Origin of the sequence: Aciduricibacillus chroicocephali (genome assembly GCF_030762805.1) — a bacterium.
Classification (GTDB): Bacteria; Bacillota; Bacilli; order Bacillales; family Amphibacillaceae; genus Aciduricibacillus; species Aciduricibacillus chroicocephali.
Window position 1 is genome coordinate 625,343 of record NZ_CP129113.1, and the last position, 57,671, is coordinate 683,013.

Genomic DNA, 57,671 nt, shown 5'->3' on the forward strand with positions numbered 1-57,671 from the left:
CAAAATTGACATCTTCTTTTGAACTGAAAAATATGAAACTGAAAAACCGAATTGTCATGTCACCGATGTGCCAGTATTCTGTTGAGGCTGAAGACGGGGTACCGACAGATTGGCATTACGTTCATTATGTCTCACGAGCTGTCGGTGGTGCAGGTCTAATACTTGTAGAGGCAGCGGCTGTTGATCCTGAGGGTCGTATTTCAAGCAGAGATCTCGGTATCTGGTCGGACGAGCAGATACCTGCATATAAAAAATTGGTCGATGAAGTTCATAAACATGGTGCGAAAATCGGCATCCAGCTGGCTCATGCCGGACGAAAAGCAGAGGATGCGATTCAGCCGGTAAGTGCCTCTGATACCCCACTGAATGTACGTGAAGGTGAAGAAGCTCCCAAAACACCACGTGCTCTTTCAACAGGTGAAGCTTCCGGCTTGGTGGATAAATTCAAGGAAGCAGCGCGTCGGGCAGTGGAGGCTGGTTTTGATACTGTAGAAATACACGGAGCTCATGGATACTTGATTCATCAGTTCATGTCTCCTTCAGTTAACAACCGTTCAGATGAGTACGGAAAAGATTTAGCAAAGTTTGGTGTAGATGTGACGAAGGCCGTAAAAGAAGTTGTACCGAAGGACTACCCGGTAATTATGCGCATGTCAGCAATTGAATATGAGGACGGCGGTTATGGATTGGACCACGCTATCGAAATAGCCAAACAGTTCAAGACGGCAGGCGTTGATGTTTTTGATGTGTCTACAGGTGGGGAAGGACCTCCGGGGAAATTGAAGCCGGGCAACTATCCTGGTTATCAAGTTCCGTTCGCTAGGGAATTCAAGAAAACGCTTGAAGTTCCAGTCATAGCTGTCGGTATGCTTGAGGACTTTTCTTTAGCTGAAGCAGTCATTGCGAACGGAGATGCTGACCTGGCTGCAATCGGTCGCGGTATGCTGAATGACCCGTACTGGGCAATTCATGCTGAAAAAGCATTGGATGGGAAAGTGGACGCCCCTGTGCCATACAAACGCGGGATTCGCTAAGCTTTTTCAAAAAAAGAGATGACGAAGCTGCATGTATCATGATACACTGTATATATGCGATGAGCTGATTTGCGTAAGACGGGGACAAGGCAATCTTGTGATGTGAACACATGGTCACCCGCCGCAAATTTTCGTAAAAAGGGCACCTGCTTCTAGTAGGTGCCCTTTTGTATTATACATATATAAAGGGGGAATATGATTGACTGGAATGTTCCTGGCTTCAATTTTGTCACTTATCCTTTACGTTGTCTTATCCGTTTTTGCCATAGTCCCAGCACGTGGAAAAGCGAAAACAAAATTATTGAAATGGACCGGGGTTATGTTTTTACTCCTCTTCATTTTTGGAGTAATGCTCGATTATCTTGTTCTGCTTCCGCTTACGGCAATCAATATATTGTTTGCCAATATTGTTATGGCAGCGCTCGGCCTCATTCTGATTTATCTCATCATGATAGCTAATACTTCCGTAGGCACAAAACGAAAAAATAAAAATACAACTGACACCAGTGAAGAAGGTTTTGGGGTCAACAAGCGGTTCGGTATTTTGGCAATTGTGTTTCTTGTGATTTTAATTCTTGCAGTCCCAACTACATTGATTGTTAACATCTCAGCGCTCGGATCAACTTATAAATCCATACCAAAAAAGGCTGAGGAAGAAGCAAAGCCAATGGATAAAGAAGAGACGCCGATTACGGTTTCACCGGAATTCGCCCGAAATAAGATTCAGAAGTCAATGAGCAGTGTACCGAATACCCAGTTTTATGATCTCGGCAAGCTGCAAGTTCAGAAGGTTGGCGAAGATATTGTTTATATTGCACCTGTTGAGTTCACTGGATTTTGGAAGTGGATTAGAGGAAAAGAGACAGAAGGTTATTTCCGTATTTCTGCAACAAATGTCAATGCTCAGCCTCAATTCGTAGAGAAAAAGATGAGCTATACGAACTCCAGTTATTTGAATAAATATGTTGATCGCCGGATTTATGCTTCCTATCCTTTCCACATCCAGATCGGTGAACCACAATTAGAAGTCGATGAACATGGAAAGCCGTGGTACGTACAAACCATTTATCGGCCTATTGGATTGTCAAATAAGCCTGATATGAAAAACATGTATGCCGCTGTAGTGAACCCTGTTACCGGTATGGTGAAGAAATACAGAGTGGAAGATGCTCCAGCATTTATTAACGGTACAATAAGCTCGGAGCTTGCGAGTGATGAGAATATGTATTTCGGAAAGTATGTCCATGGCTGGCTCAACTCCGTCTTCGGCAAGCGTGATGTGAAGATTCCGAATGAGTCGGGAACGGAAACGCATGTAACACCAATCTTCAATGAAGATGGGGATATGTTGTATTTTACAGACATGGCTTCCCCAAAGAAAAATATAGATTCAGCACTAGGTTATACTTTAATTAATGCGCGTACAGGTGAACTAACCTATTATAACGGGAAGAAAAATAATGGCATCATGGATTCGAAAGGCGCCAAGGAAATTGTTAATAAGGAATTTCCAGAAAAGAAGTGGCGCGGATCTATGCCGATTCTTTATAATATTGATGGCAATTCAACATGGGTCGTCAACGTGCTTGATCCGAATGGGCTTTTCAAAAAATACGCTTATATCAAAGCGGATGATGCCGATTTTGTCGTGTTTGGTGATAATGCAAAAGAGACGCTTGAAGCTTATCGGCTGCAGCTTGCGCAAGACCCGGGTAACGTTGAAGCGACAGGCGGTTCCAATCTGAAGAGCCGCGAAGGTACGGTTAGCCGCCTCCTTGTGACGAATCAGAAAAATGGGCAGGCTGTCCAATTTATTCTGAAAGGCGATAAAACGATTTATACGGTTAGTGCCGGAGCAGAACCACTCGCCATCTTCATGGAAAAAGGCGATAAGGTGAAGTTTAAGGCGAATATTCGTGATAACAGCATTGGACTAGTTGAAGAAATTAAAATTTCCGGCCTAACAGACTAGCTGGAAAGCATAGACACGCAAGAATTGGCAAAACTAAAAACGAGCACGCTCTGGAACTTGGAGCATGCTCGTTTTACTTATGGTTTCAATACGACTTTGATGTTGCCATCTTTTTTCTTATCAAAAATTTCATAAGCCTCAGCTGCATCGTCAATTTTCATTCTGTGCGTAATAATGTCGGTTGGATCAAGCTTTCCTTCTTTAACAAGATCATAAAGCTTTGGCATCAAATGAATGACAGGAGCCTGTCCCATTTTTAATGAAACATTACGAGTGAAGAATGATCCAATCGGGAAGTTGTTCGCTTCTGTCCCATATACACCAGTAAGCTGGACAGTACCAAACTTGCGAACAGCTTGTGAAGCAGTGATAATCGGACTGATGGTACCGAATTGGTTGTCTCCTTTAGACCCGAACTCTTTATTTGGCGGTACAGTTCCATCCATACCTACACAGTCAATGACCACATCAGCCCCGCCATTTGTCTCATCGTGGAGTAATGAACCAATATCAGGATTTTCATCGAAATTGTATGTTTCAACCTGATTTGTTTTCTTTGCATGTTCAAGACGATGTGGCACATGATCGACTGAGATAACTCGTTTGGCTCCTTTAAGCCAAGCGAATTTCTGTGCCATGAGCCCAATTGGTCCGCTCCCGAGAATGATGACTGTATCGCCTTCCTTTACACCAGCGTGCTCTACACTCCAATATGCAGTAGGCATGACATCGGATAGGAAAACGACACTTTCATCATCTAGTTCGCTATTTTCGGGAACTTTGAATGAAGTGAAATCGGCGTATGGGACACGTAGATATTCAGCTTGACCTCCAGGGAAGTTACCGAAATCCTCTGCAAAACCAAACAGGCCACCCGGCTCTCCATGAGGATTGGAGTTGTCACACTGGCTTTCCATTTGATGCTTGCAGAAGAAACATTCGCCACAGCCGATGTTGAATGGAACAACGATGCGATCGCCTTTCTTAAGATTTTTAACGGCCTTTCCGACTTCTTCAACAATACCCATCGGTTCATGGCCAACAATGTAATCCTGCTCAGGTGTGATACCGCCATGGTAAAGGTGTAAGTCCGAACCGCAAATACCGGATGCGGTGATTCTTACAATAACATCACGGTCGTCCTGGATATCTGGTGCTTTCATATCTTTTACGACCATTTTTTCTTTGCCTTGAAACGTTACAGCTTTCATGTTGTCACTCCTTCTGGGAAGATGATTGACTGTACCCGTCATCAGACTCTGATGAAACAACAAAGAGCAATATTTGAAAACCGTTTGAGGACTGGTCAGCGGTGGTATATATCCATTTAGGGAGGTGGGTTTTATGGTATTACTATCAATTGGAACGTTTCTCTGTGCTCTTTCATTTGCGTTTCTAGCTGTCTGCTTAGCAGTTTTGCTCCAGCAAACTTCACGCATACTGAAGCATACTGGTGAAACCGTTGACCAAGTTGAAAAAATGACAGACGATTTAGTACATGGTATTGAAAGAACAATTCTAGAAGGGGATCAACTGCTCGATGACCTCGAAGAAAAATTGGTAGCAGTCGACCCACTTGTAGCTTCAGCAGGACATATTGGGGATGCTGTAGAGGCTTCGGCTTCAGCACTTAATATTCAAGCAAGAAAACTTGCGGCACCAGAAAATCTCAATAAAATTGATCAATATGTCAAGGCGATTACTTGGAGTGAAGTGGCGAGTAGAATATACAAAAAATGGAAGGTAGCCGACACACAATCTTAAAGAAATGGGGGAGGCACAATGAGTCTAACGGGACTTGGTGTACTCATCATCGGTATTGCTTTTGCCATCTTCGCTGTATCACTTGGCAGAACGATGCTAAAAACGGCAGCTTTACTTAAAAGTTCAGATGTAATTGTTGAAAAAACACCTAAACAGATATATGGAATTATGGATGAATCAAGTTATTCAATGCGTTATGGGAACGATGCGCTGGCCGACTTGAATACGAAGATGCATGCGCTAACTCCTTTATTCTACGCAATTGGAGATCTTGGGAAAAGTTCCGAATCCGGAGCTTTATGGGTCCAACGCCAAGCGGAGAAGCTTAACCGCGAATCGGATAAGCTCGATGGAGAGACAGAAAGCAAGATCGGCAATAATGCATATGGATCCATTGCGCTCGCCATGTTTCTCATGAAAAAACGCAAAGAACTGCAACGCGTGAAGAAAGGATTGCGGTAATCATGGCAAATAATACGAACAAATCAAATCGTGGTGAAAAAAAGGAAATGGCTATTGCCGGTGCAATTTCATTCGGAGCTGCGATTCTTGGTACACTAGCCCAGTCAGGTGTAACCCGAACAGCAGCGAAAATGAAAGAAAAACCTACTTTGCTTGATAAACTGCGAGAGCGTAAACGCCTGATGTACCTTAAAGGAGAAGCAATCCATCGGGAATATGTAACACGAAAAGAAAACATTCGTGAATCAGCAGTAATTAACGCAAAAGTGGCTGTTAACAATAAACAAACTGTTTCTGTAGAGGAAAAAGAGCTCGTATGATTACGAGCTCTTTTTTTGATTTTATTAGGAGTGAATTTTACTTGTGTCTATTGTTATTTGAAGCTTAAAACTGTCTATGTAAAAGACGAATAAAATCAGATGACAATATGGTAAGGCACCGGTTGCAAAGCATCGGATTTCCGTTGCAGGCGAACGCTTTCCACGGGCATGGCTTCAGCTAAATTCCAGGCAAAAAACGCCTAGAATATTATCTTCAGCTCATGCTATTCCCGCGACGGACACGACGTCCTAGTGCCGACAATGCCACAGGACGTGGCGTTATGTCGGCTTGGAGTCGTCGCCTTCCACTGCAATCCTGGATGGAACACCGGACATAGCGGAGAAAAGATGCGAGACTCCCGTGGGAAGCACAAGCGTACTGAGACAGTGAGGCGCTTGCGCCACAGTGGCTCAGTGTTTGCCCGCAGGTAAAGAAAGACACTGAAAAAGCGACTGAAAGGTAGCTTGAACAGATGTCGCACTTATGCCCTTGGGTGAAAGCGAGCATTCTTTTCGTAGCGGCGGCTTATCCCCAAATACTTTTAAGAGCCTAACTATAGGCGGAAAATACTTCTATCTCACCTCCTATTATTATCTGCCGCATAGGAGTGTCAAATTTGCATAAATAAGGGGGCGATGTTTATGGCACAAATAGGCAAGCTACTTGCTTTGGACAATCTGACGTCTAAGAGTAGCATAATGATTAGGTGAACTAGTTCTTTCTATATAAAAACACCGGATGCTCACTTGGATAAGCATCCGGTGTTTTTTATTATTGTGTACTGCTTGTTTGTTTCATTGTGTCTTTGATCGTTTTCCGTTTCTCATACAAGTAGTAACCAAGTGAGAGGAGTCCGTAGAATCCATTTAAGCTCTCTTTGTCATTGACATGTTTTCCTTCGAGTACATTCGTTTTTAATGCGTCAGTTGCTTCTACTGCTGTAACGGAAAGTTTCTGTGAAGCACGGCCAGCGTCTCCAAGGATGTCGAACACTGGTGTCAGTTCTGCAACTTTTCCATTTACGTCATTAAGTGTTGAATTCGCCGTGTGCATGACGTCTGTCGCTTGACTTGTTACGTTATCAATCGTATTTGGCAGTTTGTCTGTTGTTTCCTTCAGGCTATCAAGCAAGTCCGACACTTTGCCGAGGGGCTTGATCAGCACGATGGAGATAATGAGAAGGGCGACCCCGATAACGAGTACGCCAATTCCAAGCCATAGCATGAATGATTCCTCCTTATTGTCCGTTGGATTCTGTTGGCTGTCTCTTTTTATAGTTCTTATATTTGCCAAATAGTGAGATGGCAGTATCTCCCCATTTGAGCGTGTCAGTCATTGCCTTCGTTGGCTTACCTTGTTTATTCAGACGGTTGGACACTTCATCAATTGATTCTTCCATATAATGCATAGAAGATTTCAACTGTCCGGCTGCATCAGCAACACCATCAAATGTCTGAAGTTTATTTTGAGCGTCTTCAGCGATTGTATCTGCCTTTTCCATAAGTGTCTGTGCTTTATCTGTCACAGAATTTACTTTCGTTTCGGCGCGCTCGATTGTGTGTTTAATCTGTTTCACACTGCTCATTACATTTTTTAGTGTGATGATGAGGTAGACTGCGATTAGTACGAGGGATAGCGCTGCGATGACTGCGCTTGCGTATAGCAGGATTACCACAAGAGCACCTCCTTGCTTGTTTTTGAATTTCCTCTATATTTACCACTTAGAGGATGGAGTTAAACGCGTCAGGTTCAATTCGGGAAAACTCCACTTTCCTAGTGTTTAATGCTGAAAAATGGGGGAATATATCGTGTACAAGCAAATCTCACAACGACAAAGGAGCTGGAATTAATGGGAACTTCAAATAACAATAATACAGGTAATACAGGTATGTGGATTGCTGCAGGTGTTGCAGTTACAGGACTCTCGCTCGTTTTACTGAACCGAAACGCAAGAAATAAAGTGATGGATACATCAATGTCAATGAAAGATACAGCGATGGATTATGCATCCAACGTAAAAAATGATCCTTCAGGCGTAAAGAGCTCACTAATTGATCGCATCAAGACAACAAGCTCTATTACAATGGAAGCAGTCAGCAAGATTCAGGACATTTTGAATAACGAAGGTAAAGATCTTAAAGAAACAGCGAATACCCTTGTAAAAGATTCAAAGCAGATGATTAATCATGCAATGGAAGCAAAAGAAACATTGTTGGACGCAAAAGATAAATCTATGGAAGCTAAAGACAAGGCAATGGAAGCAAAGGATAACGTTATGGAAGCCAAAGATGACATTGCTCCAGATTCTAAAGGCAAAAATGACAGCAATTTGCGTCGAGTTGGAGGCGAACAAGTAACACCAGCTGTGCCTATGGATTCAGTTCAGCGCACAGGTGCCAATAAAGGCAATGACGCACAAGATCCAATCAAACGCTAATCAATAATTAGAAGATACACTGACCTCATAAAGGGTCAGTGTATTTTTTTATTTAACAAATACTTTAAAAACAGTCCTGTAATGAGTCCCGGCAGAAGGAATAACATTGGTAGCAAGACGGGTCCTGGGAACAATCCGAACAAGGTGAAGTGTTCTGAGAAGATGACACCAAGGGTGACAAAAAAGGCTGAGCTGACGAATGGGAAAAAATCATAAGCAGCTTGCTCGCCCTTTCCTTCCTTGTAAGCATCCCAAATCGCAAAAAAGTAAATACAAGGATAGAACATGAGCCAATCATAATTCGCAAGTTCTGCAGCAAGTTCAGTTTTTCCATTGAAACTGTGCATGATAATACGATTGAAATTACCGTTTACATTGATAATGATTTCCAAGAAAATAAACAAGAATGCTTTGATGTAGTGTCCGTTCAGTATTTGGCCAAACCCAGGAAAAGCAATGCCCCAGAGCAGCAGTTCCAGTTTGCTATGCTGCTTGGATGTAAAAGTTGAACTCATTATCTTTGGGAGACCCACTTCTCAATATTATCCTCAATGACATATAGGGGTGGCCATCCTGGGTGCTTATTATAGTATGGTTCAAGTTTATTCCCCTTTTCTGGGTTCTTGGGCGAGAGCTTGGCGGTCGGCTGTTTCGGGAGGCTGCTCCATCCAACCTTTTTTTATTGTTAGTTCAAGGCCTTCTTTGGAATAGGAGGCGATTTCGGCTGCAAACTTTGTATACTTTGCCTGTATGTCCATCCTCATTGACTGAGTGAGGCTTTGGCCAAGTGCGGTAAGACCGACGCTCGCCATACCATTAGCTTCATAAAGCATCAGCTTATCGGAATAAGGGGGAATAAGATTGGAATCGGTGACGAGTGAATTCGGGAATGAAGGGACGGGCACCTGGAATTCCTGTAGTAGCTTTCCGTATGCTTCTATTTGCTTTTCTGCAAGCCTGATCCCTTTAACTAAAAATTGCCGAACTTCATCATCCTTTGCAACTTGGCTGAATGCTGTATTCATCATGCTGCCGATGGTGTTATGAATAATGTTCATATGCAGATAGCTTATTTCAGTTGCCAATAGTGGTCTTTTCTGACGTCCAAAGGTACCTGAAGATATGAACTTATCATCTTCCACATAATCACGCTTATATGGATACGGGACAATGGGTGCAGGGACATACATGCCTTTATTAAGTGCCAGTTCAACAGACTGCTTGTGCAATTTGTTCGTTGCAGTGAGTGATTCGCTGAACAGTTCATATAGATCAGACCTTGCTGCTCCACCAATCGCTGTTGCGAAATCTGCCATCGCTAGTCGGGAGAAATTCATAATGTTATGGACATAATATTCATCTACAAAAAGACGAGGCGCCTTCAGATTCACATCGTTTGCGGTAAATCCAATTGGAATAGAGAGAGAAGCTTCGGACATGATTTTTACGGAATCGGATAAGAAGCTTCTCACGAAACTGAGTGCATTTTTAACGAGATCAACGACTTCAGGGATTTCGACATGTACAGAGAATTGTTCAAAAACTCGTTCACTCAATGACATGTTCATATAGTTCGCAAAAATTGAAGCAACCTCTGCAGAATTAAGCTGCTGCTCAACATTTTTATACGGTAAATCCGCCATGGCATAGTCCTCCTTCATAAAACAATCGTGCTTCTAGTTTTGCCTCAACTTGCCAAAATATGCGGTCATGCTACACTTGAAGGAAAAAGGAGCGGTAGAAATATGAAACAGTCAGAATACATACAACTGTCAGCATGCGAGCTTTCAGAACTGATAAGCAGTAGGGAAGTAAAAGCAGGAGAAATAGCAGATTTGGCCATAGGCCGTGCAAAAGAAGTAAATGCTGAATTGAATGCAATTGTCCATGAGCGTTTTTCAAAAGCTCTTAAAGAGACAGAGGAAATTGGTGAAGGCAGGTTCGCAGGTGTACCAATTCTTCTTAAAAATATTTCACAGGCTTTGGCTGGCGAGCCGCTCACTTCCGGATCTATCCTTATGAAGGATGCCAGATCCGAAGCTGATTCCAACTATACTAAGAAGCTGAAGGAAGCTGGCTTTGTTGTAATGGGTCATACGAATACACCGGAATTCGGACTGAAAAATATTACCGAACCAAAGCTGTATGGTCCATCTCGTAATCCATGGAACCAAGATTTCTCTCCAGGTGGTTCAAGTGGCGGAGCGGCAGCAGCTGTAGCTTCTGGCATTGTACCTGTTGCTGGAGCAAGTGACGGTGGTGGATCCATTCGTATTCCGGCTTCATTTACGGGGCTTGTCGGCCTGAAACCGACTCGCGGCAGAACTCCGGTTGGACCAGGAGTCGGCAGACAGTGGCAGGGAGCGAGTATCGACTTTGTGTTGAGCAGAACGGTGCCAGACAGCGCAGCATTACTTGATGAGTTGCAAGTTATAGAGGATGCAGCTGCTTTCCAGGTTCCGCTTTATAATGGCAGTTATGAAGAGGAACTTTATACAGGCTTGCAAAAACCACTTAGAATCGGTTTCACAGTACAGTCACCAGTTGGTACACCGGTCGCTTCAGATGCTGTGGAGGCTGTTCATAAAATGGCAAAATGGCTTGAGTCGGAAGGTCATATCGTTGAAGAAGCTGATAATCATGTCGATGGATATGAGCTCATGCGTAATTATTTCCTAATGAACAGTGGTGAAATGGCAGGAGTAGTCAAGGAAATGGAGGCGGCGTTTGGTCGGAAGCTACAGGCGCAAGATATGGAAATCGAGTCTTGGATTCTTAATATAGCGGGCCAGTCGGTTTCCGCTGCAGAGTTCACTGCGAGTCTAGCTTCCTGGGATAAGGCGGCAGCGCATATGGCTAAGTTCCATGAGAAATACGATTTGTATCTTACTCCATCGACTGCTTATCCTGCACCAAAAGTTGGTGAGCTGACTCATTCAAGAGAAAGTGAAGATCGTTTGCTTGAACAGATGGAAGGCGCATCAGCTGCCAAACAGCAGGAGATTATTTATGACATGTTCCTGCCAAGCTTGACTGTGACTCCGTTTACTCAATTGGCAAACCTGACAGGTCAGCCTGCAATTTCTCTGCCGGTACACTTGACTGAAGCGGGATTGCCTCTAGGTGTCCAATTAGTCGCACCGAAAGGGAGAGAGGATCTTCTTCTTAAGATCAGTGCATTAGCTGAGCAGTCTGATATTTGGCAAGGCATGAAAGGAAACCCTTACTTTAATTAATAAAAAACGCCTTTGATCCTATTGTCTAGGATCGAAGGCGTTTTCAGGTCTGATCGGGTTTTTTCTTTTATGATAGATTGCATTCACCTCAGCACCAATCATGAGAATGAGTCCTGTTAAGAAGAACCAAATCATGAGGATGATGATTCCACCGAGGCTTCCGTAAGTGGCAGAATAGTTTCCGAAGTGGCTAATATAAAATGAAAAAACGAGTGAGATGAGTAACCACAATGTGCTCGCTGTAATGGCACCTGGAAGTGTATGTTTAAAAGGCAGCTTCTTGTTCGGTGCGAAGCGATAAAGAATTAGAAGAATGCCCGTAATGACTACAATGGCGATAATCCAGCGGCCAAATTGCAAATAACTGAGCAATTTTTCGTTGATTCCAAAGAAAGATTCCAGGAAATTGATGATTGCACTTCCCATGACAGGCAGCAGGATAGCGACGATTAATGACAAAACCATCCCAATTGTAAGTACAAGAGCAATTCCACGAACGACGAGGAAGTTTCTCGTTTCATCGACTTCATATGCTTCATTCGATGCTTTGATAAAAGCATTGATACCGTTGGATGCTGACCAAAGGGCACCAATGATACCGATTGTCAGCAAGCCGCCCTTACGATCTTCCACGATGCTGACGATATTCTCTCTTAGAAGACTTCCCATTTCAGAAGGAAGTGTCGAATAGATGAAGTTCATCGCCTCCTGTGGAGAGATGTTTAAATAAGGAATGATCGCGAATGCAACGACAAGCAACGGAACAATGGAAAGCATATAATAATAGGCCTGTGATGCGGCCAAAAGGGTAACATTATCTTTTTTAAATTGGCCTAAAACTTCTTTGGCGAAGCTGAAAAAAGCGGACATGGCTAAACCTCCATCTTGGTGCGATTTGAATCTGTGTAGCTCTATATGTGATTCTGTTATTCCCGAAATGATTTTTTCTAACCCTTGATACATGTATATTCTGTACAGCGCAACGGCAATAATCTATGAAAAATGGATAGAACATTGCATAGCAGTTTCACAATTTAGTATGATTGTACCAGTATTCGATACAGGTCTACAGAAAGAAGGCGAAGGAATGACGATTGCAAATGATCGCAATGGCAGTGCGAAATTGCGCTGTGTGCTTGATAATATGAAAAAAGTAATAATTGGCAAGGAAGAGGCTGCAGTTCTCTGTCTTACAGCATTGCTTGCGAAAGGACATGTACTCCTTGAGGACGTTCCAGGAGTAGGAAAGACGATGCTCATACGGACATTGGCAAGGTCCATTGGCGGTAAGTTTAATAGAATCCAGTTCACACCTGACCTTCTGCCGTCTGATATAACAGGTGTTTCTGTCTACAATCCAAAGTCACTGGAATTTGAATTCCATAAGGGACCAATCTTTGGAAACGTTATCCTCGCCGATGAAATCAACCGGACATCTCCGAAGACGCAGTCATCGCTTCTTGAAGCGATGGAGGAAGGAAGCGTAACTGTGGACGGGCAGACTTGGCGTCTGCAAAGCCCGTTTTTTGTAATGGCGACTCAGAATCCAATTGAACATGAAGGGACATATCCGCTGCCGGAAGCTCAGCTTGATCGGTTTATTCTTAAGCTGAGAATGGGGTATCCTGACCACGATGCTGAAATCGTTATGCTGGAGAACCAATCACAAGGAAATCCTCTAGCAGAGATAGAAACTGTCCTAGATGCTGCTGATCTAGTACTTATGCAGCATGAAGCGAAGGAAGTACATGTTGAACGAAGTATTCTTGATCTAATTGTGTCCTGGGCCCAGGCAACGAGAAACGATCCTTCCATTGAGTTGGGGATCAGCCCGCGTGGGACGCTTGCCCTTATGAATGCAGCAAAGGCATATGCGTACATTGCAGGGCGTGATTATGTGCTGCCGGATGATGTGAAATACTTGGCTCCGCATGTGCTTAGCCATCGCTTGATCCTTGCACCTGAAGCAAGATATGCACGCAAGAGCGCAGATGAAGTTCTTAAAGGCATTATTCATTCTATTGATATTCCAATTGTAAGGAATTCTTATCATGAAGCATAAAATCCGTCTAGTGGCAGGGGTACTATTCCTCATTGCCGCGGGGATTGCTCTTTTTTCTTTTGCGATGTTCCAGGGAGACAGGGTTAGCTGGTTCCTATTCTTCGGCTATATGCCAATTTTCTTGTACGAACTTTGCATGCTTATGTTCTCATTTCGTAATTGGAAAGTGGAGCGTATGCTGTCGCAATCGGTTGTTCAAGCAGGAGAAAAAGTTCATGTACGTCTGATTATGACGAGAAAATGGCCTTGGCCACTTTTTCTTTCTGTAGTGGAAGATTTGCTGCCGGAAAGCTTGCATCACAATTCAATATCGGGTGAATATATCCCGCAACGGATGAAGAGGCTGTTGTTTCCCGGATTTTCACGCAAGCTTGTCATATCTTATGAAATTGAATCTATTCCTCGTGGTACCCATGAATTGAATGGGGTGCGTCTCATGGCTTCTGATCTATTCGGTCTTATTAAAAAAGAATACACACTGTACGTAAAGGACGTAATTGTCTGTTATCCGAAGGCAAGACATCTTGCAGGGTACGAAAATGGATTGCTCTCGAGTGAAGGTGTCCAGGTCGGCGTCTTACCGGTACAGACCGGAAACATTGCTGCAGGTGCAAGGAATTATGTTGCAGGTGACAGGCTGTCCACTATTGATTGGAAGAAAACTGCCCGACTTCAAGAGATGATGACTAAGGAATTTGAGCAGGAGACGGGCAGAGAAATAATGCTTGTTCTTGATGCATGTCCCTATGACAATATGGAACCATCCGCGTTCGAAATATCGATTGAAATTGTACTCGGGCTGATCCGAAAGAATGCGGGTAAAATGGACGGGTCGTTTCTTACAATTGGCAAAAGTACGGAAATGTTTAATTTGGCACGCGGAGATTCAGAAACAGAGATTTTGCAGCATTTGGCGCAAATGAAACAGGATGCCCGCCGACCTTTTTATTCACAGTTGGAAGAAGCGGTGCTATTCAGCAAAGGTCGCAGAGATGTTACAATTGTTACGCCTAATTTGAACAGTTCACTGGAAAAGACAATTTCACAAATCCAGTTCCAGCATGGGAATGTCATTCTTGTTCTCGTTCAGCCTCGTAAAGAAATGTTATCTGTACAAAATAAGCTTGCCGAATCCAGGGTGCGTATTTTCATATATGATAACGAGCATATGCATGGAGGTGACAGAGGATGATACGTCAAAGAACGATGCAGCCTGTCATACTCGAAGCCATTATGTATTTGTTTGCCTGGCTGCTCTTCCTGGAATGGATTTATCCAGTTGGCAGAGTTGCTGAGCTTACAGGTATTCCAATTCTCATTATGTTCTCCGGCTGGTGTTTCTTGATTTCATTGCTATCAATTCGTTGGTGGCTTGGACTTATATTAAAAGGAGCGGCACTTATCTTCGCCCTTCAAAAAATATGCTACAAAGGCTCATTCCTGGAAGGTTCCTGGGTTGGGCGCTTTTCTGAAGAACTGAGTAATAATTTGAGTGTGCTTTTTTCGGGAACGTGGCAAAACTTGAATGAGATGTTCCGTGTGCTGCTTATTTTAGTCCTCATTTGGCTCATGAGCTATTTGCTGCATTATTGGTTCGTACTTATGAAGCGTGTGCTCCTTTTCGTATTGGCGACGATTGTATACGTATCTTTGCTTTCCACGTTCCTTGATTATGATGCGAAGATGGCTATCGTTCGGATTTTTATTTATTCAATTCTCGCATTTGGACTCGCCAACATATTGAAGACGGTTGATAAGGAAGTCGTTGCTTTGCCAGCGGGCAAACAGCTGTCCAAGGCATTGATTGCTTTACTAGCTTTTATGCTTGTAACACTTGGTGTAGCAGTCGCTTCTCCACAATTTGAACCGCAATGGACTGATCCGGTACCAGACGTGAAGCAATTTGCTCAAGAAAAATTAGGTGTTCGATTAGGCAGTCCAATGCGCCGTGTAGGTTATGGAGAAGATGACAGACAGTTGGGTGGTTCCTTCGTTCAAGATTATTCACCAGTCTTCAAGGCGATTGTACAGACAGACAATTACTGGCGTATCGAGACAAAGGATTTCTATACAGGAAAGGGTTGGAAACGTTCTGTTGCCCGTCCGCTGGAAAAGCAAATGGATGGTTTCATTGAACTTACTGATTATGAGGCAGGAAGTGAACATGCTAAGCAGCAGATCGGCAAATTGGAGTTCGAAGATGACAAGGCTCTGGACAAGCTGCTCTATCCATATGGTGTGGAAAGAGTTGGAGGGGATGCGGATTTCTATCTGGAGCCAATTTCAGAAGCCATCCATATTGAGAAAGATGGTAAGGATGCGCATCCAAAGAGCTACAATATTGAATATAGCTACCCTCAGTACGATGTGGGAAAATTGCAAAAAGCCCATGGCTCTGAGCCTGAAGCGATAGTTGATTTGTATACTCAGCTTCCCGCACAGTTGCCAGAGCGAATTGGAAAGCTGGCCAATCAGATCATATCTGGAGAGAAGAACCGGTATGATCAGGCTAAAGCGATTGAACAGTATTTTCATCAAAATAGTTATTCCTATGAGACGGCCAATGTGCCAATCCCTAAGGATCGACAGGATTATGTTGATCAATTTTTGTTTAATTCCAAGGCAGGCTATTGTGATAATTTTTCGACGGCAATGGTTGTTATGCTGAGAAGCCAAGGGATTCCTGCTCGTTGGGCGAAAGGATTCACTAGCGGAGATAGGGTCGGCTCTGAGGAAGTCTCGGGAGAACGCTTTTATGTGTACGAGGTGACGAACGCGAATGCCCATTCCTGGGTAGAAGTGTATTTCCCAGGAAGCGGCTGGGTGCCGTTTGAACCGACTCAAGGCTTTTCCAACGAAGCACAATTCAATCAGTCAAGTCCGGAGCACCAGCAAACCCCGAATTTGAATGCTGAAAACAAAAGCGACGAACGGAGCGACACTAAGGAAAATAAAAAACGACCGGATACTTCTACCGCTGAACGGCAGCCTAAAGAGGAACTGGGCAATGATCAGGTGCATAAAAAAGCATCCCCTGCAATGAAAAAACCTGGCAAAGCATCCGGGAAATCTTATTTGTTAGCTATCGTTATTGCGATTGTCGTTATTATAGCGGCAATTCTATACTATAAACGGTGGAGAATCCGAACAGCACTTGTCCGGAAAAAACTTCAGAAGCCTGACAGCATCGACTCAGAAGAGAAAGCATACAAGCACGTACTTGCACTTCTTTCCGCAAAAGGTTTGCCGAAAGAAAAGGGTCAGACGCTTCGCGAATATGCAGAACGAGTGGAACAGGCTGGCATCGGGAGTGAGTTCAAAGAGCTGACTGAGATGTATGAAGGACTGATCTACAGTGGTAAAAGTCGAGAAATGTCGAAACAAGCATTTATTTCATGCTGGGAACGGTTAACAAGTCGAATATTAGCTTGACCTGAGCATCTCTCGTTGGGTAAAATAAACTAAAGCAATTGATAGATGCGCACGGACGTCATACACACATTTGACTTTTTACGGGAATTGGCAGGCTCCTGCCGATTCCTTTCGTGTTGAGAGCGCAAAAGGTTCATCCTTTTCCTTTATATATAACAATTTGACCAGATGGGAGACTGACTCATGATCAATAACGAAATGATTCTCGTCCTGGACTTCGGGAGCCAGTACAATCAGCTGATTACTCGCCGTATCCGTGAATTTGGCGTGTACAGCGAATTGCATTCACACAAGATCACAATTGAAAAAATCAAGGAAATGAACCCGAAAGGTATCATCCTTTCCGGTGGCCCGCACAGTGTTCTTGATGAGAACAGCTTCCGTTGCGACGAACGTATCTTTGAACTTGGCATTCCTGTATTCGGTATTTGCTACGGCATGCAGTTGATGTCTGTACATTTCGGTGGACGTGTTGAGACTTCCAACCAGCGTGAGTACGGTAAGGCCGAAATCACACTAGGAAATAATGCTGAATTGTTCGCAGGTACACCTGATGGACAGACAGTATGGATGAGTCATGGTGACAAAGTTGCCGAAATTCCTGAAGGTTTCCAAGTGGATGCAACAAGCCCATCAACACCATTCGCAGCGATGAGCGATCCGTCTCGCAACCTTTACGGTGTTCAGTTCCACCCGGAAGTTCGTCACTCCGAGTATGGTAACGATGTGTTGAAGAACTTTGTCTTCAACATTTGTAAAGCAACAGGCGACTGGACAATTGGCAACTTCATCGAAATGGAACTTGAAAAGATCCGTAAAGAAGTTGGCGATAAGAAAGTATTGTGTGCCTTGAGCGGCGGCGTTGACTCTTCTGTAGTAGCAGCATTGATCCACAAAGCAATCGGCGATCAATTAACATGTATCTTCGTAGATCATGGCTTGCTTCGCAAAAACGAAGGCGACGAAGTGATGAAAGTATTCGCAGAAGATTTCCATATGAACATCATTCGCGTGAATGCACAAGAACGTTTCCTTTCTAAGCTTGCTGGTGTAGCAGATCCAGAGAAAAAACGTAAAATCATCGGTAACGAATTCATCTATGTATTCGATGATGAAGCGTCTAAATTGAAAGACATCGATTATTTGGCACAAGGTACGTTGTACACAGATATCATCGAAAGTGGTACTGAAACAGCACAAACAATCAAATCTCACCACAATGTTGGCGGCTTGCCAGAAGACATGCAGTTCAAATTGATTGAACCGCTTGACACATTGTTCAAAGATGAAGTACGTGCACTTGGTACAGAACTTGGCTTGCCAGATCATATCGTTTGGCGCCAGCCATTCCCAGGTCCGGGTCTTGCAATCCGTGTTCTTGGTGAAGTAACAGAAGAAAAGCTTGAAATCGTCCGCGAATCCGACTGGATCCTACGTGATGAAATCGCAAAAGCTGGTCTTGAACGCGATATCTGGCAGTACTTCACAGTACTTCCGAACATCAAGAGTGTCGGCGTAATGGGCGATGGCCGTACGTACGATCACACAATCGGTATCCGTGCTGTAACATCTATCGACGGTATGACTTCTGACTGGGCTCGTATCCCGTTTGAAGTATTGGAGCAAGTCTCCCGCCGCATCGTTAATGACGTTCAGAACGTTAACCGCGTTGTGTATGATATTACTTCTAAGCCACCTGCGACTATTGAGTGGGAATAAGAAAAATTAATTATAAAAGCTTGGGGAACCTATGTTTAATAGGTAATTCTCCAAGCTTTTTTGTTTGATAGTAAATTTGAAACCAAAAGAAATTTAATAGAGTTATAATTACATAAAAAAGGTAGTGATTTTTTATAATGTTAGATTCTGAAATAAATTATTGAGCGATACATTGCAGTTTTTTATTACAAACCCTAAGCGGAGCTCCTTTTTAGTGACGGAGGTGCAAGATGAAAAAGATTTTACGCGTCATCGGCCGGCTTATCGCGCTTATTCTGTTTTTCTTAGCATGCTGGGGGTCAGCATGGTCTCTGGGCTATATGCACAGCGTTTGGGAAGATGGGCGGCAGCAGCCTGAGGAACACAAAGTAGAAGAAAAAACGGTTCTGCGCACAAGATCCGGGGTTATGACATATTTAGCCCTATTTGATAAGGAAGCAGCCAGAGAGGTTTTTGAAACCTTGGAGCCAAGCCGGTATGCGTACGTGTCCGCGTCGCAATTTAAACAGCTGCGTCCCGGAGACAGCATAGATGTGCGAAAAATAAAGGGCGAATACAGCGCCACGAGCAGAACGTTTATTTCTGATCTCGCCACTGCCTTCTTTCTGGTAGTCCTGATTTTGTTGTATCCCGTTTTTTACCTGGCTTATTTGCTTGATAAATGGGTAGTAACCAGAGAGGTGATCGCACGGGTCAAGCCACTGCTTTTGTGGACTGGAATCATATTGCCGTTTAGCCTGTTTGCGCTCTTTTGCTTTTTCTCCTTACTCGGCGGCATCCAAACAATATTCTCTGTGTCAGCGTCCTACACGGGGACACAGATGGAGAAAGAAGCTGTTATCCTTGACAGTTATTCTTATATAGACAATTCGGGAAGACTGACCGTTCATTATTATTACAAGGCGATCGTATTCCAGGACGAGTCAGCTGGAGATGTCTACATGACAAAAGGAATGTCCCGCGAAGAATTTGAAACGCATAAAATCACGCTGCCGGTTGCTTATCAGGAGGGAAAGCCTCTTGATCTCCACGTACGGGACTCTGAAACACACAATCTTTGGTATTATTTGTATGACCAAAGTGATTTGGTTGGCAGCCTGCTCGGGTTGTTGTTTCTTTCCTTTTATGGATTCTTGTTCTGGGAAATCTGGCGCTTGAAAAAAGGAGAGCACAGGAATCGCAAAAGCAAACGGCGGAACTGAAACACCCCTTCTGCCAATGGCAGAAGGGGGTGTTTGCGTTAATATCGGCAAATCTGCGGCCCACCGGAAAAATCCTAATCCTTGCCCACAGCGGGAAACGAGCCGTCCGCACTTGAGATCAGAGTCCAGGAAAATCTGTTTGAAAGGGTTTGGGCTTGAATTCTTTTGGAGATACATCAACAGTTGTTGTACATATAAAACGCATATGAGAAAAGATAGAGTTTGATCCTAAAAATCAGTATTGTTAGAAACAATCTGGGGGTCTGGATATCGATTTAATCATAACAAGTAAATACAGTTTCTAAAGGAGGTCACTGCTTTGTATTTCAAACATATTAACAGGCTGATGATGATTCTTGTGTTTAGTTTAATTATGGCAGCTTGTCAAAAACAGGGCATTATAGATCAGACAAATGATGATACAAACGAAGAAAGTAGGGAAAAGCAAACAGTGAAGGATTCTAATGAAAATGAAAGGAGGTCTAAAGAAATGAAAAACAAAGCGAGCAATTATCTAGATGGAAGTCTACTAAAGGCAGTGAAAGATGGCAATCCAGAACTAGTGCGCTCAATACTGGAATCTGCTGATTACCAAGTTGATGAAAAGAACGGAAAAGGTGAGACTCCCTTGTTAATTGCCGTTCATAACAATTCTGTTAAGATCAGTAAGATGCTTATAGATCACGGGGCAGATATTAATGAACAGGATGATATCTTGGACAGTCCTTATCTATATGCTGGCGCCCTAGGCAGAACCGAAATATTAAAATATATGCTTGAAAAGGCTACCCCAGATGAGACCAAATTTAACCGTTATGGAGGAAATGCTATAATCCCTGCTGCAGAAAAGGGACACTTGGAAAATGTTAAATTGCTTCTTGAGAAAAGTAAGAGTGATGTGAATCACCAAAATGACTTTGGATATACCGCGCTCATTGAAGCAGTAGCTCTAACAGACGGTTCTACAGTATATCAAGACATCGTTCAAGTTTTATTAGATGGTGGAGCAAATCCTAATCTGAAAGATAACAATGGAAAAACTGCACTAGATTATGCACAAGAATTAAACTATACAGAAATGGAGCAGATCTTACTGAAATACAGATAAGCTGTGATTACTTAAGAAAGCTGTCTTTCTCAATTTTGACATCACCGAGATCCTCGATTGTGAACTTGCTGTCATAAGCATCAAACCAGTCGGGGAGGACTCTCTCGTACAAGACTTTTTGAGAAATCTGTTTCAGTTCGGCTTCGCTAATTTTATATTCTTTTAAGTAGGTTTTTATAGCAGAAGGGCTAGAGACTGTAAATTCATCGAGATTTTCATCGTTAATCAGCACGTATTCTCTCAAGCTTTTGTTGGTAAAAGTATACTCATAACAAATGTTAAAGAAGATATTATACGCAAGCTTTTGAGAATAGGTTATGTTTAGTTGCCGATCGTCGAATAAGAACAAGAACCCTAGATGATCTCCTTTTTTAAACACAGGCGTTTTATATACCTCGCTGAACATATTTTCTACATAATTCACGTTATCTCTTGAATTCCGAACAAGATTATCCATGCGGGCAAAGCCAATATGTTTTTGCTTTTTTATTGTCTCAGCTTCAATTTGATACATTTCTTCAAATACGTTTTTGGGTAATAAATTAATATTATTAATAAAAATCCATCCAAGCAAAACGAACAGTAAGCTGAACCTAACCATAAAATCGCGTTTATTTTTCATGAGGACCTCCAAATACAAACAAGCCTTGATTATTTAAGGAAGCTGTCTTTCTCAATTTTGACATTACCCAGATCCTCGACTGAGAACTTGCTGTCATAAGCATCAAACCAGTCAAGAAGGACTCTATTGTATAGCACTTCATGGGCGATTTGTTTCAGTTTAGACTCTTTTATATTGTAACGATTTAAATATCTTCTTATTTCGTTTCGATTTTTAGTATTAAACTCCTCTAGATTTTCATCATAAATTGAAACATATTCATTTAATTTGCGTGATTTTTGGTCATATACGTAACGGATATTTAGAGAAACGTCCATTTTTAAATCTTTGGAATAGGTAATATGAATCCTGTTTTTATCAAATAGAAAAAGAAAACGTATAGCTTCATCTTTTTCTAAAACTGTCTCTTCGTAATCCTCTGCCGCCATATTTCCTAGCATCATTCCGGATTTCCGATTCCAATGCTGAATGTTTTCCATATTAGGAAACCCGTCATCTGTATACTTGTTCATTGTCTTTTGTTCAGCAGTGTACATTTCATCGAATACGTTTTTAGGCACAAAAGCATCGCTAAGAATGATCCGGAACAGCAAGAAGAGTAGGATGAATAAAGTGGCTAATAACATAATGTGTTTTTTGAATCGTGTCCTGGCTGTTCGCGTATTTGTTTCTGCAGAAAAGAAATCAACGTTCATTTGTCTCTACCTCCTTAAGCTGAAATTACTCCTTTTATACTGTATGTCCTTGATCAGCATTTTGTCTTTTTCTAATTACTTCTCTTTATAACAGATTTATATGTTAATAGTTAATACGCTAATAGGTACATATGTTTCTATTTTGTTATATAGTATTTTAAAGTATTAAATAGGGGGGAAATGATGAACGATATAAAAAGGTGTGACTGGGCAAACAAAAATGAGATAGAACAGGAATACCATGATCGAGAATGGGGCATTCCGGTTCATGATGATAGAAAGCTATTTAAGTTGTTAATGTTAGAAGGGAAGCAAGCTGGTCTTAGTTGGGTAACAATCCTGAAGAAAATGGATACACTTTGTGAGGCTTTCGATGATTTTGATCCAGAAATCCTAATTACATATGACGATAAAAAGATAGCATCTCTTTTAGAAAATGAAGGCATCATTCGAAATAAGCTAAAGGTGAATGCTGTTATTAACAACGCCGCTGCGTATTTTAAGCTATGCGAAGAATTTAATTCATTGGATAATTACCTATGGGCTTACGTAGATTATAAAACAATTGTGAATGCATGGCAGCATTCTGAAGAGGTACCTGCTAGTACGCCGTTATCCGATGAAATCAGCAAAGACTTAAAAAAGCGAGGTTTCAAGTTTGTTGGTTCTACAACGATTTATGCATTTATGCAGTCGATTGGAATGGTAAACGATCATTTAACGTCCTGTGCTTTTTATCAGCGGTAGGAGCATAGAAATAACAAGAAGGACCTAACCGAAAGCAACAGTTAGGTCCTTCCTGTTTTCTGGGATTCTTCTTCAAGAGCAGCTACTTAAGAAAGCTGTCTTTCTTAAATTTCACACTACCCAGATCCTCGATTGTGAACTTGCTGTCGTTTGCTTCAAACCAGTCGGGGAGGACTCTTTTGTATAGAACATTATGTGCAGTGGATTTTAGTTCTTTTTCAGTAATCTTGTATGTTTTTAAATAACCTTTTATTTGTTCTATTTCTTTTACTGTGAAAGTCTCTGGCAATTGTTCATCATTAATTGTAATAAACTGGTTTAATTGATTTTCCTCATTCTTATATTGGTAGCGAATCATCAGGAATATATCCTTTTTAAGCTCTTTTGAGTAAGTTATATGAAGTTCCTGGTCATCGTAAAGAAATAAAAAGCTTATCGATTCACCCTCATTTAAAACAGATTTTTTATAATGTTCGTTAATCATATTCCCATCATAGGTTACTAGCTCTCGGGATTTGTTACGTATATTTTCCATGTTGGCAAAGCCAATTTTCTTCTGTTCTTTTATTGTTTTTCTCTCGATGTGATACATTTCATCGAATACATTATTTGGGGAAAGAGCTTTGTAATAGTAGCTTCCAATAATCAAGGACAGTAATAGGGTACACCCAATCATAAATCTTCGTTTATTTCTCATGTGAACCTCCGAATACAAATAAACTGTCATTATTTAAGGAAGCTGTCTTTCTCAATTTTGACATTACCAAGCTTATCGATTGAGAATTTGCTGTCATATGCTTCTAACCAATCGGATAGGACTCTTTTGTACAAAACATCATGAGCAGATTGCATTAGTTCATTTTTATTTATTCTTTATCTATTCAAATAAGTTCTGATTGCTTGCTTATTTTTGACGGTAAAATTAGATAGATTCTCATCATGTATAACAATATAGTTTTTTAAAGTTTTATTTGATACGCAATAATCATAACGTATATGCAGAGAAATATGATCTACTAATCGGATAGCGTAGGTTATATCTGCGGACTTTTTATTAAATAAAAATAAAAAACCTAAACTCTCCCCATCATTGAGGACGTTACTTTTGTACTCTTCAGAAAGGTAGAGTTCTTTATAGTTAGTACGATTCCGATCCCTAGATACAATTTCCTCCATATTGGAAAAACCAATACGTTCCTGTTTTTTACTTGCCTTGATTTCCGAATAATACATTTCATCAAAAATATTCTTGGGAGTATAGGATTTCTTTAGAATTAAAATAGTTGCTACTGTAATGAATAATATGGCTAATAACATAATGTATTGCTGGAGTCTTGTTTTGCTATTTTGCTTTTTTGTCTTTCCAGTTGAGGAATTGATATCTATTGTTTTCACCTCTTTAAGCAACTACTCAATAAACAATACTTTAACAGAAACTGTCAGTGTATACACTGACGAAAAATGAAAAAAGTTGTCGAGTTGAACACAATTCTGTGTTACAATTGGGTCGAACTAATAAGTAAATTGAATAGAGCTGAGCGTATAATTTCAGTAATAGGGTCTGAGAGTCTCTACCGAATCGCCGTAAATGGTTCGACTACGCACAGGAACAGCAGGATAGGTCTATACTTTATCTTGTTTGTTGTTATTGTTGTGCGGCATGCTCTTTGATGAATTCATCAAGGGTGTGTTTTTGTGTTTTTAAGGGGCTTTTTTGGAATTCCTTATAGATACATGGACAACATGAGATACTGAGAATAGGAAGGGAAGATCAATCAGTGAAAAAGTATTTTCAGTTTGAAGAGCTTGGCACAAATTATAAAAGAGAGTTCCTTGCCGGGCTAACAACATTCCTTGCGATGGCGTACATCCTGTTCGTTAATCCGCAGACACTCGGATTAGTAGGAATCGACCTGCCTAAAGGTGTAACGGGCATGGATCCGGGTGCGGTATTTACAGCGACAGCTTTGGCTGCGGCAGTAGGATCTTTATTCATGGGGATTGTAGCGAAATATCCTGTTGTATTGGCACCTGGTGTCGGTCTAAGTGCATTCTTCGCATTTACAGTAGTCCTTGGTTATGGAATTCCTTGGCAGACAGCTTTGTCAGGCGTTCTTGTATCTGGTATTTTCTTTATTTTACTTACGATGACAGGTCTGCGTGAGAAAATCATCAACTCCATTCCTGCGAACTTGAAGCAGGCAGTTGGTGTTGGTATTGGTTTCTTCATCGCCTTTATCGGTTTGAAGAGTGCGGGCATTATTGTTTCCAATCCATCGACATTCGTTGCAGTTGGTGACTTTACGAAACCATCCGTATTGCTTGCAGTTTTCGGTATTGTCATTTCCATCGTCTTCTTGACATTGAAAATTCAAGGCGGTATTTTCTATGGCATGATCCTAACAGCTATTGCCGGTATGGTAACAGGTCTGATTGATCATCCGAAGGGGATCGGTGATATCGTTGGCAGTGTCCCAAGTCTAGCTCCGACTTTTGGACAAGCATTTTTCCATTTTGATGATTTGTTCACTATTCAAATGCTTCTCGTTATCCTGACATTCTTGTTCGTTGATTTCTTTGATACGGCAGGTACGCTTGTTGCAGTTGCTTCACAGGCTGGTCTCATGCGTGACAACAAATTGCCACGCGCAGGCAGAGCTCTCGTAGCAGATTCCAGTGCTACAGTGGCCGGCGCAATCCTTGGAACTTCAACAACAACTTCATATATTGAGTCGACTGCAGGTGTTGCAGCAGGCGGACGTTCCGGTTTTACAGCTGTTGTGGCAGCTGGATTGTTCCTAATTTCTTTGTTCTTCTCCCCATTGCTTAGTGTAATCACACCAGAGGTGACAGCACCAGCACTCGTTATTGTAGGGATTTTAATGTCGACATCACTCGGCAATATCGAGTGGGATCGCTTTGAAGTGGCAGTACCATCATTCTTCACGATTGTAGCTATGCCGCTCACATACAGCATTGCGACAGGGATCGCGATGGGATTTGTCTTCTACCCAATTACAATGATTTTGAAGGGTAAAGCAAAAGAAATCCATCCGATTATGTATATGCTGTTCGTGATCTTTATTCTTTATTTCATATTCTTAAGCTAGTGTGGTCTGAAAAGGGACCTGTACAATTCATGTACGGGTCTCTTTTTGTTTTGCCCATCCTTTGCAGTGGAATACGGATTGCAGAAGGATAAAGGAGGCAGTTCAATGAAAACACATCAGCTTTATATTAATGGAGAGTATACAGATTCGACTGGCAATGAGTGGTTGGAAATTGCGAATCCTGCAACGGAAGAAATCATTGCGAAGGCACCTAGAGGAACGAAGGAGGATGTCGATAAAGCAGTAAAAGCTGCTTTTGATGCTCAACGAGAGTGGGAATTGACGCCTAATATTGATAGAGGCAAAATTGTCCGGAGGCTTGGTGATGTCATTCAGGAGAAGCGGGATACGTTTGTAAAACTGTTACAAGAAGAGCAGGGGAAAAACCATGAACTTGCTCAAGGGGAGGTTCATCTTGCGATAGATTACTTCCATTATATGTCCGAGTGGGCAAGGCGTATTGAAGGGGAAATTGTCCCGAGTGACAGACCGAATGAGAATATCTATATTTACAAGAAGCCGATTGGGGTCGTAGGTGGAATCGTTCCCTGGAACTTCCCGGTATTCATTCTTGCTCGCAAAGTCGCGACTGCACTTGTAGCCGGTTGTACTATCGTGTTGAAACCGAGTCAGAAGACACCGAATACTACAATGGAATTCACCAAAATTATTGATAGTATGGATGACATCCCTAAAGGTGTCTACAATGTCGTGACAGGTACGGGTTCTGAAGTTGGCAATGCACTTGCCGAGCATGAACATATCGGAATCATTTCCATGACCGGTAGCATAGCGGCGGGAACGAAGGTAATGGAAGCTGCTGCGAAAACAATTACGAAAGTAAATCTTGAGCTTGGTGGTAAAGCACCAGCTATTATTACAAAAAATGCTGACCTTGATCTTGCAGCAGAGAATGTGGCTATTTCCCGGCTTGCTAATAATGGACAGGCATGTACAAATGCGGAACGTGTGTATGTGCATGAAGAAGTAGCTGAGCCATTTACAAATAAACTAAAAGAAATTTTTGAAGCGAAGAAAATTGGTGATCCTTCCAAAGATGAAAATGCAGATGTCGGTCCGCTGATCAGTTGCGATCGTTTGGAAAAGGTGGAAGAGGCGGTCAAAAAGGCAGTGGAAGAAGGTGCGGAAATTGTGACAGGTGGTGAAAGAGCCGATTTGCCAAGAGGCTATTTTTACAAGCCGACAATTTTAAAAAATGCACAGCATGGTTCCAGTATTATGAAGGACGAGATATTCGGACCGGTCATTCCAATTTCGACTTTCAAAACACTTGATGAAGCAATTGAGAAAGGGAATGATACAGAGTATGGCCTGTCCTCATCTGTTTACACAGAAGATATAAATGAGGCAATGCGTGTAATCAATGAGTTGAAGTTCGGTGAGACATATGTGAACAGGGAGAATTTCGAAGCAGTTCAAGGTTATCATGCGGGAATGCGCAAGTCAGGTCTTGGAGGCGCAGACGGAAAACATGGACTTGAAGATTTTCTCGTAACACAAGTCGTCTATATGCAATATAAGAATGAAAAGAAATAGTTAATAGAAAAGGCCCCCTCAAGGAACAATTTCCTCAAGGGGGCCTAAAAACTGTTATTCGACAGCTTCTATCTTTTCATCTTCTTCATAGAAAAGGACGGTTTTTTTATCTTTTGTTTTTCTCTTAAATACCCGATTTATATAATCCTGGGTTATATCGCGTACTTCTTTGTTTAAGAGCAATAAAGGTACAATGTTGATAATCGTAATTGCGGCAAGCAAAAGGTCTAAGAATTTCCAGATGAGTTGCAGACCACCGATTGCACCGATAAATATAGCTGCAAGATAGACGAAACGGCTAAATTTGGCAGGGCGTAATCCAAACAGATATTCAACTTGTTTCTCTCCGTAAAAAACAAGTACGAGCACTGTAGTGATCACGAAGAGGAATAGGAAAATGGCGACAAAGACACTTCCATAAAAATCCCCAAACACTGTTGATAACGCATGGTCTACCATACTGGATGATTCTTTGGCATTTACTTTCGTCCAAGCGCCAGTCGTAAGTACGGCAAGCCCAGATAATGAGCAAATGACGATTGTATCAATAAATACGCTTAGGACGCCCCACATCGCTTGTTTTGTTGGATGATCGGTCTGCGCAGCCGCATGTGCAAAAGGTGCGGTTCCCATGCCGGCTTCATTGGAATAAAGCCCGCGTGCAAGACCCCACCTCAATCCTTGTGCGACTGCTGCCCCGGCAAAACCGCCCGTTGCAGAAATTGGTGTAAAGGCATGCGTGAAGATAAGAGCAAATGTCTCTGGAAGTTTATCAAAATGTATAATGATGACAGCAACCGTTGCTGCGATATAAGTAAGAATCATGAAAGGGACAAGCTTATCACTTACTTTACCAATACGTTTAATACCGCCGAGTGCGATGATGCCGACAATGATCACAAGGACGATGCCGAGGATAATTGAGTTCCAGTTAAATGCACTTTTTAGCTGAGTTGTGATGGAGTTGGACTGGACCATGATACTTGCGAAAATCTCTAACATTAGGAAGAAAGAAAATGCCCAAGCAAGCGGTTTCCAGCCAAGACCTTTTTTAATATAATACATCGGGCCGCCAACCCATTCTCCTTCTTTGTTCTTTTCACGATATTTCATACCTAGAATGATTTCTGAGTATTTTGTTGCCATACCAAGAAGTGCAACAATCCACATCCAGAAGAGAGCTCCTGGGCCGCCAAGTGCGATTGCGAGTGCAACACCAACAATATTCGTAGCACCAGCTGTCGTTCCAAGTGTTGAAGCGAATGCTTGAAACGGTGTAATGGTTCCTTTTTTATTATTTTTCTTGAACATCTGTCCGATTGTCATTTTCAAAATGTGAGGGAAGTAATGGAATTGGAAAAACTTTAAACGAAATGTGTAAAGTAGACCGGTGAAGATCAGCAATACGGAAACAATGTAAGTCATGGTAAAATCAGATAAAGACCCAACTGCATTTGTAAATGCATTCATTAAATTTCAGCTCCTGTCGTGGCTTCTCTGTTTCAGTTCCCCGGTAGGCAGGTTGCTTAAACTGAAGTAAGAATATTCAGTACCTAGGGAGTGACTTAATGCGGAATATTATATTTAAAGGAACTATAGCTGGAATAGCTGGTGGACTTATACTTGGTTTCTTCCTAAAGTGGATGGAAGCATTGACCGGCGTGCGCGTTTATACATTGCTGCTAAATGTCGATTATATTCCAATCATCAATTTTAAAGAGACGGGTGACTTTTTACTCCATCTACTTGTATCTGTTCCACTTGCTATTGTGCTGCTATGGATTGTTAGAAAGAAAGGTTGGGAAAAAGGCGTCGTATGTAAAATGGTCGTGGCAAGCATTATAGTCGGTGTTCTTCTTTATCCACTAACATTGCTGTCTGAACGGACACCTTCAATTAGTTCAATACAAGCTATTGTGCTTTGGCTAATTGGCCATGGAATATATGGAATGGTACTCGGACTTTTCTATAAGAACGAAATAGAATAGGAAGTGTTTATATGTATTTGATAGATTGGCATTGTGATGCTTTATCCAAACTCGCTGCTGGAAAGGGTAAACTTGACTTCCGGAACGCTCCAGCTATTGATGCGAATTTGGAAAGATTGAAGAGAGGCGGCGTAAAAGTTCAGTGTTTCGCTGTTTTTATAGATCCGGAAGTACCGGTTGAATTGAAGTATGAAGCAGCTCTTGAGCAGATCAGTTATTTTCATAGAGAGGTTATTGGTAACAACCCAGATGTGAAGCAAATACTGAATTGGAACGACTTTTTTAGCTTACAAGATGGGGAGATTGGTGCCATGCTTACGCTTGAAGGTGCTGATCCAATCGGGAATGATCTTGGCAGGCTGGAAATCTTTTATCAGCTTGGTGTTCGCTCGATTGGTCTGACATGGAATCATGCGAATCTTTGTGCCGATGGAGCGGGTGAGCCGCGAGGGGCTGGTCTCACAGCGTATGGCAGAGATATGATTGAACAAATGAACAGAAGAAAAATGCTGGCAGATGTATCTCATTTGTCAGAACAAGCTTTTTGGGATGTAATGAGTGCAGCTGAATATCCATTTGCAAGCCATTCGAACGCTCGTGCACTTTGCGATCATCCACGTAATTTGAGTGATGATCAGGTTATAGCACTCTTTGAAAAGGGCGGGATGGTTCACGTTGTCTTTTATCCGGAATTCATACAAGGCAGAGAAGAAGCAGAGATAGGAGATTTGATTCGTCATATCGATCATCTCGTCTCGTTAGGTGGTCTTGATAAAATTGGTTTCGGTTCAGATTTTGACGGGATTGATTATCATGTTAACAATCTTGAACATGCTGGAAAATATGAGAATCTGATTAATGAATTGCTAAAGAAGTATTCATATAACGAGGTATTAGGATTTGCCGGTAGGAATTTCTACGATTTTTGTGTGCGTAAAGGGTTGCTTTAGTTAGAACAATTCAGCAAAGTCGCGCTTATTTCGTTATAATAATGGAAGCATTTAGTAACAGGAGGGCATTATGAAAAAGGATATATACGTTGTCGGAGCGGTCATTAAACGGGATGGGAAAATTCTTTGTGCTCAGCGTGGAAGTACAAAAACACTGGCACACAAATGGGAATTCCCTGGTGGGAAAATTGAAACAGGTGAGACTCCAAAAGAAGCCCTTGTACGGGAACTGAGAGAAGAGATGCTCTGTGACATAGAGGTCGGTGAGCAAGTTGATCATACGGTTTATGAATATGATTTTGGAATTGTCCACCTAACTACTTTCTTATGTGAAATTACGAATGGTGAGCCAGAACTTACTGAACATGCAGCAATTAAGTGGCTTCCACCTGAAGAGATCTCCTCACTCGATTGGGCGCCTGCTGATATCCCTGCAATTGAAGTTTTATCACAAATGGCAGGAAGAATTTAATAAAAAAGCTAGAAAACCATCCGATTCGGGTGGTTTTTCTGCTTTTTGTTGATCATGGTAATAATTGTTAGTAGAATTGCCTTAACTTCCTGGAAGAGAGACGGTGATTGAATGGACCAATTCATAGAGAAGCTAAAGGAAAATCTGAATCATGGCTTTATTGATAGGAATCGTTATACTCACGGAAAATATGAGCCGCGTTTGTTAGTTAATAATGAGAAGAAGGGCGAATCTGTTCTTCTCCCTATATTGGAAGAATTGCAGACTTGCCGTAGTTTCTTATTTTCTGTTGCATTTATTACGGAGAGTGGCCTCGCTACGTTAAAAACGCAATTGTTAGAGCTCGCAGAGAAAGGAATTCATGGGCGTATATTAACATCAACTTATTTATCTTTTAACAAGCCCAAAGTATTTAAGGAACTCTTAAAATTAGAAAATGCAGAAGTTAGATTAACAGACTTGGAAGGTTTTCATTCTAAAGGCTATATTTTTGAACAAGATCGTTTCTATACTTTAATTGTAGGTAGTTCAAATTTAAGTGCCCATGCTTTAAAAGTTCATCATGAATGGAATGTGAAACTGACTACTCATGAAAATGGAGATATTGTGCATCATTTTCGCGATCAGTTTGAGGAAGTGTGGTCAGATGCAAAGCCGCTTACCGAAAGTTGGATTCACGCTTATGAAGAGATTTACGAGGAACAGCAGCCTATGCAAGTGCGTGAATTTCCAACAGACTACAATACGGCAAAACGAGCAATTGAAATTGAGCCAAATAAAATGCAAGAAGTTGCTTTGAAAGAAATTGCCGCTGTACGTGAAGCGGGCCACAAGAAAGGGTTAATTATTTCAGCCACTGGAACGGGGAAAACATATCTTTCAGCATTTGACGTAAGGAGCTATAGACCGAAACGTATGCTGTTCATTGTTCATCGCGAACAGATTTTAAATAAAGCAAAGGATGATTATCAAAAAGTACTAGGAGGACCGGACCGTGATTATGGAATTTTATCTGGGTCCAGTAGAGAAACCGATGCCAAGTATGTATTTGCTACGATCCAAACACTTACTAAAGAATCGACGTTAGCACTTTTTAGTAAGGAAGCGTTTGATTATATATTAATCGATGAGGTGCATAAAGCGGGTGCAGCATCTTATCAGCGAGTAATAGATTATTTTACACCGGCATTTTTAATGGGGATGACAGCAACACCTGAGCGAACAGATGATTTTAATATTTATGAGCTTTTTGACTACAACATCGCGTACGAAATTCGTCTGCAAGAAGCATTAGAAGAAGATATGCTGGCACCATTTCATTATTTTGGTGTAACGGATCTTGATTTTGCTGGTGAAACGACTGAGGATGCAACGGTTCTAGCAAGGCTTGTAACAGAGGAAAGAGTAAATCATCTTATTGAAAAGCTTAACTATTACGGTTATGCAGGAGAGACATTACATGGTTTAATGTTCTGCAGCCGCAAAGAGGAAGCAATCCGTCTATCAAAAGCTTTGAATGAAAAGGGACTGCGGACTGCTCCTTTAACTGGAGATCATTCGCAACTAGAACGGGAACAATGTGTAAATCAGCTTGAAAGCGGACTTCTTGATTATATTCTGACTGTAGATATTTTTAATGAAGGTATCGACATTCCATGTGTGAATCAAGTCGTTATGCTGCGACAGACTCAATCCAGTATTATCTTTATCCAACAGTTAGGCCGGGGTTTACGAAAGAATCCAGGAAAAGACTATGTGACGGTTATCGATTTCATTGGCAATTATAAAACAAACTATTTAATTCCAGTTGCTTTGGCTGGAGATAACTCTCAGAATAAGGACAATATTCGCCGGCATACGCAGGACACGAGCTTTATAAAAGGCGTCTCTACCATTAACTTTGAGCCGATTGCGAAGAAACGTATCTTTGAATCAATCAGTTCAAGTAATTTGACAGACCTGCGTATTCTTAGAGAAGCCTATCAAAATTTAAAAAATCGTCTCGGTCTTACCCCACAGCTGATCGACTTCATTGATCAACATTCAATCGATCCACTCGTTATTACGGATAAGTATGGGAACTACTATCAATTCCTATTAAAAGTAGAGAGTGAATTGCCGGCTCTAACTGAGTATGAAGAGCAAGTTTTGACGATGTTATCAACTGAGGTGCTGAATGGAAAGAGGAAACATGAAATTGTTTTATTACAAGTATTATTAAATCAAGGACCGGTGAGTAAGAGAGATTTAGTCGATAAACTTGAGGAAGTGAATTGCCGTACCGATGAAGGTACGATTAAATCAATGGAGCGTGTACTAGATTTGACATTCTTTAAACAGTCAGATCAGAAGAAGTACGGAAACTTGCCGATTGTTACTTTTAACCAGGATACCTATACATGGAACGAGCGATTGCAAGAAAGGCTTTATGAAAACCCATATTTCTATAAACACGTTCAAGATTTGATTGATACTGCTGAGAGAAAAAGTGGTAAATACAACTGTAGTCAAGAGTTGTCTTTGCATGAAAAGTATTCTCGTAAAGATGTCTGCAAGCTATTGAATTGGGAGCAGGATGAGAGTTCTACAATGTATGGTTATAAGCCGAAACATGGAACATGTCCAATTTTCATTACGTATCATAAACATGAAGATACTGAGTCTAGCATTAACTATGAAGATGAGCTTCTGTCACCATCTACTCTTAAGTGGTTTACGAGGAGTAATCGGACTATTAATTCAGGAGAAGTACAAAAGATCATTCATGCTGAACAAGAAGGATATGATATTCATATTTTCGTGAAAAAAGACGATGATGAAGGCCGAGATTTCTATTACTTGGGAAGGGCTCTTCCGGATAGTCAAAGTGTTAAGCAAGAAGAGATGAACGATAAAAAGGGGAAACAGCTTCCTGTTGTTACGATGAATATGATGATGGAAAAACCTGTAGAGCACAAATTGTATCATTATTTAATTGAAGCGTAAAAGGAGGGGGCGAGCAATGCCCTCTTCTTTTGATGTGGATTTTTATATTCACTTTTAAACTTATATATAAAATTGACTTCTCTTCCTTATGTTAGACTATATAAAAAAGAGGGGGAGTGTAGCGAATGGATGAACCATATGTACATGAACTTTTTTCCGGGAAGGTAAGGAAACTGGGTGATGATCAGGCGGAAAATCCAATGGAACGTTCCTGGGAAACGGGAATGTTTAAAGAGACAGTTGAAGGAAAACATTATCTGACGTTCACTGGATTAAGCGGGGATGAAGTAGCGGATACGAAAAATCATGGTGGTCCAGATAAAGCCATCTTCGCATATCCAATCGGTCATTATACATATTTTTCCAATAACGAAAATCTTAAAATGCCAGTCGGCGGAATGGGAGAGAATCTCGCCGTATTGGAAATGGATGAACTTACCGTATGTATTGGAGACAAATATAAATTTGGAGAAGCGATTATCGAGGTTTCTCAGCCGCGGCAGCCTTGCTGGAAGCCAGCGAGAAGGTTTAAGAGAAAGGAACTCGCTTTAAAAATCCAGGAAAGCGGGAAAACGGGATGGTACTTTCGTGTGCTGAAGGAAGGAAATGTTCATTCTAAAGTAGACCTTCATCTTATTGAAAGGCCATATCCCCAATGGTCAATTGCGGCATGTAATGATATGATGCATCGGCAGAAAGACAATCTTGTATTAATCGATGAACTTGCCTCTTGCCCGCCGCTTGCTGATAGCTGGAAAAAAACACTGAACAAGCTGCTTCTCGGGAAGAGCTCATCAATCGCTCCGAGAGTTTATGGTCCAAATGCATAGAAGAAACCCGCCGGAAGTACTCCGAACGGGTTTTATTACATGATTATTTTGTCCAGTGTTCATCAATGAATTCATCACGGCCTGATTTGGCACGGTCGGCTGAATAATGTTCTGGTTTCTTTCTATAGTAATCTTGATGTTCCGTTTCAGCTGGATAAAATTCGCTAGCCGGCAAAATTTCCGTAACGATCGGCTTTTTGAATTTACCCGAATTGGCGAGCTGCTCACGAGACTCCAAGGCTGCTGCTTGTTGGGCATTGGAATGGTAGAAGACTGCAGTTCGATACTGAGGTCCTCGGTCGTGGAACTGGCCATCCGGATCGGTTGGATCGACCTGTTGCCAATATAATTTCAAGATGAGGTTGTAGTCAATTTTTCGATTATCATATGTAATCTGAACAGCTTCATAATGTCCGGTTGTTCCTGTTTTAACCTGTTCATATGTTGGATTGTCTATATGGCCGCCTGTATAGCCGGAGATGACACTTTGGACACCATCCCATTGATCGAAAGGCTTAACCATGCACCAGAAGCAGCCACCTGCAAAAGTTGCCTTTTCAATATATTGGTTATTCATTGTTTGTCCTCCCAAGATATATAATATTGTATGATGAAGCCATATCCTTTTCTATTTCGTGCAGAATGAATGGGATTATATTCTATCTGAATAGGGAATGGAAAACCTATGGCATTATTCAATCTGCAGCTATCTTACCATGTTTTTGCCTAAAATCATTAATGAATAAGCTGCTGCAAGGAGGAAAAGCAATGCTGCAAAATGTCTACACAGTCGTGCTGATCATCTTTTTTGTTAATATCATATACGTAACGCTTTCTACAGTACGGATGATATTGACATTAAAAGGAAGAAGGTACATAGCGGCTGGAGTAAGTCTTGTTGAAATTAGTGTATACGTTGTCGGGCTTAGCCTCGTTCTGGACAACTTAAATGCAATCCAGAATGTTGTCGCTTATGCACTTGGATTCGGAATTGGTGTAATTGTCGGTACCAAAATTGAAGAAAAAATGGCACTTGGTTATATTACGGTAAATGTCATATCTTCAGATCCAGATCTTGATTTCTCAGGTCGTCTGCGTGCGAAAGGCTACGGAGTAACAAGTTGGCTAGCAGATGGAAGGGACGGTCACCGTCTTGCTCTGCAGATTCTCACGCCGCGCAAATATGAGTTGAAATTGTATGAGGATATCAAAGAAATAGATCCGAAAGCTTTTATTATTGCTTATGAACCGAAACAGATTTTTGGAGGTTTCTGGGTGAAACAGGTGAGGAGAGGACGTCTTTTCAACCATCATCGTAAAGCTGCTGCACAGGAAAAAGGTACAGATACTTTCGTCCCTGCAAAAGCTGAAACGATGGCAGAACCAGCACCTCATCCAGCTGATGACTTTACAAGTCCATTGAGCGAACATCAGGAAACAAATAAAGATAAATCAAAACAGCCACTTGAAGCAAGAACGAATGAACGGGCAGATGGAGCAAGAGAAACAGATTCTTCAAAATTGCCGCCCCGTGTCCGTGTACAAACAGAACAAAACCAAGAGAGAGAAGTACGTGATGACCATAAACCGGAATCGGGACATTCCCCAGGGCCAGGTTCTTCGATGAAAGAACGTGAACATCCTAAATCACCAGAATAAGTTTCTCTGAAGCACCTCGATTTTCGAGGTGCTTCTTTTTTAGGTTAGTGGGCGTTTTATAGAGCAGATGGAATAATTGGAGTCACTGTCTATCACGTTCACGAAATGAGTCGTTTAATGGCTTTAATAGGAGAATGATGAGAGTAGCTAAGGTTAAAGGCTAAGTCATCGATATCATGACTATGGAATCAAAAATCATAAATATATGGATTTACAATTGGGTAATTAACCGAAAACCGAACATTAAATATAAAATCAATAATAAAGTTCGAAATTTGTTGACATGCTTTGACGAAATTTGTTATGCTCTTATCAAGAAAAGCATTCCTCGTATAATCTTCTGAATATGGCAGAAGAGTTTCTACCCAATACCTTAAATATTGGCCTATGAGGAGATGGAGGTACGGTTCGCCGTTCCTTTGCCGGAAAGAGATTTAGCCCTAATAAGGCTACCTTTAATTTCGGTACACAGATTCGGAATCCCGAGCCTGTTCATCTTCTCTTTGCAGTTGATGAACAGGCTTTTTGTTTTATCGTTTTGCCATATTGAAAAAATGGGAAAAGCGGATATTAAAGAGAATGAATAATTTTAGCTGATAGAGATGGAAGGCGGGATGATTTTGGCAGTTGTAGGCGTCATTATGGGAAGCATTTCAGATTGGGAAACGATGCAGCATGCATGCACAGTGCTGGATGAACTTGAGATTACTTATGAGAAGGATGTTATCAGTGCTCATCGGACACCTGATGATATGTTCAAATATGCGAAGTCAGCACGCGAACGCGGCTTGAAAGTGATTATTGCTGGAGCAGGTGGCGCGGCACATCTTCCTGGGATGACAGCCTCCCAGACGACATTGCCGGTCATCGGTGTTCCAGTCCAATCGAAAGCACTTAATGGCCTTGATTCACTTCTGTCAATCGTTCAAATGCCAGGCGGTGTGCCGACAGCAACGGTAGCAATCGGTAAGGCAGGAGCCACGAATGCAGGTTTGCTTGCAGCCCAAATCCTCGGTACTTCAGATGACTCAATTGCAGAGAAACTGCAAAAATATCAATCAGGCTTGAAAGATAAAGTTGCAGAAATGAGGGATGATCTTGCAAACAGATAAACAGAAACTCACCATATTGCCACCTCAGACAATTGGAATTATCGGTGGGGGCCAGTTGGGAAGAATGATGGCCCTAGCTGCTCGTCATATGGGATATGGCATTGCTGTACTTGATCCGACTCCGAACTGTCCGACAGCACAAGTTGCGGACATTCATATAGAAGCTGCTTATGATGACATGGACGGGATTCGCAAGCTTACGGAAGTGAGTGACGTCATTACATACGAATTCGAGAATGTTGACCTCGAAGCAGCGGCCTACATTGAAGCGCAGGGCAAACTTCCTCAAGGGGCGCGCGCGCTTGAAGTGACTCAGAATCGTAAGCGAGAAAAGGAATTGATCCGAGATCTCGGCCTTCCTGTTCCCGAGTTCGCGATTGTTGAAAGTGCTGAAGAGGCAAAAGAGGCACTCTCAACATTCGTACTTCCAGCAGTCATCAAGACTTGTCGCGGAGGGTATGACGGCAAAGGTCAAGTGAAAATTGAATCAGCTCAGGACTTTGCTGAAGCAATTGAGCTTGCTGATAAGCAGTCACCATGCATCATTGAGCAGTGGATTCCTTTTGAACGTGAAATCTCTGCCGTATTTACGAGATCACAAGATGGTGACATTGAATTTTTCCCGATTGCGGAGAATGACCATCGCGACCACATCCTATATAAAACGACAGTTCCAGCTAATGTGAGTGGACAAGTTATTGAACGTGCAAAAGCAGCAGCAGGTCTTCTTGCTGACGAGATGGATATCGTCGGGACATTTACTGTTGAGATGTTTGTGAGAGGCGAAGACATCTTCTTGAATGAGATGGCTCCGCGACCGCATAATTCAGGTCACTACACAATAGAAGCTTGCAATATATCACAATTTGCACAGCATGTTCGCGCTATCTGTGGATTACCGCTCATGCCGGTTCGACTTCTTGGTGACACTGTCATGATTAACGTTCTCGGAGAAGACTTGCCAGGTGTACTTCGGGCGATGCCGCTTTCTGAAGATGCTTTTGTCCATCTTTATGGAAAAGCGGAACCGAAAGATAAACGAAAAATGGGCCATGTCACGTTCCTGGCTGAAACAAAAGAACAGCTGGAACGCATGATCAATGATTACGAGAAAGCAACACAAAATTAATTAATAAAAAGTTTTGAGCGGATGATGTGCCAATGCACGGACGCTTGCAGCAGAGGCGGAAAAACGCCATTAAACATACAAAATCCATTCTTTTTCACTTAAAAGGAGAGCTAACGATGACGAAAAATAATCAAATCCAGCCGGAACAGATTGAGCAGGACAAGATTTATGCGGAAATGGGTCTATCTGACAAGGAGTACAACCTGATTAAAGATACGCTCAAGCGTCATCCGAACTTTGTTGAAACAGGACTCTTCTCAGCAATGTGGTCAGAGCACTGCAGCTATAAGACTTCCAAGCCACTACTTAGAAAATTCCCAACGAAAGCACCTCAAGTTCTTCAAGGACCTGGTGAAGGTGCAGGTGTTGTTGATATCGGTGATAACCAGGCAGTGGTGTTCAAAATCGAATCTCATAACTCACCATCAGCTGTTGAACCATTTGAAGGTGCGGCAACTGGTGTTGGCGGAATCATCCGTGACGTCTTCTCAATGGGTGCGAAGCCGATTGCTTCTATGAACTCACTTCGTTTCGGAAACTTGGATAATGCTAAGGACAAGGAACTCTTCTCAGAAGCAATCCGCGGTATTGCATACTATGGCAACGCGATTGGTGTTCCAACTGTCGGCGGTGAAGTTGGCTTTGACGCTTGCTATCATGAGAAGCCACTTGTCAATGCAATGGTTGTTGGACTTCTAGATCATGATGGATTGCAAAAGGGTCTTGCTGACGGACCAGGCAACAGTGTTCTTTATGTAGGTGCGCCAACAGGCCGCGATGGTATCGGTGGTGCTGCATTCTCCTCCAGTGAAGTTGATACGGAAGAGGACAACACATCTGCAGTTGCAATCGGTGATCCTGAAGTTGAGAAGCGCTTGATCGAAGCTTGCCTTGAAGTGTGCAAGAACGATGCTCTTGTCGGTATGCAGGACATGGGTGCGGCTGGTCTGACATCTTCTTCAAGTGAAATGGCTTCTAAGTCCGGTACAGGGATTGAAATGAACATGGATCTAGTGCCGACTCGCGAAGAGAATATGGATGCGTATGAATTGATGCTTTCAGAATCTCAAGAAAGAATGCTGCTCGTCGTCAAAAAGGATCGTGAACAAGAAATTATCGACATTTTCAAGAAACACGATATTCCAGCAGTCGTTATTGGTAAAGTCATCGAGGAGAAAGTACTTCGTCTGATCGAAAAAGGTGAAGTTGTATGTGACCTTCCTGTTGATGCACTTGCTGAAGACGTGCCGACAAACCACTTGCCATCAAAAGAGGCGGAATATTTCAAAGAGTTCCAGAAACATCCAGTCGCTATTCCGGAAGTGAAAGATCAGGCAGAAGCTTTGAAACAGTTGCTTCAACAGCCGACAATCGCTAGCAAAGAGTGGGCATATAGCCAGTTCGATGCTCCTGCAGATGACAGTGTCGTATTCGGCCCTGGTTCAGATGCGGCAGTTGTGAAGATCGAAGGCAAGGACAAAGCAATCGCGATCACTACAGACTGTAATGCACGTTACATCTACCTCGATCCGAACATGGGCGGTAAGATCGCAGTAGCTGAAGCAGCACGTAATATCGTTGCTACTGGAGCAAAACCAATTGCGCTTACAGATGGTTTGAACTACGGTGATCCAACAAATCCGGAAGTATTCTGGCAGCTTGAAGAGAGCATCAATGGTCTCTCAGAAGCTTGTGAAGTGCTCGAAACACCTGTTATTAGCGGTAACGTATCACTTTACAACCAGTCTAACGGCAAGCCAATCTTCCCGACTCCGATTATCGGTATGGTAGGTCTCTTCGAATCTCTTGATCATGTAACACCGAGCCACTTCCAGGAAGCTGGCGATGCAATCTATGTAATTGGTGAAACAAAAGCAGAATTCGGCGGATCTGAACTTCAGAAAATTGTTGATGGTGATTACAGTGGAAAAGCTCCGCACATCGATTTGCATAAAGAAGCAAAGCGTCAAGAACAGCTTCTTGAAGCAATCAAAAAAGGCCTTATCGAATCAGCACATGATCTTTCAGAAGGTGGTCTTGGTGTAGCACTTGCCGAAAGCACATTCGGAGGCAAAGGCCTTGGAGCTTCATGTGAACTTGCTGGTGATGCGACAACAGTTCTATTCAGTGAATCTCAGTCACGTTTCCTTGTGACAGTGAAACTTGAGAACAAAGCAGAATTCGAAAAGCTTGTTGAAGCAGCACAGGAAATCGGAACAGTAGACGAAAAGCCGGAACTTAAAGTAACAATCGACGGCAAACTTGTGATTGAGGAAGATGTTCAGCAACTCAATAAGCTTTGGAAGGAAGCAATTCCAAGCGTATTGAAATCCTAAGCAAAAATGAGGAATGCACTGTGTTTGGTATATGGGGTCACAATTCAGCAGCCGAAATCACCTACTATGGCCTGCATGCTCTTCAGCATCGCGGCCAAGACGGTGCCGGCATTGCAACGACGAATGGCACTGAACTGAATATTCATAAGGGCATGGGCTTGCTGAACGATGTATTTGAGCGGGCAGAGTTCTCCAAGCTGCCCGGCCATGCGGCGATCGGCCATGTCCGTTATCCGTCTGGTGGCGAAGGAAGCATTAATGACGTCCAGCCATTCCTTTTCCGTTCTCAGTCGGAGAATGTAGCCATCGCACATGACGGCGCCATTATGAACAAGAATGAGCTTCGTACGGAATTGGAATCACAAGGAAGCATTCTGCAAACATCAGCCGATCCGGAAATCCTTGCCCATCTGATGAAACAGAAGGGCAGGAAGGTTTCCAGAGATACGATTATTGAGGCTCTTCGTAAAATTGTTGGAGCCTACGCGTTTCTCATCATGACAGATGACAAGCTGTATGCAGCTCTCGGTTCACGAGGGATCAGGCCTTTGTCAATCGGTAAGCTGAAGGATTCATACGTCGTTGCATCGGAAACATGTGCCTTCGATATCATTGGAGCGAAGTTCGAAAGAGAAGTTATGCCTGGAGAACTTGTCGAAATCAGTGATGAAGGAATCAAGTCAACACGTTTCGCTTTACGTGAACAGCGTGCACTATGTGCCATGGAATACGTCTATCTCTCAAGACCAGACAGTGATTTGAATCATGTGAATGTACATGCTTCACGAAAACGGATGGGAATTGAGCTTGCCAAAGAAGCGCCTATCGAAGCGGATGTAGTAACAGGTGTTCCGGATTCAAGCATCTCTGCAGCAATTGGGTATGCGGAAGAGAGCGGGCTTCCTTATGAAATCGGCATTATTAAAAACCGTTACATCGGACGTACATTCATCCAGCCGACACAGGAATTGAGAGAACAGGGTGTTAAGATGAAGCTTTCTCCAGTTCGCGGAATTGTGGAAGGTAAACGTGTCGTCATGATCGATGATTCGATTGTTCGTGGTACGACAAGCAGACGGATTGTACGGATGTTGAAAGAGGCAGGCGCGAAAGAAGTACATGTACGCATCGCTTCTCCACTCATCACGGATCCATGCTATTATGGAGTCGATATGTCGACAAAAGAAGAATTAATTGCAGCAAATCATACATTAGAAGAAATAGGACAAATCATCGAAGCAGACAGCATCGCGTTTCTTTCTGTAGATGGCCTTGAACAGGCGATTGTTAAAGACAAGACGATCAACCAGGGAATTTGCAATGCTTGCATGACTGGTAAATATCCGGTTACTTACAATCATGTGACCGAAACAGCAAGCAAATAAAGAAGAGGGAGCGGGAAACTATGTCAGATGCATACAGAGCGGCAGGCGTGGATGTCGAAAAAGGCTACGAAGCTGTAGAACGAATGAAAAAGCATATTGCAAAAACAAAACGCAGTGAAGTACTTGGAGGGATCGGTTCTTTTGCGGGACTGTTTGAACTCACTTCTTTCAAATATGACGAACCTGTGCTTGTCTCCGGAACTGATGGAGTCGGTACGAAACTGAAGCTCGCCTTCCAGATGGACAAGCATGATACGATCGGCATTGATGTCGTTGCCATGTGTGTGAATGATATTGTGGCTCAAGGAGCAGAACCGCTCTTCTTCCTCGATTATATTGCTTGTGGAAAGAATGACCCTGCTGTAATTGAACAAATTGTTGCTGGTATCTCTGAAGGCTGTGTTCAAGCTGGGGCAGCACTTGTCGGTGGTGAAACTGCGGAAATGCCTGGTATGTATTCCGAAGATGAGTATGACTTGGCAGGATTCACAGTCGGAATCGCTGACAAGCCGAAGCTCATTACAGGCGAACATATCGAAGCTGGTGATGTTGTCATTGGTCTTGCTTCTAGCGGTGTTCATTCCAACGGGTTCTCACTCGTTCGAAAAATTACAGATAAGCTCGATTTAAAGAAAACATATGAAGGCTTCGATCGTCCGCTTGGTGAAGCTTTGCTTGAACCGACACGCATTTATGCGAAACAGATGAAGGCTGTTTTGCAAGAGGTAAATGTAAAAGGTGTTTCCCATATTACGGGTGGCGGTTTCTATGAAAACCTTCCACGTGTCGTGCCTGCAGGTCTCGGTTTTGAAATTGACCGTTCAGCTTGGGAAGTACCACATGTGTTCAACTTCTTGCAAAAAGAAGGCAACATCTCCGATAAAGATATGTTCGGCGTCTTCAATATGGGCATTGGCCTTGCGCTCGTCGTAGCTCCTGAAGACCAAGATAAAGTCCTCTATGCACTTGGACAGGCAGGCGAGAAAGCATCTGTCATTGGTAAAGTGACAGACACTGAAGGTGTGCAGTTCATCAATGGCTAAAGTGAAAGCGGCGGTATTTGCTTCTGGTTCAGGATCAAATTTCGAGGCAATTATGAAAGCTGGAGAACTGCCTTGTGAGATTACCTTACTTGTTTGTGATAAGCCTGGAGCTGGTGCCGTTGAACGGGCAAAGCGCCTTGGTGTGCCAGTGCTTGAACTTAGTCCAAAACAGTTTAAGGATAAAGCAGCTTATGAGCAAGCTTTGGTGAAACGTCTGCGCGAAGAAGGTATTGAATGGATTTTTCTCGCAGGTTACATGCGTTTAATCGGGCCTGATCTGCTTGGAGCTTATGAAAATCGGATACTGAATATCCACCCGTCCCTTCTTCCGGATTTCCCGGGAGCGGATGGAATTGGGGATGCCTTTAGAGCAGGTGTCAATAAGACAGGTGTTACCATTCATTATGTTGATGCAGGGATGGATACAGGACCTATTATTAAGCAGCGTGAAGTTGACATCTTGCCAAATGACACAATAGATACACTCGCGGAGCGGATTCACAAAGTGGAACATGAATTGTACCCTGAAGTGATTCGTGAAGTATTAACACATAAATAGTTCAAAAACTTTCCAAGGGCCACTGTGCCCTTCTTTTTACATAACGGAGAATTGAGAAATGGAGGAGAAAGTATGAAGAAACAAGCATTGCTTAGTGTTTCAGATAAAACAGGCATTACGGATTTTGCTGCAGGTCTTGTGAAGCAAGGTTTCGAGATCATCTCTACTGGCGGCACATTGAAGGCGATAGAAGAAGCAGGGATTCCTGTAAAAGCTGTCGATGAAGTGACAGGTTTTCCAGAAATTATGGATGGACGTGTGAAAACGTTGCATCCAAAAGTACATGGCGGTTTGTTGGCAAAGCGTGACAACCCGGAACATCGCCAGGCACTTGCTGATAATGAAATTGATACAATCGACCTCGTTGCTGTTAACCTTTATCCGTTCAAAGAGACTTTGGCAAAGCCAGGCGTCTCTGATGATGAAATTATTGAGAACATTGATATCGGTGGTCCAACAATGCTGCGCTCAGCTGCTAAGAACTTCGCGGATGTACTTGTAGTCGTAGATCCTTCTGATTATCCAAAAGTGCTGGAAGCATTGGAGCAAGACCAGACAGACTATAAACTTCGCCACGGACTTGCAGCGAAAGTATTCCGTCATACAGCTCATTATGATGCTATGATTGCACGTTATTTCACAGAGGCAACTGGCGAAGCTTTCCCTGAGAACTACACAGTGACTTATGAAAAAGTTCAAGATTTGCGTTATGGGGAAAATCCTCACCAGCATGCAGCATTTTATAAAACACCTGTTTCTGCTGCATTCAGCCTTTCATCAGCGAAACAGCTTCACGGTAAGGAACTCTCTTATAACAATATTCAAGATGCCAATGCAGCACTTGAAATTGTTCGTGAATATGCAGAGCCGGCAGCAGTAGCGGTCAAACATATGAACCCATGCGGTGTTGGAGTCGGTGACAACATCGAGCAGGCTTTCCAGCGTGCCTATGATGCAGATCCTGTTTCTATTTTCGGCGGCATCGTTGCTTTGAATCAGCAAGTTGACAAAGCGACAGCCGAAATTCTAAGCGGTATTTTCCTTGAAATTATTATTGCCCCAGGATTTGACCAGGATGCACTTGATATCTTGACTCAGAAAAAGAACATTCGTCTCCTTGAGATGGACATGGTCGATACGGAAGCACGCTCTCACAAGCTTACTTCTATTAATGGAGGAATGTTGATCCAGGATGCAGACCATGCAGAATTCAAGGATGATCAGCTTGCAGTCGTGACAAAACGTGCCCCTTCAGAAGAAGAAATGAAAGACTTGATCTTCGCTTGGAAGGCAGTAAAACATGTGAAATCAAATGCAATTGTCCTTGCTAAAGGTTGTCAAACAGTAGGAATCGGTGCTGGCCAGATGAACCGTGTCGGCGCAGCGAAAATTGCGATTGAACAGGCTGGAGAAGCAGCTGAGGGCGCAGCACTTGCATCTGATGCATTCTTTCCAATGCCGGACACAGTCGAAGCAGCAGCTGCTGCAGGAATTAAAGCGATTATCCAGCCGGGTGGATCGAAGCGTGACCAGGAATCAATCGATGCATGTGATAAACACGGAATCGCGATGGTGCTAACAAGCATGCGTCATTTCAAACATTAATCTTTACTGCGAAAGGCGGAATTCCAATGAACATACTTGTCATCGGACGCGGTGGCCGCGAACATGCCATTGTCCAAAAGCTTGCCGAGAGTGCACAAGCAGATACAATATATGCAGCACCAGGTAATGCAGGTATCGCAAACATTGCTACATGTGTCGCCATTGATGAAATGGATTTTGGTGCACTTATCGACTTTGCAAAGAATGAAAATATCGGTCTGACAATTGTTGGACCGGAAGCACCGCTCAGCGCCGGTATTGTGGACAAATTCCAGCAAGCTGGTCTTCGTGTCTTTGGACCTTCGGAAGCTGCAGCTGCAATCGAGGGTAGCAAAAGCTTTGCGAAAGATTTCATGAAAAAACATGATGTTCCTACAGCTGCCTATGAAGTTTTTGCAGATCCTGAAAAGGCAAAAGCATATATCCGCAAGCAAGGTGCACCAATCGTAATTAAAGCGGATGGACTTGCTGCCGGAAAAGGTGTTGTCGTGGCAGAGACAGTTGAGGAAGCTGAACAAGCTGTAGATGACATGCTTGTTTCCAAAGCCTTTGCTGAGGCAGGTGCAACGGTCGTTATTGAGGAATTCCTTGCTGGTCGTGAATTTTCATTGATGGCACTTGTGAACGGTCGCAATGTATACCCACTTACAACAGCTCGTGATCATAAACGAGCGTTTGATGGGGATGCAGGTCCAAATACGGGAGGCATGGGTTCCTATGCTCCGGTTGATGATATTCCAAGTGATGCATATGATTTTGCGGTAAAGGAAATTGTCCAGAAGACTGCTGATGGCATGGCAGATGAGGGCGAGCCATTTACAGGTATTCTCTACGCAGGTCTCATGATGACCGAACAAGGTCCTAAAGTGATTGAATTCAACGCTCGTTTCGGTGACCCTGAGACGCAAGTAATTTTGCCGCTTATGCAAAATGATTTTGTTCAAGTTGTAAATGATGTCCTGGATGAGAAAAATCCTTCTTTGAAATGGAAAGATGGCTACTGCCTTGGAGTCGTTGTAGCTTCAGCAGGATATCCGGGAAGCTACGCCAAAGGCAAGGAACTTCCTGAATTGCATGAAAAGGCAGATACGTATTTTGTTCATGCAGGGACGAAGAAACAAGATGGAAATTTTGTCTCTGATGGCGGACGTGTTCTATTCGCAGGAGCTTACGGATCCACTTTTGCTGAAGCTCGTAAAAAGGCATATGATGCTATTTCGCCGTTTGAAGGAAACGAAGAATTCTTCTACAGAACGGATATTGGCGAAAAATAATATAAGTGTGTCAAGACTTCCCGCGTGATTATGCAGGGGCTGTTTTCTGAGAGTCTATTAGATCTCTTGGGGAACAGCTCTTTTTTGTTTGGGAAGGGTATAGTGCTTTTATCATTTAGCTCTTTAACGTATAATAGTGTCAACATATGATAACAGTTTGCGGAAGGCGGAGATGCGAGATGAGAAGAAGTCTGCTGATCATTGCTTGTAGTTTAGTAGTACTTCTCGCTGCTTGTTCAGGCGACAAAGAAACGAAAATGAAAGGTAAGGAAGGAATTTCCCCCCTAACAGGTGAGAAAACATCAAATGCCAATGCGCGCCCTGTCGCCATTATGGTGAACAACCACACGAAAGCTAGGCCACAGACAGGTCTCAGCAAGGCGGATATCGTTTTTGAGATTCTTGCAGAAGGGAATATTACGCGATTCCTTGCCATCTATCAAAGTGAAGAGCCAGACGAGGTGGGGCCTGTACGCAGCGCAAGAGAGTATTATTTTAAGCTTGCAGAAGGTTATGATGCGCTCTATGTCTACCATGGAGCGGCAAAGTTTGTGGATAAGTTGATTCAGGACGATGGCATTGACTACATTAACGGCGCCCAACATGATAATGACGGCAAACTCTTCATCCGTTCATCTGATCGAGAGGCACCACATAACTCTTATGTTCAGTTCGGTGCAATCCAAGATGAAGCGAAACGAGAAGGATAAGCTTTGACGACAAACCAAAAGCCGCTTCCGTTTATAAAATCAGGAGAAGAACCTGAAGGCAAGGGAGTAAGCTCTGTCAAAGTGACCTATTCAGATAATGATGCTTATAACCCGGTCTTCCAATATAACTCAGAAGATAAGAATTATACACGTTCAGCAGGCGGTGAGCAGACAACAGATAAAGATACGGGAAATCCTGTATCTGTTGCGAATCTTCTTGTAATTGAAGCGCCACATGAGGTGTTTGACAATGAAGGACGCCGTAAGATTGACCTGGAATCAGGTGGTGTCGGTTATTTGTTCCAGAAGGGTAAAGAGCAGCGCATTCACTGGGAAAATGAGAATGGACGGATCATTGCTCTGAAGAACGGGAAAGAAGTCGGTTTCGTGCCAGGCAAAGCATGGATCAGTGTCGTTCCGGACAATCCTGGAGCAGAATCCGCAATTCAGACAGCAAACGAATAAGAAAGCGGGAGATCAACAGTGCAAATCGATAAATTACGTGGAGAACAGCTTGACCAGCTGTTTGATGCGATTCTATCTTTGAAAGACAGAGAAGAGTGTTACAAGCTATTCGATGATTTGGCGACAATGAGTGAGATTCATTCCTTGTCTCAACGCTTCCAAGTTGCCAGAATGCTTACAGAAGGAAATACGTATAACCAGATTGAGCAGGAAACAAAAGCTTCGACCGCTACAATTTCGCGTGTCCGCCGCTGCATCGACTATGGCAGTGATGGTTATAAAATAGTTCTAGATAGGCTTAAAGAGAAAGAATAGATTGCAAGAGCACATTGCCAAGGGCGATGTGCTTTTTTCTTTGACTAAGTGCTTATTTCTGTATTATTACTTACAAAATTTAATGGGGAGCGTTATAAATACGCCTCAGGTCCTAGTCAGATTATAACCAAGGTACGTTATCGAAAAGTGCGTGCCAAGGTAAGATAAATACAAGGAAGGAGGCGAAGAGATGAAAAAATTCCTCTTGTTTCTAGCAGGACTTACAGCACTAATTGTTGCCTTCGCGATGATCGGTCCGATGGTTCTATTGGGAGTCAGTGTATGGCTGCTTTATATTGTGTTCAAACAGTTCATGAGAAGTGGCTCTGTAATTGGAAAAATCGCTTGGCTTATTATTGGGCTTGTCATTCTAAGCATGGCAGTTTCCCATATTTACGCTTTGATCGGACTGGCTGCAGCATACGCTGTCTATTACATCTACAAACAACTGAGAAAGCCTGAGCCTGAAATTGTAAAGGATCCATTCACAAATTTTGAAAAAGAGTGGAATGAACTGCACCATTATTAATGAATTGAAAAGGGGACATGAAAAATGCCAAATCTATTCCAACGTATTAAAGAATCCATTTCTTCTGATATTCACCAGCTGCTTGATCAAAAGGAACAGAAGAATCCACTTGGAGCACTGAACCATTATTTGCGCCAGAGTGAGCAGGAAAAGGAAAAGGTTCGCAAGCTGATTGAACGCCAATTCAAATTGAAAGATGAATTCACAAGAGAATATCATAAAGCGGATGATCTTGCGAAAAAACGCCTGAAGCAAGCTGAAATTGCAGAACGCGCAGGTGAAAAGGACATGTATGATTTCGCGATGCAAGAGTATGAGGAATATAAGGCACGAGCAGATCGTATGCAAGCCTCGCGTGAAGAAGCTGTAGAACAGCTCGCCCGTCTTGAAGAGAAATTCGAGCAGATGAAACACAAGCTGAAAGACATGCATTTGCGCCGAATGGAACTAATGGGAAGAGAGAATATCGCTCGAGCCAATTATCGTATGGACAAGGTTATGGACGAATCAGCAGATAAGCCATTCTCAAGATTTGCAGAAATCGAATCTTATATCGAAGGTCTTGAATATAAGGTGGAGCATGCGTACAAGCGCAGTACATTCGACCAGAAGATTGCCAGACTGGAAAGAGAATTTGAAAAGGCAGAGTGAAATTAAATCATGATATAATGGGAGGCGCGAATTGATCGTGTCTCTTTATTTTTAGTACGAGCAGGGAGGTGCCCCGTGTTCAATAGACTATCAACAAATACAGTTAGCTGGATTCTCATCATTGGGGTGATCCTCCTTGCTGTCGAAGTGTTCTTTTTCAGAGGAGGTATGATTGTTACGGCTTTCATCGCAGGCCTGATCACCTACTTTGGCTGGAAGCATTTCAACCGGACGACTGGTAAAGTCATCTTTTGGATTGGCCTTGCATGGCTTGTTTTCTCCGTCCTGAATACACTCGCGGTAAGGTTTATTCTTGTTGCTTGCATTGTCCTCTTTATCCTTGATTACAACAAATCCAGGAAATTAAAGGAGCGGTTAAATCCAAATCGGTTCCAGAATGCGAGTGAGGAAGATTCAGAGAAACTTGTCAAGGTGGAGCCTTTGATTGACAGCCGCCTATTCGGAGAGGAACGGACAGATGATCAGCCATACAAATTCCGTGATATCAATATACACAGTTTATATGGAGATAAAATCATCGATCTTGGCAATACGATTTTACCTGATGATGTAGCTGTTATCTCGATTCGCCAGCTTGTCGGGAATATTGTAATCTACGTACCTTATGATGTTGAAGTGAGCATCCATCATAGTTCCGTTTTTGGAAGGGCTTATATTTTTGGTGAATTCAATGGGAGTCTTGTGAACAAGTCCTTACAATATGAAACGGAGCGATATGGCGAGAATATCCTGCCAAGGGTGAAAATCATCACTTCGCTCATCTCCGGAGATATTGAGGTGAGACGAATATGAAACAGATCTTCCGGCAGTTTCTCGCGAGTATTCTATATAGTGCCCTCATCATGATTGGGGCAGCTGTCATTCTATTTTTCTTTTTCCCGCTGGAGGACTGGACACTTCTATATAAAAAAGTTTTATATGATGTGCCATTCATTATCTGGTTCCTCAGTATTGCTGTTATGATCGGTGGGATTGCAGGATTGATCATAGGGATCCGTGATAGAACAAAGATCCATAAAGTTGAAAAAGGTCTGGATGACCTGATACGTGAACAAAAAGTTTCAACTTCATTTGATAAAGTGAAGGAACTTGAAGCGATCCAGTATCGTTTGCATCAGTTGCAGGAAATTTTCCGTTTACATGCGGAACAGTCGCAGAAGCTTGCAACAAAACGAAGTGAATCTAGAGAACAGAGTCTTCAGGAAGTCGTCATACAGGAACGGAATCGACTGGCGCGAGAACTCCATGACTCGGTGAGCCAGCAGTTGTTCGCAGCTTCAATGATGATGTCAGCATTTAATGAAATGAATCATCTTGAAAATGAAACAGGCAGAAAGCAACTGCAGATGATTGAGAATATGATCCAGCAATCCCAGATGGAAATGCGTGCTCTGCTTCTGCATCTTCGTCCTGTACCACTGAAAGGTAAATCGCTTCAGGAAGGTACGAGAGAGCTACTTACAGAATTAAAGCAGAAAATCGTACTTGAGATTGATTGGAAGATAGAAGATTTTCCAATTGAAAAAGGGATTGAGGATCAGCTGTTCCGCATCCTTCAAGAATCGGTTTCGAATACTTTGCGTCATGCAGAGGCGACCCAGTTGCATGTTTTGCTCATTCAGCGCGATGAATGGATCATCTTGCGTGTTACCGATGACGGTAAAGGCTTCGATGTGAATGAGGCGAAGACGACATCATATGGGCTAAGCAATATGAATGAACGGGCTTTTGAAGCCGGCGGTACATTCAAAGTTGTCAGCCTTCCTGGCGATGGAACGATTCTTGAAGTGAAGGTCCCGATATTTGCAGACAAAGCAGGTGAATTAGATGATTAGCATTTTGATTGCGGATGATCATGAAATGGTGCGGATTGGTGTCTCTTCCTATCTTATGGCTCAGCCGGATATGGAAGTGATCGGTGAAGCGGATGACGGAGGGCCGGCTGTAAAACTGGCTCTTGAGCTGAAACCTGACATCATTCTGATGGATCTTGTCATGAAACAGATGGATGGTATTGAAGCGACCCGGCAGATTATTGAATCATGGCCAGAGGCGAAGATTATTATTGTCACAAGCTTCATAGATGATGAAAAAGTCTATCCGGCGCTTGAGGCAGGAGCGGTCAGCTATATGCTGAAGACTTCCAAAGCAGGAGAAATTGCCAAAGCAATCAGGTCTACATATGACGGACAATCCATTCTGGAACCTGAAGTGACGGGGAAAATAATGAACCGTGTCCGTAAACCCGCTGAAGCGAAGCATGACCAGCTGACAGCGCGAGAGACGGAAGTGCTCCAACAAATGACGAAAGGCAAGACGAATCAAGAAATTGCGGATGAATTATTCATCTCGCTCAAAACGGTTAAAGTACATGTCAGTAATGTACTTGCGAAACTTGAAGTCCAGGATCGGACACAAGCAGTTATCTATGCGTTCAACCATGATCTCGTCGAATAATAGGCCGGACTGCCCTAATAGGCAGCCGGCTTTTTCTGGTTGATAAGAAAATTTGCAAAGTTATAGGAACGTATGTACTATTAAGGTAGCTGAAGGATAAGCAATATGCAAGCTGCCAAATTCATCTCTTGAAGATTTTGCAGAGGTTTTTTTGCTATAATGGATGAACGATTGATTGTTAGGGGGAGGATACATTGCTATTTTCGATGAAAGAATGGAAACACGCTTTCAAGCTTGACCCAGCTAAGGAAATTGATGATACGGATCTTGAGAAAATTTGCGAATCCGGAACAGACGGAATCATTGTCGGTGGAACGGATAATGTAACGCTTGATGGTGTGCTTGATTTACTTGCGCGCGTTCGTCGCTATACTGTTCCATGTGTGCTCGAAGTGTCTGAATTGGATGCTGTGACACCAGGATTTGAAGGCTATCTTATTCCGATGGTGATGAATTCACAAGTTAAAAAATGGATGATGGATCTGCAGCATGAAGCAGTGAAACAATATAAAAATGTAATGAATTGGGAAGAAATGTTCGTTGAAGGATATTGCATACTCAATCCTGAAGCGAAGGCATACAAACAGGCAGATTGCCGCATGCCGGATGCAGATGACGTACTTGCCTATGCATACATGGCCGAGCATTTTTACCACCTGCCGATTTTTTACTTGGAATACAGCGGTACATATGGTGATCCAGACCTTGTAAGACGAGTGAAGGGAGAACTGGAATCGACGCAGCTCTTCTATGGAGGAGGCATTGAGACGCCAGAGCAGGCTAGAGAAATGGCCGAGCATGCTGATACAGTCGTAATTGGCAATGTTGTTTATACCAATCTGAAGCAAGCTATTAAGACAGTGAAAGCTGTCAAAGAAATTACGAAATAAAGGCGGTATCTTAAAATGCATCAATTGCTTGAAGGGCTCAACAAAGAACAAGCGGAAGCGGTGCAAGCGACAGAAGGGCCGCTCCTAATCATGGCAGGTGCCGGTTCAGGTAAAACCCGCGTCCTTACACATAGGATCGCCTATCTGATGGATGAGAAAGAAGTGGCACCGCGTAATATTCTCGCCATTACTTTTACGAATAAAGCCTCACGGGAGATGAAGAATCGTGTAAGCCGGCTAGTTGGAGCGGATGGGGATCGGATTTGGGTATCGACTTTCCACTCGATGTGTGTACGTATTTTAAGACGTGACATTGACCGTATCGGTTACAGTACGAATTTCTCAATTCTCGATACAGGTGATCAGCTTACAGTTATCAAGCAGGTTTTGCGAGATTTGAACATTGATTCAAAGCAATTTGATCCGCGAGCAATGCTTGGCTCCATTAGCAATTTGAAGAATGAGCTCATCACCCCGAAAGGCGCAATCGAGGAAGCGACTAATTTCTATGACAGGCAGATTGCACAGATTTATGAAGCCTATCAGAAGATGCTTAGGAAGAACGAGAGCCTCGACTTTGACGATTTGATTATGGAGACGATTCATTTGTTCAAGCGTGTACCGGAAGTACTTGAATATTATCAGCGAAGATTCCAATATATTCACGTTGATGAGTATCAGGATACGAACCATGCTCAATATTTTCTCGTCAAGCAGATGGCGAGCCGCTATAAGAACCTTTGTGTTGTTGGGGATTCGGACCAGTCCATCTATCGTTGGCGAGGTGCGGATATTACAAATATCCTTAACTTTGAAAAAGACTATCCAAATGCACGCGTAATCATGCTAGAACAGAATTACCGTTCAACGAAATCGATTTTAAAAGCAGCAAATGAGGTTATTGCTAATAATCCAGGACGCAAGCCGAAAAATCTTTGGACTGATAATGCGCATGGAGACAAGATCTATTACTATCAAGGTTCAACGGAGCAAGATGAAGCCTATTTCATCATTGATAAAATCCAGGAATTGACGGCTGAAAAAGATTATGATCCGTGCGATGTTGCAATTCTTTATAGGACGAACGCTCAGTCGCGTGCAGTTGAGGATGCGCTTGTGAAATCGGGAATTGATTATCAGATGGTCGGCGGCACGAAGTTCTACGACCGAAAAGAAATTAAAGATATGATTGCTTATTTGCGACTCATCGCCAATCCGAATGATGACATCAGTTTTGAACGTGTCGTCAACGAGCCGAAACGAGGCATCGGTAAGACGACAATTGAGAAACTGCGTGCATATGCGGCAGAAAATGATATTTCCTTCTTCCGTGCGGTGGAAGAGGTAGATTTTATAGGTTTAACTAAAAAGGCTGCCACTGCACTCGATGCGTTTGGTCAGTTAATTAAAGACTTCAGCCAGCAGCAAGAATTTTTGACTGCAACAGATATGGTTGAATCTGTTCTTGAGCGGACAGGCTATCGTGAAATGCTTGAAGCGGAGCGGACAATCGAAGCGCGCAGCCGCCTTGAAAACCTTGAAGAATTTCAGACGGTTACGAAAGACTTTGAGGCAGCAAGTGAAGATAAGACTTTGATTGCCTTCCTTACTGATCTTGCTCTTGTTGCTGATATTGATAAAGTAGATGAAGCCGATCCTGACCATACGCAGAAAGTGACGCTTATGACGCTTCATGCAGCTAAAGGTCTGGAATTCCCAGTTGTGTTCCTTATCGGTATGGAAGAAAACGTGTTCCCGCACAGCCGCTCGCTCTTTGATGATGAAGAGATGGAAGAAGAGCGCCGTCTTGCTTATGTCGGTATTACGAGAGCTGAGCAAGAACTTTATTTAACACATGCGAAAATGCGTACCCTATATGGGCGGACAAATATGAACCCGGTGAGTCGATTTATTGATGAAATACCATCAGAGCTTGTTGAAGGAATTAAACAAGCAGGAGGATTATTCGGAGGCTTTACAAGCAAATCTTTACAGAAAGAAGAAGCACCTGCCCCGAGACGAATCGCGAGGAAAGTTCGCCAGTCAACAGGAGCAGAATCCAAGGAATGGCAAGCGGGTGACAAGGCTGAACATAAGAAGTGGGGCGTCGGAACAGTTGTCAAAGTGACAGGTGATGGAGAAGGGATGGAGCTTGATATCGCTTTCCCTGCTCCTACAGGCATCAAGCGGCTTCTTGCAAAGTTTGCGCCAATTAAGAAACAATAGGAGGCTTCTGTATATGGAAAGACTCGAGGCGGAGAAACGGATTGCCGAGCTGCGCAATCTGCTCAACCGTTATGGATATGAATATTATGTGCTGGACAAGCCGAGTGTACCGGACAGCGAATATGACTTGAAGATGCGCGAACTGATTGAATTGGAAGAGATATATCCGGATATGATTACACCGGATTCACCGACCCAGCGTGTCGGGGGCAAGCCGCTTGAAGGGTTTGAGAAAGTGCAACACCGCATTCCCATGCTGAGCCTTTCCAATGCTTTTAACGAGCAGGAGTTGCGAGATTTTGCGAGAAGAGCACAAGAGGGAGCAAGCGGAAAAGTAGCCTTTGTCTGTGAGCTTAAAATCGATGGACTCGCCGTTAATCTTCATTATGATAATGGAAAATTTGTTCAAGGCTCCACTCGTGGTGATGGGACTGTTGGTGAGGATATCACGAGTAACCTGCGGACGATTCGCAGTGTTCCGTTATCAATCTCAGAGCAAGGTTCCATCGAGGTGCGCGGTGAGGCGTTCATGCCTCATAAATCTTTTCTCGCTCTGAATGAAGCGAAGGAAGAAAACGGTGAAGAGCCTTTTGCGAACCCGCGCAATGCAGCAGCCGGTTCTTTGCGCCAGCTTGACCCGAAGATTGCTGCAAAGCGGAATCTTGATATTTTCCTTTATGGAGTGGGCGAGTGGGATGGCAAGCAGCAGACAAGTCATAGCGGGCGTCTCCAGTACATAAAGGAGCTAGGACTGAAAGTCAACCCGGAAACGAAGCGTTGTGAGACAATTGACGAAGTGATTGAATATGTAAATTACTGGACAGAACATCGCCCGGATCTAGCATATGAGATTGACGGAATCGTAATTAAAGTCGACGATTTGGATCAGCAAGAAGAACTTGGCTATACAGCGAAAAGTCCGCGTTGGGCTATCGCATATAAATTCCCGGCCGAAGAAGTTGTTACGACTTTGCTGGATATTGAGCTTAGTGTCGGCCGTACCGGAGTTGTCACCCCGACAGCTATTTTAGAGCCTGTTCGTGTTGCAGGGACGACAGTACAACGTGCTTCGCTGCACAATGCAGATATTATCCGTGAACTAGATGTTCGTATTGGAGACCGCGTCATTATTAAAAAGGCCGGAGATATTATTCCGAAAGTAGTGCGTGTTCTCATTGAAGAACGAAAAGGTGAAGAGCAACCTTTTGAAATGCCAGATCATTGTCCTGCCTGTGATGCGGAGCTTGTCCATCTTGAAGAAGAAGTCGCATTGCGTTGCATTAATCCGAACTGCCCGGCACAACTCAAGGAAGGGCTGATTCATTTCGTTTCCAGGGATGCGATGAATATCGATGGACTGGGTGAAAAAGTGATTGAACAACTTTTCCGTGAGCAGCTCATTGGCAAGATCTCGGATATTTACCGTCTTGAGAAAGAGCAGCTCGTTCAGCTGGAGCGGATGGGTGAGAAATCCGCGAGTAATTTGATCAACGCAATTGAGAAATCCAAGGAAAATTCTTTGGAAAAGCTAATTTTCGGACTTGGGATACGTTTCATTGGTTCTAAAGCTGCCAGAACACTGGCCGAGCATTTTGAAACGATGGAACGTCTGACAGTAGCGACATTGGAGGAACTTGTGTCTGTCGATGAAATTGGCGAGAAGATGGCAGACTCTGTTGTTAAATATTTTGAGGAAGATAAGGTCATGGCGCTTATCGATGACTTGAAGCAGCTTGGTGTCAACATGTCTTATAATGGTCCCAAACAGGCAGATGCCCCTGAGGATGCACCATTCTCTGGCAAGACCGTTGTGCTAACAGGCAAGCTGAGCCATTTTACAAGAACAGAAGCAAAACAGCTCGTTGAATCCCTTGGAGGCACTGTCACAGGCAGTGTCAGCAAGAAGACAGATCTCGTCATTTGTGGGGAAGACGCCGGATCAAAACTTGAGAAGGCAGAGAAGCTTGGCATTGAGATCTGGAGTGAAGACAACTTAGTAGAAATCGCGGAGAGTGAAGGGACGAAAAAGTAATGAAAAAGGCAGCCGCCATTTTGCTGTCGGTGCTGCTTCTTGCAAGCTGTGCACCGAACAAAAATGATGAACTTGTCCAGAACAAGGACTCAAAAGAGAAAAAAGAAACACCGTCAATCGTGCCGAGCTACCAGCTTTCTGACTCAACGTACAAAATCATCCTTCCATTCCGACCGAGCAAAGCGCGCGGCGTCATTGATAACCAGATTGCCAACCGTGTTGATATTGATGAACTGGAAGAAGGTCTGAAGCGTCATTCCACTGACGAATTCAGTCCGGATGATTATTATTTTGAAGAAGGCCAGTATTTGACTGAGGACATGGTTTACGATTGGCTTGGGCGCAATCTGACTAAAAAACAAATAGATAAAGAAGTGAAAGAAACAGCAGATAAAAAACGCAAAGAAGGATATACGGTCGACGAGCAGGAAATTCGTGATGGTCTGCAAAATGGCCTCAATCCTCCGATTGCAGAAGATGCGAAAGAAAAAGATTACCGTGACCATCCGCGCTACCTTTCCCATATTCTAGAGCAAGATTATTTGCGCAAGAAAGATGATGACACTGT

Annotated in this window: 52 protein-coding genes, 2 pseudogenes and 2 riboswitches (2 of these 56 running past the window's edge); of the genes and pseudogenes, 42 read left to right on the forward strand and 12 right to left on the reverse strand. The window is 42.8% G+C overall.

Going from position 1 to position 57,671, the window contains the following annotated elements:
• On the forward strand, positions 1–1,034 hold the 3' portion of the coding sequence (locus tag QR721_RS03260) for an NADH:flavin oxidoreductase/NADH oxidase (protein WP_348029050.1). It extends 4 nt beyond the left edge of the window; only the last 1,034 of its 1,038 coding nucleotides appear in the window; the start codon falls outside the window, past its left edge; its stop codon occupies positions 1,032–1,034.
• 208 nt (positions 1,035–1,242) lie between these two features.
• Positions 1,243–3,006 carry an energy-coupling factor transporter transmembrane component T family protein gene (locus QR721_RS03265; protein ID WP_348029770.1) on the forward strand — a complete coding sequence of 588 codons (1,764 nt, stop codon included), beginning with the start codon at positions 1,243–1,245 and terminating at the stop codon, positions 3,004–3,006.
• Between the two features lie 77 nt (positions 3,007–3,083).
• Here the strand turns inward: QR721_RS03265 and QR721_RS03270 are convergent, their stop codons facing one another.
• Positions 3,084–4,217, reverse strand: coding sequence for a zinc-dependent alcohol dehydrogenase (locus QR721_RS03270; protein WP_348029051.1), 1,134 nt, complete (start codon positions 4,215–4,217; stop codon positions 3,084–3,086).
• Positions 4,218–4,350: 133 nt separating this feature from the next.
• Between QR721_RS03270 and QR721_RS03275 the strand changes: the two genes are divergently transcribed.
• Genes QR721_RS03275 through QR721_RS03285 form a run of 3 tightly spaced genes read left to right on the forward strand, consistent with a single transcriptional unit; the run spans position 4,351 to position 5,552 of the window.
• The gene (locus tag QR721_RS03275; protein WP_348029052.1) at positions 4,351–4,770 is read left to right on the forward strand and encodes a DUF948 domain-containing protein; all 420 of its coding nucleotides are present in this window, start codon (positions 4,351–4,353) and stop codon (positions 4,768–4,770) included.
• A gap of 18 nt (positions 4,771–4,788) precedes the next feature.
• The gene (locus QR721_RS03280) at positions 4,789–5,232 is read left to right on the forward strand and encodes a DUF948 domain-containing protein (protein ID WP_348029053.1); all 444 of its coding nucleotides are present in this window, start codon (positions 4,789–4,791) and stop codon (positions 5,230–5,232) included.
• 2 nt (positions 5,233–5,234) lie between these two features.
• Positions 5,235–5,552 carry a hypothetical protein gene (locus QR721_RS03285; protein ID WP_348029054.1) on the forward strand — a complete coding sequence of 106 codons (318 nt, stop codon included), beginning with the start codon at positions 5,235–5,237 and terminating at the stop codon, positions 5,550–5,552.
• 772 nt (positions 5,553–6,324) lie between these two features.
• Here QR721_RS03285 and QR721_RS03290 read toward each other — a convergent pair.
• Together QR721_RS03290 and QR721_RS03295 are read right to left on the reverse strand one after the other, a co-directional pair.
• Positions 6,325–6,777, reverse strand: a complete 453-nt coding sequence (locus tag QR721_RS03290) for a DUF948 domain-containing protein (RefSeq protein WP_348029055.1) — start codon at positions 6,775–6,777, stop codon at positions 6,325–6,327.
• 13 nt (positions 6,778–6,790) lie between these two features.
• Positions 6,791–7,228, reverse strand: a complete 438-nt coding sequence (locus QR721_RS03295) for a DUF948 domain-containing protein (RefSeq protein WP_348029056.1) — start codon at positions 7,226–7,228, stop codon at positions 6,791–6,793.
• A gap of 174 nt (positions 7,229–7,402) precedes the next feature.
• Between QR721_RS03295 and QR721_RS03300 the strand changes: the two genes are divergently transcribed.
• On the forward strand, positions 7,403–7,990 hold the full coding sequence (locus QR721_RS03300) for a hypothetical protein (RefSeq protein WP_348029057.1): 588 nt from the start codon (positions 7,403–7,405) through the stop codon (positions 7,988–7,990).
• Positions 7,991–8,025: 35 nt separating this feature from the next.
• On the opposite strand, the gene QR721_RS03305 is transcribed toward QR721_RS03300, so the two are convergent.
• Together QR721_RS03305 and QR721_RS03310 are read right to left on the reverse strand one after the other, a co-directional pair.
• On the reverse strand, positions 8,026–8,505 hold the full coding sequence (locus QR721_RS03305) for a hypothetical protein (protein WP_348029058.1): 480 nt from the start codon (positions 8,503–8,505) through the stop codon (positions 8,026–8,028).
• Between the two features lie 87 nt (positions 8,506–8,592).
• On the reverse strand, positions 8,593–9,633 hold the full coding sequence (locus QR721_RS03310) for a DUF3231 family protein (RefSeq protein ID WP_348029059.1): 1,041 nt from the start codon (positions 9,631–9,633) through the stop codon (positions 8,593–8,595).
• 102 nt (positions 9,634–9,735) lie between these two features.
• On the opposite strand from QR721_RS03310, the gene QR721_RS03315 reads away from it, so the two are divergent.
• Positions 9,736–11,226 (forward strand): amidase, encoded by a 1,491-nt coding sequence (locus QR721_RS03315; RefSeq protein ID WP_348029060.1) that lies wholly within the window; start codon positions 9,736–9,738, stop codon positions 11,224–11,226.
• A gap of 18 nt (positions 11,227–11,244) precedes the next feature.
• Here QR721_RS03315 and QR721_RS03320 read toward each other — a convergent pair whose 3' ends face one another.
• On the reverse strand, positions 11,245–12,096 hold the full coding sequence (locus tag QR721_RS03320; protein WP_348029061.1) for a YihY/virulence factor BrkB family protein: 852 nt from the start codon (positions 12,094–12,096) through the stop codon (positions 11,245–11,247).
• Between the two features lie 217 nt (positions 12,097–12,313).
• Between QR721_RS03320 and QR721_RS03325 the strand changes: the two genes are divergently transcribed.
• From QR721_RS03325 to QR721_RS03350, 6 genes are all read left to right on the forward strand, one after another.
• The gene (locus tag QR721_RS03325; RefSeq protein WP_348029062.1) at positions 12,314–13,288 is read left to right on the forward strand and encodes an AAA family ATPase; all 975 of its coding nucleotides are present in this window, start codon (positions 12,314–12,316) and stop codon (positions 13,286–13,288) included.
• Positions 13,278–14,480, forward strand: a complete 1,203-nt coding sequence (locus QR721_RS03330) for a DUF58 domain-containing protein (RefSeq protein ID WP_348029063.1) — start codon at positions 13,278–13,280, stop codon at positions 14,478–14,480. The genes QR721_RS03325 and QR721_RS03330 overlap by 11 nt, the downstream gene beginning before the upstream one ends.
• Entirely contained in the window at positions 14,477–16,720 is a 2,244-nt protein-coding gene (locus QR721_RS03335) for a transglutaminase TgpA family protein (protein WP_348029064.1), read from the forward strand. Before QR721_RS03330 ends, QR721_RS03335 begins: the two co-directional genes overlap by 4 nt.
• A 183-nt stretch (positions 16,721–16,903) precedes the next feature.
• Complete coding sequence (guaA, locus tag QR721_RS03340; protein WP_348029065.1) at positions 16,904–18,439, forward strand: glutamine-hydrolyzing GMP synthase; 1,536 nt, start codon at positions 16,904–16,906, stop codon at positions 18,437–18,439.
• A gap of 230 nt (positions 18,440–18,669) precedes the next feature.
• Positions 18,670–19,641 carry a hypothetical protein gene (locus QR721_RS03345; protein ID WP_348029066.1) on the forward strand — a complete coding sequence of 324 codons (972 nt, stop codon included), beginning with the start codon at positions 18,670–18,672 and terminating at the stop codon, positions 19,639–19,641.
• Between the two features lie 319 nt (positions 19,642–19,960).
• A complete protein-coding gene (locus QR721_RS03350; protein WP_348029067.1) occupies positions 19,961–20,749 on the forward strand; it encodes an ankyrin repeat domain-containing protein in 789 nt (262 codons plus the stop codon).
• 7 nt (positions 20,750–20,756) lie between these two features.
• Here the strand turns inward: QR721_RS03350 and QR721_RS03355 are convergent, their stop codons facing one another.
• Together QR721_RS03355 and QR721_RS03360 are read right to left on the reverse strand one after the other, a co-directional pair.
• Positions 20,757–21,371, reverse strand: coding sequence for a TipC family immunity protein (locus QR721_RS03355; protein WP_348029068.1), 615 nt, complete (start codon positions 21,369–21,371; stop codon positions 20,757–20,759).
• 29 nt (positions 21,372–21,400) lie between these two features.
• Positions 21,401–22,066, reverse strand: a complete 666-nt coding sequence (locus QR721_RS03360) for a TipC family immunity protein (protein WP_348029069.1) — start codon at positions 22,064–22,066, stop codon at positions 21,401–21,403.
• A 192-nt stretch (positions 22,067–22,258) separates the two neighbouring features.
• Between QR721_RS03360 and QR721_RS03365 the strand changes: the two genes are divergently transcribed.
• The gene (locus tag QR721_RS03365; RefSeq protein WP_348029771.1) at positions 22,259–22,813 is read left to right on the forward strand and encodes a DNA-3-methyladenine glycosylase I; all 555 of its coding nucleotides are present in this window, start codon (positions 22,259–22,261) and stop codon (positions 22,811–22,813) included.
• An 82-nt stretch (positions 22,814–22,895) separates the two neighbouring features.
• Here QR721_RS03365 and QR721_RS03370 read toward each other — a convergent pair whose 3' ends face one another.
• Entirely contained in the window at positions 22,896–23,510 is a 615-nt protein-coding gene (locus QR721_RS03370) for a TipC family immunity protein (protein ID WP_348029070.1), read from the reverse strand.
• A gap of 29 nt (positions 23,511–23,539) precedes the next feature.
• A pseudogene (locus tag QR721_RS03375) lies at positions 23,540–24,130 on the reverse strand (TipC family immunity protein).
• Between the two features lie 201 nt (positions 24,131–24,331).
• A riboswitch (purine riboswitch) is annotated at positions 24,332–24,433 on the forward strand.
• A 158-nt stretch (positions 24,434–24,591) separates the two neighbouring features.
• Here QR721_RS03375 and QR721_RS03380 point away from each other — a divergent pair.
• Both QR721_RS03380 and aldA read left to right on the forward strand, forming a co-directional pair.
• On the forward strand, positions 24,592–25,923 hold the full coding sequence (locus QR721_RS03380; protein ID WP_348029071.1) for an NCS2 family permease: 1,332 nt from the start codon (positions 24,592–24,594) through the stop codon (positions 25,921–25,923).
• Between the two features lie 105 nt (positions 25,924–26,028).
• Positions 26,029–27,480 carry an aldehyde dehydrogenase gene (aldA, locus tag QR721_RS03385; RefSeq protein WP_348029072.1) on the forward strand — a complete coding sequence of 484 codons (1,452 nt, stop codon included), beginning with the start codon at positions 26,029–26,031 and terminating at the stop codon, positions 27,478–27,480.
• 54 nt (positions 27,481–27,534) lie between these two features.
• Here the strand turns inward: aldA and QR721_RS03390 are convergent, their stop codons facing one another.
• Positions 27,535–28,950 carry an alanine/glycine:cation symporter family protein gene (locus QR721_RS03390; protein ID WP_348029073.1) on the reverse strand — a complete coding sequence of 472 codons (1,416 nt, stop codon included), beginning with the start codon at positions 28,948–28,950 and terminating at the stop codon, positions 27,535–27,537.
• Positions 28,951–29,048: 98 nt separating this feature from the next.
• Between QR721_RS03390 and QR721_RS03395 the strand changes: the two genes are divergently transcribed.
• The 5 genes from QR721_RS03395 to QR721_RS03415 all read left to right on the forward strand — a co-directional run bounded on the left by QR721_RS03395 (position 29,049) and on the right by QR721_RS03415 (position 34,705).
• Positions 29,049–29,468 carry a hypothetical protein gene (locus QR721_RS03395; protein WP_348029074.1) on the forward strand — a complete coding sequence of 140 codons (420 nt, stop codon included), beginning with the start codon at positions 29,049–29,051 and terminating at the stop codon, positions 29,466–29,468.
• A gap of 11 nt (positions 29,469–29,479) precedes the next feature.
• Complete coding sequence (locus QR721_RS03400; protein ID WP_348029075.1) at positions 29,480–30,418, forward strand: dipeptidase; 939 nt, start codon at positions 29,480–29,482, stop codon at positions 30,416–30,418.
• 70 nt (positions 30,419–30,488) lie between these two features.
• Positions 30,489–30,890: a (deoxy)nucleoside triphosphate pyrophosphohydrolase gene (locus tag QR721_RS03405; protein WP_348029076.1), complete on the forward strand. Its 402-nt coding sequence runs from the start codon at positions 30,489–30,491 to the stop codon at positions 30,888–30,890.
• 111 nt (positions 30,891–31,001) lie between these two features.
• Positions 31,002–33,875, forward strand: coding sequence for a DEAD/DEAH box helicase (locus QR721_RS03410; protein WP_348029077.1), 2,874 nt, complete (start codon positions 31,002–31,004; stop codon positions 33,873–33,875).
• A 125-nt stretch (positions 33,876–34,000) separates the two neighbouring features.
• On the forward strand, positions 34,001–34,705 hold the full coding sequence (locus tag QR721_RS03415; RefSeq protein ID WP_348029078.1) for an MOSC domain-containing protein: 705 nt from the start codon (positions 34,001–34,003) through the stop codon (positions 34,703–34,705).
• A gap of 43 nt (positions 34,706–34,748) precedes the next feature.
• Here QR721_RS03415 and msrA read toward each other — a convergent pair whose 3' ends face one another.
• Positions 34,749–35,282 carry a peptide-methionine (S)-S-oxide reductase MsrA gene (msrA, locus tag QR721_RS03420; protein WP_348029079.1) on the reverse strand — a complete coding sequence of 178 codons (534 nt, stop codon included), beginning with the start codon at positions 35,280–35,282 and terminating at the stop codon, positions 34,749–34,751.
• A gap of 191 nt (positions 35,283–35,473) precedes the next feature.
• Here msrA and QR721_RS03425 point away from each other — a divergent pair.
• The 21 genes and pseudogenes from QR721_RS03425 to QR721_RS03525 all read left to right on the forward strand — a co-directional run.
• Positions 35,474–36,025 (forward strand): annotated as a pseudogene (locus tag QR721_RS03425) (DUF2179 domain-containing protein); the annotation flags it as partial.
• Positions 36,026–36,672: 647 nt separating this feature from the next.
• Positions 36,673–36,772: riboswitch (purine riboswitch) on the forward strand.
• Between the two features lie 212 nt (positions 36,773–36,984).
• The gene (gene purE, locus QR721_RS03430) at positions 36,985–37,476 is read left to right on the forward strand and encodes a 5-(carboxyamino)imidazole ribonucleotide mutase (RefSeq protein WP_348029772.1); all 492 of its coding nucleotides are present in this window, start codon (positions 36,985–36,987) and stop codon (positions 37,474–37,476) included.
• Positions 37,463–38,605: a 5-(carboxyamino)imidazole ribonucleotide synthase gene (gene purK, locus QR721_RS03435; RefSeq protein ID WP_348029080.1), complete on the forward strand. Its 1,143-nt coding sequence runs from the start codon at positions 37,463–37,465 to the stop codon at positions 38,603–38,605. The genes purE and purK overlap by 14 nt, the downstream gene beginning before the upstream one ends.
• Before the next feature lie 116 nt (positions 38,606–38,721).
• Entirely contained in the window at positions 38,722–40,941 is a 2,220-nt protein-coding gene (gene purL / locus QR721_RS03440; protein ID WP_348029081.1) for a phosphoribosylformylglycinamidine synthase subunit PurL, read from the forward strand.
• Between the two features lie 20 nt (positions 40,942–40,961).
• Complete coding sequence (gene purF, locus QR721_RS03445) at positions 40,962–42,326, forward strand: amidophosphoribosyltransferase (protein WP_348029082.1); 1,365 nt, start codon at positions 40,962–40,964, stop codon at positions 42,324–42,326.
• 20 nt (positions 42,327–42,346) lie between these two features.
• The gene (gene purM / locus QR721_RS03450) at positions 42,347–43,369 is read left to right on the forward strand and encodes a phosphoribosylformylglycinamidine cyclo-ligase (protein WP_348029083.1); all 1,023 of its coding nucleotides are present in this window, start codon (positions 42,347–42,349) and stop codon (positions 43,367–43,369) included.
• Entirely contained in the window at positions 43,362–43,928 is a 567-nt protein-coding gene (purN, locus tag QR721_RS03455) for a phosphoribosylglycinamide formyltransferase (RefSeq protein WP_348029084.1), read from the forward strand. Before purM ends, purN begins: the two co-directional genes overlap by 8 nt.
• Before the next feature lie 72 nt (positions 43,929–44,000).
• Positions 44,001–45,533, forward strand: a complete 1,533-nt coding sequence (purH, locus tag QR721_RS03460) for a bifunctional phosphoribosylaminoimidazolecarboxamide formyltransferase/IMP cyclohydrolase (protein WP_348029085.1) — start codon at positions 44,001–44,003, stop codon at positions 45,531–45,533.
• 26 nt (positions 45,534–45,559) lie between these two features.
• On the forward strand, positions 45,560–46,807 hold the full coding sequence (gene purD / locus QR721_RS03465) for a phosphoribosylamine--glycine ligase (protein WP_348029086.1): 1,248 nt from the start codon (positions 45,560–45,562) through the stop codon (positions 46,805–46,807).
• A 179-nt stretch (positions 46,808–46,986) separates the two neighbouring features.
• Entirely contained in the window at positions 46,987–47,517 is a 531-nt protein-coding gene (locus tag QR721_RS03470; protein ID WP_348029087.1) for a DUF3048 N-terminal domain-containing protein, read from the forward strand.
• A gap of 3 nt (positions 47,518–47,520) precedes the next feature.
• On the forward strand, positions 47,521–47,982 hold the full coding sequence (locus tag QR721_RS03475) for a DUF3048 C-terminal domain-containing protein (RefSeq protein ID WP_348029088.1): 462 nt from the start codon (positions 47,521–47,523) through the stop codon (positions 47,980–47,982).
• A gap of 18 nt (positions 47,983–48,000) precedes the next feature.
• On the forward strand, positions 48,001–48,297 hold the full coding sequence (locus tag QR721_RS03480; RefSeq protein ID WP_348029089.1) for a YerC/YecD family TrpR-related protein: 297 nt from the start codon (positions 48,001–48,003) through the stop codon (positions 48,295–48,297).
• 190 nt (positions 48,298–48,487) lie between these two features.
• The gene (locus QR721_RS03485; protein WP_348029090.1) at positions 48,488–48,826 is read left to right on the forward strand and encodes a lmo0954 family membrane protein; all 339 of its coding nucleotides are present in this window, start codon (positions 48,488–48,490) and stop codon (positions 48,824–48,826) included.
• A 24-nt stretch (positions 48,827–48,850) separates the two neighbouring features.
• Positions 48,851–49,477 carry a PspA/IM30 family protein gene (locus QR721_RS03490; RefSeq protein WP_348029091.1) on the forward strand — a complete coding sequence of 209 codons (627 nt, stop codon included), beginning with the start codon at positions 48,851–48,853 and terminating at the stop codon, positions 49,475–49,477.
• A gap of 75 nt (positions 49,478–49,552) precedes the next feature.
• The gene (gene liaF, locus QR721_RS03495) at positions 49,553–50,290 is read left to right on the forward strand and encodes a cell wall-active antibiotics response protein LiaF (RefSeq protein ID WP_348029092.1); all 738 of its coding nucleotides are present in this window, start codon (positions 49,553–49,555) and stop codon (positions 50,288–50,290) included.
• Complete coding sequence (locus tag QR721_RS03500) at positions 50,287–51,333, forward strand: sensor histidine kinase (protein ID WP_348029093.1); 1,047 nt, start codon at positions 50,287–50,289, stop codon at positions 51,331–51,333. The genes liaF and QR721_RS03500 overlap by 4 nt, the downstream gene beginning before the upstream one ends.
• The gene (locus QR721_RS03505; protein WP_348029094.1) at positions 51,326–51,955 is read left to right on the forward strand and encodes a response regulator transcription factor; all 630 of its coding nucleotides are present in this window, start codon (positions 51,326–51,328) and stop codon (positions 51,953–51,955) included. The genes QR721_RS03500 and QR721_RS03505 overlap by 8 nt, the downstream gene beginning before the upstream one ends.
• Before the next feature lie 206 nt (positions 51,956–52,161).
• The gene (pcrB, locus tag QR721_RS03510; RefSeq protein WP_348029773.1) at positions 52,162–52,845 is read left to right on the forward strand and encodes a heptaprenylglyceryl phosphate synthase; all 684 of its coding nucleotides are present in this window, start codon (positions 52,162–52,164) and stop codon (positions 52,843–52,845) included.
• A 15-nt stretch (positions 52,846–52,860) separates the two neighbouring features.
• A complete protein-coding gene (gene pcrA, locus QR721_RS03515; RefSeq protein ID WP_348029095.1) occupies positions 52,861–55,071 on the forward strand; it encodes a DNA helicase PcrA in 2,211 nt (736 codons plus the stop codon).
• A gap of 13 nt (positions 55,072–55,084) precedes the next feature.
• Positions 55,085–57,103 carry an NAD-dependent DNA ligase LigA gene (gene ligA, locus QR721_RS03520; RefSeq protein WP_348029096.1) on the forward strand — a complete coding sequence of 673 codons (2,019 nt, stop codon included), beginning with the start codon at positions 55,085–55,087 and terminating at the stop codon, positions 57,101–57,103.
• Positions 57,103–57,671: the 5' portion of a CamS family sex pheromone protein gene (locus tag QR721_RS03525; RefSeq protein WP_348029097.1), read on the forward strand. Its footprint extends 652 nt past the window's final position; the window shows 569 of its 1,221 coding nt (coding positions 1–569); the start codon lies at positions 57,103–57,105; its stop codon lies off the right edge, out of view. Before ligA ends, QR721_RS03525 begins: the two co-directional genes overlap by 1 nt.

Coding starts and splice junctions, on each gene's coding strand:
- QR721_RS03310 (WP_348029059.1), bottom strand. CDS start 9,633: ATGGCGGATTTACCGTATAAAAATGTTGAGCAGCAGCTTAATTCTGCA.
- QR721_RS03405 (WP_348029076.1), top strand. CDS start 30,489: ATGAAAAAGGATATATACGTTGTCGGAGCGGTCATTAAACGGGATGGG.
- QR721_RS03370 (WP_348029070.1), bottom strand. CDS start 23,510: ATGAGAAATAAACGAAGATTTATGATTGGGTGTACCCTATTACTGTCC.
- purN (WP_348029084.1), top strand. CDS start 43,362: ATGGCTAAAGTGAAAGCGGCGGTATTTGCTTCTGGTTCAGGATCAAAT.
- purD (WP_348029086.1), top strand. CDS start 45,560: ATGAACATACTTGTCATCGGACGCGGTGGCCGCGAACATGCCATTGTC.
- QR721_RS03415 (WP_348029078.1), top strand. CDS start 34,001: ATGGATGAACCATATGTACATGAACTTTTTTCCGGGAAGGTAAGGAAA.
- aldA (WP_348029072.1), top strand. CDS start 26,029: ATGAAAACACATCAGCTTTATATTAATGGAGAGTATACAGATTCGACT.
- QR721_RS03345 (WP_348029066.1), top strand. CDS start 18,670: ATGAAAAAGATTTTACGCGTCATCGGCCGGCTTATCGCGCTTATTCTG.
- QR721_RS03390 (WP_348029073.1), bottom strand. CDS start 28,950: ATGAATGCATTTACAAATGCAGTTGGGTCTTTATCTGATTTTACCATG.
- guaA (WP_348029065.1), top strand. CDS start 16,904: ATGATCAATAACGAAATGATTCTCGTCCTGGACTTCGGGAGCCAGTAC.
- QR721_RS03275 (WP_348029052.1), top strand. CDS start 4,351: ATGGTATTACTATCAATTGGAACGTTTCTCTGTGCTCTTTCATTTGCG.
- QR721_RS03270 (WP_348029051.1), bottom strand. CDS start 4,217: ATGAAAGCTGTAACGTTTCAAGGCAAAGAAAAAATGGTCGTAAAAGAT.
- purL (WP_348029081.1), top strand. CDS start 38,722: ATGACGAAAAATAATCAAATCCAGCCGGAACAGATTGAGCAGGACAAG.
- pcrB (WP_348029773.1), top strand. CDS start 52,162: ATGAAAGAATGGAAACACGCTTTCAAGCTTGACCCAGCTAAGGAAATT.
- QR721_RS03285 (WP_348029054.1), top strand. CDS start 5,235: ATGGCAAATAATACGAACAAATCAAATCGTGGTGAAAAAAAGGAAATG.
- purM (WP_348029083.1), top strand. CDS start 42,347: ATGTCAGATGCATACAGAGCGGCAGGCGTGGATGTCGAAAAAGGCTAC.
- QR721_RS03395 (WP_348029074.1), top strand. CDS start 29,049: ATGCGGAATATTATATTTAAAGGAACTATAGCTGGAATAGCTGGTGGA.
- QR721_RS03305 (WP_348029058.1), bottom strand. CDS start 8,505: ATGAGTTCAACTTTTACATCCAAGCAGCATAGCAAACTGGAACTGCTG.
- QR721_RS03400 (WP_348029075.1), top strand. CDS start 29,480: ATGTATTTGATAGATTGGCATTGTGATGCTTTATCCAAACTCGCTGCT.
- QR721_RS03485 (WP_348029090.1), top strand. CDS start 48,488: ATGAAAAAATTCCTCTTGTTTCTAGCAGGACTTACAGCACTAATTGTT.
- QR721_RS03265 (WP_348029770.1), top strand. CDS start 1,243: ATGTTCCTGGCTTCAATTTTGTCACTTATCCTTTACGTTGTCTTATCC.
- QR721_RS03300 (WP_348029057.1), top strand. CDS start 7,403: ATGGGAACTTCAAATAACAATAATACAGGTAATACAGGTATGTGGATT.
- QR721_RS03320 (WP_348029061.1), bottom strand. CDS start 12,096: ATGTCCGCTTTTTTCAGCTTCGCCAAAGAAGTTTTAGGCCAATTTAAA.
- msrA (WP_348029079.1), bottom strand. CDS start 35,282: ATGAATAACCAATATATTGAAAAGGCAACTTTTGCAGGTGGCTGCTTC.
- QR721_RS03335 (WP_348029064.1), top strand. CDS start 14,477: ATGATACGTCAAAGAACGATGCAGCCTGTCATACTCGAAGCCATTATG.
- purH (WP_348029085.1), top strand. CDS start 44,001: ATGAAGAAACAAGCATTGCTTAGTGTTTCAGATAAAACAGGCATTACG.
- QR721_RS03330 (WP_348029063.1), top strand. CDS start 13,278: ATGAAGCATAAAATCCGTCTAGTGGCAGGGGTACTATTCCTCATTGCC.
- QR721_RS03280 (WP_348029053.1), top strand. CDS start 4,789: ATGAGTCTAACGGGACTTGGTGTACTCATCATCGGTATTGCTTTTGCC.
- QR721_RS03315 (WP_348029060.1), top strand. CDS start 9,736: ATGAAACAGTCAGAATACATACAACTGTCAGCATGCGAGCTTTCAGAA.
- QR721_RS03290 (WP_348029055.1), bottom strand. CDS start 6,777: ATGCTATGGCTTGGAATTGGCGTACTCGTTATCGGGGTCGCCCTTCTC.
- QR721_RS03505 (WP_348029094.1), top strand. CDS start 51,326: ATGATTAGCATTTTGATTGCGGATGATCATGAAATGGTGCGGATTGGT.
- ligA (WP_348029096.1), top strand. CDS start 55,085: ATGGAAAGACTCGAGGCGGAGAAACGGATTGCCGAGCTGCGCAATCTG.
- QR721_RS03500 (WP_348029093.1), top strand. CDS start 50,287: ATGAAACAGATCTTCCGGCAGTTTCTCGCGAGTATTCTATATAGTGCC.
- QR721_RS03410 (WP_348029077.1), top strand. CDS start 31,002: ATGGACCAATTCATAGAGAAGCTAAAGGAAAATCTGAATCATGGCTTT.
- pcrA (WP_348029095.1), top strand. CDS start 52,861: ATGCATCAATTGCTTGAAGGGCTCAACAAAGAACAAGCGGAAGCGGTG.
- QR721_RS03355 (WP_348029068.1), bottom strand. CDS start 21,371: ATGAAAAATAAACGCGATTTTATGGTTAGGTTCAGCTTACTGTTCGTT.
- QR721_RS03470 (WP_348029087.1), top strand. CDS start 46,987: ATGAGAAGAAGTCTGCTGATCATTGCTTGTAGTTTAGTAGTACTTCTC.
- QR721_RS03360 (WP_348029069.1), bottom strand. CDS start 22,066: ATGAACGTTGATTTCTTTTCTGCAGAAACAAATACGCGAACAGCCAGG.
- QR721_RS03490 (WP_348029091.1), top strand. CDS start 48,851: ATGCCAAATCTATTCCAACGTATTAAAGAATCCATTTCTTCTGATATT.
- QR721_RS03325 (WP_348029062.1), top strand. CDS start 12,314: ATGACGATTGCAAATGATCGCAATGGCAGTGCGAAATTGCGCTGTGTG.